Genomic DNA, 55,691 nt, shown 5'->3' with positions numbered 1-55,691 from the left:
GGATGTCCGGGCGTGTGGTGTGGAGGGCAGGCAGGACGAAGGCGGGGTTCGGCGTCGGCATGCCTCCATCCTGTCCTCGTCGGGCGGCCCCGGGGTTCAGCGCTGGTCGAGGTACGTGTCGACCTGCTTCCGCAGGCCGGACTCGTAGAGCTGCCCGCTCGGGACCTCGCGCCCGTCGACGCGCATCGTCGGCGTGCCCGTGATCGCGTCGCGGCCGCTGAACGCCTCGGCGGACGTCTTCCGGAACGTCGTGTCCCACGGCCGGTCCGCGAGCGCCTTCGCCGCGTCGACCCCGTGCGCCGACGCGATCGCGCGCAGCGCGGCGTCGTCCAGCCCCGCGGTCTGCTCTGCGGGCTGTCGGTCGTAGAGGTCGAGCAGGATCGGCAGCACCGCCGCGGGATCCTGTTCGGCGGCCGTGGCGAGCACGGTCGCGGCGCGGGTCGAGTACGCCGACCCCTGCGACGCGCGGTCGAGGAAGGTGAGCGGATGCAGGACGACCTGCGAGCCGTCCCGTGTCGACCAGTCGGCCAGGGCTTCGCGCTGCGCCTCGTCGAACTGCTTGCAGTAGGGGCACATCGGGTCGAACCAGACGTCGATCCGGGTCGGGCCGTCGCCGAGCGTGATGGTGCCGGTGGCCGCGTCCCAGCCCGGTCGCAACGCCGGCGGCGACGTCGGATCGCCGGTCGCGCTCGCGCTGCGGTCGTCGGTCGGTGCTGCGGGAGCACCGCCGGTGCTGCAGGCGGTGAGCGCCACGAGGAGCGCGGCGGCGGGGACGAGCGTGCTGAGCAGTCGGGTTCGCATCACGCTTGCAAGTGTACGGCAGAATACTGGATGTCGAAACCGGCCCTTGCGGATCAGTGTGGGTAGATCGATACTGAACGCAGCGGTTAATTAACCGCCTGGTTCACCAAGGAGGCGACGATGGACACCGACCGCATCGACGTCGTCCTGTCGGCGCTCGCCGACCCGATCCGTCGCCGGATCGTCGAACGGCTCGGCAAGGGCGAGGCGACCGTCACCGACCTCTCCGCGCCGTTCGACGTCAGTGCCCCGGCGATCTCGCGTCACCTCGGCGTGCTCGAACGCGCTGGGCTCATCACCCGGGAACGGCACGGCACCTGGCGCACGTGCCGTCTCCGGCCGGAGGCCGTCGACGAACTCGGCACCTGGTTGGGCGGGTTGCAGCCCGCTTGGGACCGCCGGTTCGACAGCCTGGAGGCAGTGCTCGCCGCCCAGCGCGACCACACCCGCGTGGTCGGTGCGTCCAGTGCCACACCCACCCCCGCCATCACCACCGACTCGCAGGAGCAGTCATGACCGAGCAGTTCACCGCCCACGCCACCCACCGCTTCGCCCACCCCGTCGCGGACGTCTACCGCGCCTTCGTCGACCCCGCGCTGCTCGCGCTGTGGTTCGGGCCGCTCGGCTTCCACGTCCCCGTCGCGACCGTCGAGGTCGACGCCCGCGTCGGTGGGGCCTGGAACCTGACGATGGTGAGCAACGACAACGCGGAGTGGTCGTCGCCCGTGACCTCCGTCCTGCAGGAGATCGAGGAGAACCGCGTCATCGTGGGGACCTCGACGGCCCACGGCATCCCGGGCATCGAGGACGGGACGCCGTTGTCCCTCACGCTCGAGTTCGCCGAGGACGGCGACGGCACGATCGTCACCCTGACCCAGGGCCCGTTCCCGGAGGTCATGCGCGACATGAACATCGCCGGCTGGACGCAGTCCTTCCACAAGCTCGAGGCGCTCCTGGCGACGCCGAAGGAGTTCTTCCAGGCGCCGTGACGCGCGTCGGCCCCCTGGAACTGGGGTCCTCCCCGAGGTGTCAAGGGGGTTGTGCAGCCTCCCTGAACAAGTGACCATCGTTCGGCGGCGTGTCGAGAGCGCGCTGCCGAACGATCGCGCAGGGGCGTGATCGCCACGCTCCGATCGTCGTCCGGCGGTCACAGGTCAGGGGAATCATGCGCAGCACCACGTCCACGGCACGTCCGGTCGCACGACCCGTGCGTCTCCGTCTGCTCGCCACCGCCCTCGCGGTCACAGCCGTCGCGGCCGGACTCGTCGGCACCGCGGAGCCCGCCACCGCCGCGCCCGCGGTCTACAAGGGCGCGGCTCCCGCTGGCACGACGCTCTGGCCGGGCGACTCGATCACCTCGGTCAACGGGCAGTTCCAGCTCGTCATGCAGGGCGACGGCAACCTCGTCGAGTACGGGATCGGCCGCAAGGTCCTGTGGGCGTCGAACACCGCCGGGAAGCCGGGGGCGTCCGCGCAGATCCGGACGAACGGCACGCTGGCGATCTGGTACGGGGCCTCGCGTGCGGCGCTCTGGGGCGGAGCCGGGCAGGTCGGCCGCGACTTCGGCATCCGCGCCGACGGCACCATGCGCATGACGAACACCGCCAAGCAGAACATCATCGAGTTCTCGAGCTACCAGGACAGCGTCGTCGCCGGGAACGTCATCCTGCCCGGCACCGTCCTGCGTTCCGACCCGTCGCAGGGGCGCACCCTCACCATGCGCACCGACGGGATCCTCGTGCAGGCCGTCAACGGCAAGACGGTCTGGGCGACGAAGACCGGCGGGAACCCCGGTGCGTACGCGGCCGTGCAGACCGACGGCAACTTCGTCGTCTACTCCGCCACCAACAAGGCGCTGTGGGCGAGCCACACGAGCAGGGCCGGCGCCGGACGTCTGCTCGTGCAGGTCGACGGCAACGTCGTCGTCTACGGAAAGACCGACACCCGCGCGTGGTCGACCCGCCCCGTCACCGGGCTGCTCTGGCCGGTCGCGAGCACGAAGATCTCCGGCAAGTACGGGGACGACCGCGGCGCCGGGCACGTCCCGCGCTACCACCAGGGCACCGACGCGGCGGTCGGCACCGGCACCCCCGTGTACGCCTCGGCGACGGGGACGGTCACGAGCACCGTCGCGAACAACCCGTCCTACGGCAACTACGTCATCGTCACCTACGGCACCACGACCGTCCTCACCGCGCACCTCAGCAAGATCGAGGTGAAGAAGGGGCAGATCGTGTCGAAGGGGAACGAGATCGCGAAGTCCGGCAACACCGGGCAGTCCACCGGCCCGCACGTGCACGTCGAGGTCCGGCAGGGCGCGACGCTCGTTGACCCGCTGAAGGTCCTGCACTTCCGGTGATCGCGGCGCGGACCGGGCGGGGGGCGGGAAGTGGTCGGCGTGCCCGGCGCGGCCGTTCAGTGAGCAGAAGTGGTCGCGCGTCGTCACCGCACCCGACCATTTCTGCTCCGTGAAGTGCGGCGCGGCCCGAACCCGAAAGGCCCGCACCCGTGGGTGCGAGCCGCCTGTTTCAGTCCTTCCGCCAGAGGTCGAGCACGAGCCTGGCGGACACGAGGAGCGGAAGTGCCGAGGGGTGCATGCGTGACCGGGGTCACGTATGCTGGTCCCGAGCGTTCGCGCTCGGGACACCTCTGGTCCCGTCGGCACTCCACTCGGAGAGCAAATCGAAGCCCATCACCGTTGCCCCGGTGGTGGGCTTCAACCGTGCTCGGATCGAACGGTCGCGCCGTAGGGTTGGCGGGATGGAGAAGCGCCGCGGGCAGGTGATCGTGCTGGTCGCGATCGGGATCGTCGCCGGGGTGCTCTCCGGCCTGTTCGGCGTCGGCGGCGGGGTCATCGTCGTGCCAGCGCTGATGGCGTTCCTGCACCTCGACCAGCGGCGGGCGTCCGCGACCTCGCTCGTGGCGATCGCCCCGGCGGCCGTCGTCGGTGCGATCACCTACGCCGCGCAGGGCGAGGTGCACTGGCTCGCGGCACTCACCCTGGCGATCGGCGGCGTGGTCGGCGCCCCGGTCGGAGCGAGGCTGCTGCGTGCACTCCCGCTGCGGGTCCTGCCGTGGATCTTCGTCGGGTTCATCGCCGTCGTGCTGGTCTCCCTGTTCACGACGGTGCCGACGCGCGGCGGCGATGTCCACTTCGGTGTCGTCGAAGCGGTCGTGCTCCTGCTGCTCGGTCTGCTGTCCGGCGTGCTCTCCGGGTTGGTCGGGGTCGGTGGCGGTGTCGTCATCGTGCCCGGCCTCGAGGTGGTCCTGGGTGCCGGTGACCTGCTCGCGAAGGGCACGTCCCTCCTCACGATGGTGCCGACGTCGGTGTCCGGCACGGTGGCGAACCTCCGTCGCCGCGCCGTCGAGCTGCGGGTCGGCTTGACCGTCGGGGTCACGGCTGCGGTCTGTTCGCCTGGAGGCGCGTGGATCGCCCGCCTCGTCGACCCGCAGGTGGGCACCTGGCTCTTCGCCGCGTTCCTGGTGGTCGTCGCGGTGATCGTCCTGCGCCGCGGTCGTCGGACCGCACCACGGAACGCGGCGACGGACGGGGAGGTCGCGTGACGCGCCTCCAGGCCGGTGGTGGACGGGGGCACGCGGATGCGGAGGCCGTGCTCGCGGCGTTCGCACGGACCGACGGCGACGTCGCTGCGGCCCGCAGGGTCGCGCGGCAGTTCGCGGACCTCGACGAGGGACAGCGGTCCGCGCTCCTGTGGAGTGAGGATCGCGGGGCGCGCTTGGTCGCGGTGCTGCTGCTCGTGCAGGCTGCTCGGGAACGACCCGATCCCGAGCTGACCGACGAGTACCTCGCGGCGGCGAAGGCGGAGCGGTTCGACGACACGGCGCTCGTGGACCTCGCGGCGGAGGAGCTCGTGGGGGTACCACTGGTCGGTGGATCGACCGGGCCGCTGTTCGCACTCGTGAAGTCCGACGTGGCGATGGTGCGACGGATCGCGGTGGTGGCGACCCTGGCGTTCGCGAAGCGAGGCGACGCGGAGGTCCCGCTCGCCATCGCGGGGCGGCTCGTGCGGGAGCGCAGCGAGACGGTGCAGTCCGCGCTCGGCTGGGTGCTGCGCGAGACCGGCAAGCGGGCGTCGGAGCCGGCGCTCGTGGCGTTCCTCGAGCGGAGCGGGCTGTTCCTGACACCGGCGGCGCGGCAGACCGCGGCGGAGCACCTGCCGGCGGCGGAGCGCGACCGACTGGGCGGCTGACCATCGGGTGATCCTGATCACAGACTGTGCAGTCTGCTGGACAGACCAGATGGTCGGTTAGGCTGACGGCATGACGCAGACCACCGCCACGCCGATCCACCGCGCCACCGCTCGGGAGTGGGCGGGCCTCGGCGTGCTCACCCTCGCCGTCGTGCTGCTCGCGATCGACGGCACCGTGCTGGCCCTGGCGGTCCCGTCGCTCACCGCCGACCTCGACCCGACGGCGACGCAGGTGCTCTGGATCGGCGACGTGTACTCCTTCGCGCTCGCCGGGTTGCTCGTGACCATGGGCAACGTCGCCGACCGGATCGGGCGGAAGCGCCTGCTGCTCATCGGCTCGATCGCCTTCGGGCTGGCCTCGGCCGCCGCAGCGTTCGCGACCACCCCCGAGCTCCTCATCGCCGCACGGGCCCTGCTCGGCATCGCCGGCGCGACGCTCATGCCGTCGACGCTGTCCCTCGTCCGTGCGGTCTTCCGCGACGCCCGGCAGCGCACGACCGCCATCGCGGTCTGGTCCGCCGGTGCGACGGGTGGCGCGGCCGCCGGACCGCTCGTCGGCGGCGCGCTGCTCGAGCACTTCTGGTGGGGGTCCGTGTTCCTCATCAACATACCGGTGATCGTGGTGATCGTCGTCGCCGGGGCGATCCTGCTGCCCGAGTCCCGGGGCGGTGCTCGGACGCCGATCGACCTGCTCTCCGCCGTGTTGTCGGTGCTGTCGATCGTGCCGCTCGTGTACGCCGTGAAGCACCTCGTCGGGCACGGGTTCGACTGGACCGTCCCGGTCGCTGCGCTCATCGGCATCGCCGCGGGCTGGTGGTTCGTCCGGCGGCAGAAGGGCCTGGCGACACCGCTCATCGACCTGCAGCTCTTCCGGATCCCGGCGTTCTCCGGTGCCGTGGTGGCGAACTCGCTCTCCGTGTTCGCGCTGAGCGGCCTGCTGTTCTTCTTCTCACAGTACCTGCAGCTGGTCCGGGGCTTCCCGCCGCTGCTCGCCGGCGCCGCCGAGCTCCCGGCCACCCTGGCCTCGATCGCGGTCATCGCCGTGATCGGCCTGCTCGCCCGCCGCGTCGGCCCCGGGCGGTCGATCGGCCTCGGGTTGGCGGTCGCGGCCGTCGGCATGGCGGGGCTCGCGTTCGCCGAGGGGCTGCCGACCTACTGGGGGATCGCGATCGCCCTGGCGGTCGTCGGTCTCGGCGTCGGGGTCTCGATGACGCTCGCCACCGACGCCGTGGTCGCCGCTGCGCCCCGGGAGCGGGCGGGCGCGGCGTCGGCGATCTCCGAGACCGGGTACGAGCTCGGCGTGGCGCTGGGCATCGCCGTGCTCGGGTCACTGCAGACGGCGTTCTACCGGGCGAACCTCGACGTCCCGGCGAGCGCGGGGACCGCGATCCGTGAGTCGCTCGCGAGTGCGTCGCAGGTACTCGACGGGTCCTCGCCACTCCTCGAGCACGCGCGCGAGGCGTTCACCGGCGGCATGCAGCTCGCCTCGGTCTGCGCGGCCGTCCTGCTCGCCGTCGCCGCGGTCGTCGCACTGCGGGTGATCCCGAACCGGCAGGATGGAACCCGTGAGCAGGACGACTGACGGCACCCGCGACCGGGAACGCACACGGTCGGCCGTGATCGAGGCCGCCGAACGGTTGCTCGGGGAACGCGGCACCCGGGTGAGCGTCGCCGAGATCGCGGCCGATGCCGGGGTGTCCAAGAGCGGGCTCCTGCACCACTTCCCGTCGAAGGACGAACTCCTGCTGGCGGTCGCGGAGCACGGGCTGGAGGCCTTCAAGGACGAGGTCATGCGGCACGTCGACCTCGCCGAGAACCGTGCCGGGAAGGTCCTGCGCGCCTACGTCCGGACCCTGTGCGGCGGGAGCGAACGGGCGATGGCGGTGTTCTCGCCGACGGCGATGTGGACCGGGCTCACCGCGGTCCCCGGCGTCGAACCCGTCATCGCGGCGGACGCGACGTACTGGCGGGAGACATTCGCACGCGATGGCCTGCCCGAGGACCGGTCCCTGGTCGTGCGGCACGCGGCCGAAGGGCTCGCGGCGGCGACGTCGATGCAGCCCTACCTCGACGACCGTGAGCTCGCGGTCGCGCGGACCGCACTGCTCGCGCTGGCCGAACCTACCGACTGAACACGTCGTCGAGCGTGTGGGTCGCGAGCCCACGCTGCTCGAGCAGCTGCCCCAGACGCGGCAGTGCGCCGATCGTCCCGGGGAAGTTCGCGTGCCCGATGACGATGTGCCCGGGCAGGAACCACTGCTCGGCGAACCCGACGATCTGGACCGACGTGATGTCCCCCGAGTCGGCGAGCGTGCCGTACCAGAGCAGCGGGGTCGAGTACCCGACCCGGGCCGCGGCAGCGTCGACCCGTGCGTCGTGGTAGCCGAACGGTGGCCGGAAGTACGGGCGGGCGTCGACGCCGAAGGTGCGCTCGATGAACTCGTGGTTCCGGGTGAGCTGGTCCTCGATCCCCTGGTCGGACAGCTTCGTGAGCGCCGGGTGGTCCCACGTGTGGTTGCCGATCTGCACCTGCCCGGACTCGACCAGCGGACGCAGGAGGTCGGCGTGCTCGGTCCACGACGGGCGGACCCCGTTCACGAAGAACGTCAGACGCGTCCCGGTGGTGGCGGCGAACCGGGCGTAGGCCTCGACGACGTCCGAGCTGGCGCCGTCGTCGACGGTCCACGCGATGCCCGGAGTCCCCTGCGGGAGCGCCGTCACGGTGCCGGCCGGCAGCGGGCGTCGAGCGAGCGGCGGCGGTGGGGTCGGTGTCGGTGTCGGTGTCGGTGTCGCGGTCGGGGTCCGTGTCCGTGTGGGCATGGGCGTGGGGGTGCGCGTCGGACGTGCCTGGCCGGTCGTCGCACACGCCGCGAGCGCCGTCGCCGCGAGCATGCCGGCAGCGCCGCCGAGGAGCGTGCGTCGGGTGGTGCGGTGGTCCATCGCCCCCAGTGTCCCGAGCGGGTGCGGCTGCCCGCATCGGCCCGCCGACCGACCCCGGATGGCCGATCGGCCACCACGACACCGCCGGTCGCTACCGTGGGGGCATGCACACCGAGGTGCCTCGCCCCGACATCGACGCCGCGCTCGTGGAGCGACTCGTCGCCGAGCAGTTCCCGGGGTGGGCCGGGCTGCCCGTCCACGAGGTCGATCCTCAGGGCTGGGACAACCGCACGTACCGGCTGGGCAGCGCACTGTCCGTCCGGCTGCCGAGTGCGGCCGGGTACGTCGCAGCGGTCGAGAAGGAACAGCGGGTGCTGCCGTACCTCGCTCCCCGGCTCGACGTGCCCGTGCCGGAGCCGGTCGGCCTCGGCACCCCGACCCACGGGTACCCGTTCCCGTGGTCGGTCCGGCGCTGGATCGACGGCACGGTCGCGCTCCGGGCGCCGATGCTCGATCACGCGCGGTTCGCTGCCGACGTCGGCGCGGTGCTGCGGCAGCTGCGGGCGATCCCACCCGCGGACGGCCCGGTCGCCGGGGTGCACTCGTTCCACCGGGGTGCGCACCCGTCGCACTACGCGTCCGAGGTCGTCGCCGCGCTCGACACCCTCGGTGCTGCCGTCGACCGCCGGGCGTGCGAGCGGGTCTGGGACGAGGCCGTCGGGTCGGCGTGGGACGGACCCGGCGTCTGGTTCCACGGGGACGTCGCGCCGGGGAACCTCCTGGTGGACGGGTCCGGCAGGCTCAGCGCCCTCATCGACTTCGGGACGTGCGGTGTGGGCGACCCGGCGTGCGACCTCGTGCTCGCGTGGACGTTCCTCGACGCGGACGCCCGTGGAGTGTTCCGGGACGGCGTCGGGCTCGACGCGGGCACCTGGGCCCGAGGACGCGGGTGGGCACTGTGGAAGTCGCTCATCATGCTCGCCGGCAGTGCGGGTCCGGGCGACCGATCGGAGCACGAGCGGGTGCTCGACGCGGTCCTGGCGGACCCCGTGGTCTGAGCCTGGAGGCACGCCTCGCGTCCGCCGCGGAACGCGCGCAGCGGACGGGGCTGGGAACGCACCACGGGACGGGCGGGTACCGACGTGGGGGAGACGAGCCGCGCCTCTCCCCGCCGGCACGGCCTGCCCGTCGCTGGCGCGACGGTCAGGAACCGGCGGCGGGGGCCCTGGCCGGCTGAGAACAACGACGAGAGGAACGCGACGTGCGCGCACTGACCTGGCAGGGCACCGAGAAGGTGTCCGTCGAGACCGTCCCCGACCCGACCATCCAGGAGCCGACCGACGCGATCGTACGGATCACGTCGACCGCGATCTGCGGCTCCGACCTGCACCTGTACCGCGTGCTCGGCGCCTACATCGACAAGGGCGACGTCCTCGGCCACGAGCCGATGGGCATCGTCGAGGCGGTCGGCAGCGAGGTGACCAACCTCAAGGTCGGCGACCGCGTCGTCGTCCCGTTCAACATCTCCTGCGGGCACTGCTGGATGTGCCGCAACGGCCTGCAGTCGCAGTGCGAGACCACCCAGACCGCCGAGTACGGCACCGGTGCCTCGCTGTTCGGCTACACGAAGATGTACGGCCAGGTCCCCGGCGGACAGGCCGAGTACCTCCGGGTGCCGCACGCCGACTACGGCCCGATCGTGGTGCCCTCCGACGGCAGCCCGGACGACCGCTGGCTGTTCCTCAGCGACATCCTGCCGACCGCCTGGCAGGCCGTGCAGTACGCCGACGTGCCCGAGGGCGGCACGCTCGCGGTGCTCGGCCTCGGCCCGGTCGGACAGTTCGCCGCCCGCATCGGCGCGCACCTCGGCTACCGGGTGCTGGCCGTCGACCCCGAGCAGGTGCGGCGCGACCTCGCGTCGAAGCACGGCGCCGAGGTCTTCGACCTGACGAAGGACGTCGTGCCGCAGCTGATCGACCTCACCGACGGTCGCGGCCCCGACGGCGTCGTCGACGCGGTCGGCATGGAGGCCCACGGCAACCCGTTCGCCAGCTTCGCGCAGCGTGCCGCCGGACTGCTCCCCGACGCGATCGCGCAGAAGGCGATCGAGACGGCCGGCATCGACCGGCTCGCTGCCGTGCACGCGGCGATCGACCTCGTCCGCCGTGGTGGCACCGTCTCGCTGAGCGGTGTGTACGGCGGGCGGGCGGACCCGATGCCGATGTTCACCCTGTTCGACAAGCAGATCACCGTGCGCGAGGGGCAGTGCAACGTCCGCCGCTGGATCGACGACCTGATGCCGCTCGTGTCGGACGGCTCGGACCCGCTCGGGACGCTCGACCTCACGACCCACCGGGTCTCCCTCGAGGACGCCCCGCACATGTACGAGGTGTTCCAGAAGAAGGAGGACGGCTGCGTGAAGGTCGTGCTCGACCCGTCGCTGGCCGCCGCCTGATGCGGATCGTCGTCGTCGGGGCGACCGGCAACGTCGGGACGGCGGTGGTGCGACGGCTGGCGGCCGAGCGTGCTTCGGTCGAGATCGTCGGGGTCGCGCGCCGACTGCCGGACCTCCGCGCCGAACCGTACGGGTCCGCGGTGTGGCACGCGGTCGACGTCGGCGCGCACGACGCCGTCGACCAACTCACCGCGGTGTTCCAGGGCTCCGACGCGGTGGTCCACCTGGCGTGGGCCCTGCAACCGACGCACGACATCCCGACCCAGTACCGGACGAACGTCACCGGGACCGCGAACGTGCTCGAGGCGGTCGCCCGCGCCGGCGTCCCGCAGGTGGTCGTCGCCTCGTCGGTCGGCACCTACCGCGGGGTCGACGTCGACGGCAAACGCACCCCGGTCGACGAGAGCTGGCCGGCGACGGGGATCCCGACCGCCACCTACTCGGTCCACAAAGCCGCGAACGAGGCGGCGATGGACCGGTTCGCGGCGGAGCACCCGGACGTCGTGGTGACGCGCCTGCGGCCTGGGCTGATCTTCCAGCGGGCCGCCGCCGCCGAGATACGCGGACTCTTCCTCGGCCACCTCGTCCCGATGTCGATCGTCCGCTGGATCCGGTGGGCGGTCCTGCCGCTGCCGCTGCCGTTCGTGTTCCAGGCCGTGCACGCCGACGACGTCGCCGATGCCTACTGGCGGGCGATCGACCGGCGGGCCGGGGGAGCGTTCAACATCGCCGCCTCGCCCGTGCTCAATCCGCCTCGGCTCGCCCGGGCGTTCGGGATGCTCGGGGCGATCCGAGCGCCGATGTGGCTCATCCGCGGCATCGTCACGCTCACCTGGCGGTTGCGCCTGCAGCCGACGGACGCCGGGTGGGTGGACATCGCGGCGCAGGTGCCGGTGATGCGGACGGACAAGGCACGGTCGGTGCTCGGATGGGAGGCGCGGCACACCTCCGAGGAGGCGTTGCGCGAGCTCGTGGCCGGGTTCGCGGACGGGGCGCGGGTGCCGGGGTCGGGGCCGCTGCGCGGGTGAGGGGGCTGGGCGGGCTGGGCTGGGCTGGGCTGTTTCGCGCATGGGGAGTGTTTTCGCGCGTAGGAGGCCCGATCTTCCTGCCTCCTACGCGCGAAACGGCTTCCCATGGCGGGTGGAATGGGAAACATTGCCCGCGCCGATGTCGCTACGATCGCGGTACCGAACGAGCACGAGGGGGCAACCATGGCGTTCGAGGAGACCAACAGCCCGCTGGTCCCGGCCGGCTACGACGTCGTCGGACCGCTCATCATGGTCGGCGGCGTGATCGTGGTCCTCGGGATGATCGCCGTGATCGTCCTCGCGGTGTACCGGTCGACCCGCATGGCGAACCGCGGGCAGAACCCGTTGACCCTGACGGAGGACCTCGCCTTCCAGGCCACGCAGAGCGCCACGTTGGCACCGGTCAAGTCGCTCGAGCAGCGGCTCGCCGAACTCGACGACCTGCACGCGCGCGGCGTCATCTCCGACGACGAGCACCGCAACGCCCGCGCGGACGCCCTCCGCGGCTAGCCTGGGCGGGTGCTGCTGCCGACGGACCTGCTCGGGGAGTGGGTGCTCCGGCGCCGCGTCGACGATCGGCGGGCGGGGGTCGACGGCATCGTGACCGGCACGACCTGCTTGACGCGCACCGGCCCGGACGAGGTCCGTTGGGACGAGTCCGGCACGATGACCTTCGACGGGCGGACCGTGCCCGTGTCGAGGACCCTGCACGTGCGGAGAGCCGACGACGACCGGTGGACGGTCTTCTTCGCCGACGGCCGGCCCTTCCACGACTGGGTCTGGGGCGAGCGCGTCGACCACGCGTGCGCGCCCGACGACTACACGGGGGTCCTCGCCGGCGATGCCGACCGCTGGACCGTCCGGTGGGAGGCACACGGTCCCGCGAAGGACTACGTGCTCGACAGCGAGCTCCGACGTCGGTCCCACCCGGCAGACTGAGCCCATGCCCCGCAGCTCCGGTACCGACGCCCCACGGATCACCCTGACCGAACCCGCCGACCTCGACGACTGGACGCCCGGGCCCGGTGACGTCCTGACCGGCGACCGCATCGAGGGGAAGCGCATCGAGACCCTCGACCTCGCCGGGGAGCGCCTGCCCGACGTCGAGATCGAGGAGTCGGTGATCGGGACGCTCCGGGTCGACGGTGCTGACCTGCGCGGGCTCCGGGTGCGCGACTCGGTCGTCGAGGTCCTCGACGCCCCGGTCCTGCGGGCATCGAGCAGCGCGTGGCGCGAGGTCCGGATCGCCGGCGGCCGTGTCGGTTCGGCCGAGCTGTACGACGCGGGGCTGAACGGCGTCGAGTTCGTCGGGATGAAGCTCGGGTTCGTGAACCTCCGCGGCTCGACGCTCACCGACGTCGTGTTCCGCGACTGCGTCATCGACGAGCTCGACATCGCCGATGCCCGACTGCTCCGGGTGTCGTTCGACGGCACGCGGATCCGGGCGGCCGAGGGGTCGAACACCCGGATCGACCACGTGGACCTCCGGAGCGCCGAACTCGACCGGGTCGAGCGGCTCGAGGGGTTCCGCGGTGCCACGATCGCCGCCGACCAGCTGTACACGCTCGCGCCGCTCCTGGCTGCCCAGGCCGGCTACCGCGTCGACTGACCGCCCCCGAGTCTCGGGTCGACTCCGCCGAGACTCGGGGCAGGCGACACTTCTCGCGGCTCCGAACGCGAGAAGTGTCGCTCAGGCCGAGACTCGCTCCGCGCCCGCGCCCGCGCCCGCGAGCGCCGCGGCCAGGTCGGCCTGCACCAGGTCACCGTGGACCGCAGCGCCGGCCTGCGTCCCGGCAGCCGCCGACGCGATGACCGTGGCCATCGGGGACGCCACGTTCCCCGCCGCGTACACGCCCCGCACCGAGGTCTGCCCGGCCGGGTCCACCGACAGGGCACTGCCGAACCGGAAGTCACCCATGACCTGGTCGACCGCCTCGAGCCCCAGCCCCGACACGAACCCGACCCGGGCCTCGACCGTGCTGGCGGCGGCGAGGGCGTCGAGCGGCACGACCTCGCCGGACCCGAGCCGCACCCCGCTGAGGGCTCCGTCGACGGACAGCACCTCGGCGACCGGGCCGGGCACAACGCTTATTCCACGTGCTTGCAAACCAGCCAGGGCGGTGTCGTCGACGAGCGCCGGATCGGTGACGAACGCCGTCACGTCCTCGCTCAGCGCCCGGAACATGAGCGCGTGGTGCACCCCGTTCGGTGTCGTCACGAGGACGCCGATGCGTTGGTCGCGGACCTCCCACCCGTGGCAGAACGGGCAGTGCACGACCCCGCGCCCCCACTGCTCGGCGAGGCCCGGGACCTCCGGCAGGACGTCCACGGCGCCGGAGGCGACGACCAGCCTGCGTGCCGTCACGACCGCGCCGGAGTCCAGGGTGACCGAGAAGCCGACCGCGTCGACCCCGTCACCGTCGGTGGCGGACGCGGCCACGATCCTCCCGGCCGTCACCTCGACGCCGTAGGCGGCGACCTCGTCGCGCCCGATCCGGTACAGCTCCGACGGCGACGCGCCCTCGCGCCCGAGGTAGTTGTGCGCACCCTCCGCGGGTGCGTTGCGGGGTTCGCCCGCGTCGACGACGAGGACGGAGCGCCGGGAGCGACCGAGGATGAGGGCGGCGGACAGACCGGCGGCAGCTCCGCCGATGACGATGACGTCGTAGTGATCACGCATGCGTGCATCCTGCGAGACCCCGAGCGCATCTGGCAACGATGCTTGCCGGCCTGGCAACATGGTCGGCATGGCACACGGCCGGGAGGAACGGATCACCCCGCGCACGACCGCCGAGGTCGTCGACGGGGTCGGCTCGCGACTGCGCGCCCTCCGGGCGCACCGGAACGTCACGCTCGCGGCGCTCGCGACGGAGACGGGCATCTCGGTGTCCACGCTCTCGCGGCTCGAGTCCGGCCAGCGGAAGCCCACCCTGGAGCTCCTGCTGCCGCTCGCCCGGGCGTACCAGGTGCCCCTCGACGACCTCGTCGGGGCGCCGCAGACCGGGGACCCGCGTGTGCACCTCAAGCCGGAGCTGCACGGTGGCCGTGTCGTCGTGCCGCTCACCCGGCGGACCGGGGGCGTGCGGTCGTTCAAGCAGCTCTTCCCGCCGAACTCGCCCGGCGGTGAACCGTCGCTCAAGACGCACGAGGGCTACGAGTGGCTCTACGTGCTGTCCGGGCGGCTGCGGCTCGTGCTCGGCGAACACGACCTCGACCTCGGGCCCGGCGAGGTCGCGGAGTTCGACACCCACACGCCGCACTGGATCGGCAACGTGACCGACGAGGTGACCGAGGTGCTCTGCCTGTACGGCCCGCAGGGCGAGCGAACCCACGTGCGATCGCGGCCGGTCGACCGCGCCTGACCCCAGTTCGGGCCGGAGGCCCCGATCCCCACGGGTACCCGTGCCCCCAGTTCGAGGAACCCGCCCCCGCGTGCGCCCCGGCTGACCTAGGTTCGGCACCACACCGTTGCCGGGCGTCCCTGCGCCCGGTGTCCCTGCCTCCCGAAAGGTCTTCGTCGTGCCTCCCAAGCACCGCGGACGCTTCCGCACGCCCCGTCTCCCGCTCCTCGCCGGGTTCACCGTCGCCGCCCTGGCCGTCGGGTCCGCAGCGTTCGTCGCCCCACAGACCGCGTCCGCAGCCGCTCCGTTCCTCACCACGGCGATCTACGGCACCGTCTCCGGTTCGTCGAACGTCGTGTCGATCGACCGGACCACCGGCAACGAGACCACGGTCCTCACCGAGCCGACCGGAGCGACCGGGCTGAACCAGCTCGGCTTCTCGAACGACGGCGGCCAGCTGTTCATGACGAACGCGACGAACGTCTACGAGTACACGGCGTCGACCGGCGCCTGGACGGTCACGGCACGCTCGACGGGTGCGGCGGTCGCGAACCAGATGGGTGGCGTCGACCCGACGACGGGCAAGTACTGGTTCGGTGGCTTCGTCACGAACTCGGGCAACCAGTTCTCGTACACCAGCTACGACCCGACCACGAACACCATCGCGGCGACGGCGACCACCATCACGGCAGCCACCCCGCCCGGCGGCAACGGCGACCTGGCCTTCGACCGCCTCGGGAACATGTACTTCATCTCGAGCTCGGCCGCGGCGAACGGCAACCCCGCCAGCGCCCAGGTGTACCGCGTCGACGCGGCCGACCTCGGTCGCGCGAACGCGACGGCGACCCAGGTCGGTCCGGCGATCGCACCGCCGGCAGCGCTCACGTCGCTGGCCTTCGGTGACGACGGCTACCTGTACATCGCCGGCAGCGGCGCGAACGGCTTCCTCAAGGTCGACCCGGTGACCGGGTCGATCATCGACCGCAGGACGCCGTCGGCGACCCTCACCGACATGGGCACCCGCCAGTACCCGTCGACCGGCCAGGCGACCACGTCGCTGCCGGAGGGCCGCAAGGACGCCGACGACCAGTTCACGGTCTCGGTCGGCGGCGGGGACGTCCCGAAGCCCGCGACCGCCTCGACCAGCGGAACGGGCACCTCGGCGACCGCCGGCCCGATCATCCTCCTGCCCGGCAAGCCGTACACGGCGACCCAGACGCCGGCGAACTCGACGACGAACGCCGCCGACTACTCGACGACCTACACCTGCACCGACCTGAGCAACGGGGACGTCGTGTCGAAGGGTTCGGGTTCGACGGCGAACTTCACCGTCCCGACCACCAACGGCAGCAACGTCGCCTGCACCTTCGCGAACCCGATCGCCGGTCCCGCGGCCCAGGACGACGCCTCGCGCGGCAACCGGCCCGGCCAGGCGGTCACCGTGGACGTGCTCGCCAACGACACGGGCGACGTCGACCCGACGACCGTGCAGCTCGTCGCCCCCGCCTCGGTCTCCGGCGCGGTGCTGTCCTCGGACGGCCGCACCCTGACCGTGCCCGGTGAGGGCGTCCACCGGGTCGATGCGACGACGGGTGCGGTGACGTTCACCCCCGACGCCGCACTCACCGGCAACCCGACGCCGATCGGGTACACGGTCGCTGACACCCGCGGCAAGCGGGGCTCGGCGACGCTGACCGTCACCTACGCCGGTGCCGCGAACGCCGACACCGCGTCGACCAGCCAGGGCAAGGCGGTCGACGTCGACGTCCTCGGCAACGACCGCGGCACCGACCCGACCTCGGTGGTCTTCCCGGCCGCCGGACAGCCGAGCGGCGCAACGGTCTCGGCGGACGGCCGCACCCTGACCGTCCCCGGCCAGGGCTCCTACACCGCCGACCCGTCGACCGGTGTCGTCACCTACACTCCCGACCCTGCGTTCCGCGGGACCACGTCGCCGATCACCTACCAGGTGGCCGACACCGACGGCACGCCCACGACCGCCACGGTCACCGTGGCCGTGTCCGCCGTCGGCCCGAAGGCCGCCGACGACATCGCCACCACCGGTGAGAACGCCGCGGTGACCGTCGACGTGACGGCCAACGACGCCCCGGGCGTCGCCGGCGGGACCCCGATCGACCCGACCACCGTCGTCTTCCCGACGAGCGGTCAGCCGACGGGCGCCACGGTCGCGACCGACGGCCGCAGCATCACCGTCCCCGGCCGCGGCACGTTCGTCGCCGACCCCACCACCGGAACGGTGACGTTCACCCCGGTGGCCGGGTACACCGGCGACGTCGACCCGGTCGCGTACCAGGTCGCCGACCGCGGCGGTCGCACGGACACCGCGACGATCGCCGTCACGGTGAACGCCGTGGCACCGAAGGCGGTGTCGGACACCGCGACGACGACGCAGGGCAAGCGCGTCACGGTCGACGTCCTCGGCAACGACGAGCCGGGGAACGCGCAGACCCCGATCGACCCCACGACGGTGACCTTCACCACCCCGGGTCAGCCCGCCGGCGCCACGGTCTCCTCAGACGGTCGGACGCTCACGGTCCCCGGTGACGGCGTCTACACGATCGACCCCGCCACCGGCGCCGTCACGTTCGCGCCGGACCCGGCCCTCCGCGGAGCGGCCACCCCGATCACCTACGCGGTCTCGGACAGCGACCGGAACACCTCGGTCGCGACCGTCACCGTCACGGCCACCCCGGTCGGCCCGAAGGTCGGCGACGACACGACGACGACCGAGCAGAACACCCCGGTCACCGCCGACGTCACGGCGAACGACCGGCCGGGCGTCGAGGACGGCACCCCGATCGACCCGACCACGGTGGTCTTCCCCGCCGCGGGACAGCCGACCGGCGCCGCCGTGTCCGACGGTGGTCGCACCCTCACCGTCCCGAGTGAGGGCACCTACACCGCCGACCCGACCACCGGGAAGGTCACCTACACGCCGGCCGCCGGCTTCACCGGACCCACCACCCCGGTGACGTACCAGGTCGCCGACCAGGGCGGGCAGACCGGCACGGGCACCATCGGTGCGACCGTGACGAAGGTCAGCCCGACGGCCACCGACGACACCGCCGCCACCAGCCAGGGCACCACGGTGCGCGTCGACGTCCTCGATGACGACCGGCCCGGCAACGCGGCCACGCCGCTCGACCCGACCACGGTCGTGTTCCCGGCAGCCGGGCAGCCCGCGGACGCCACCGTGTCGGACGGTGGGCGCACGCTCACGGTCCCGGGCCAGGGGGTCTACCGGGCCGACCCGTCGACCGGTGCCGTCACCTGCACCCCGGAACCGGCGTTCCGCGGCGACGCGAAGCCCGTCACCTACCAGGTGTCGGACGTCGACGGGACGCCGGCGACGGCGACCCTCACCGTCACGGTGTCGCCGGTCTCGCCGCACGCCGTCGACGACACCGCCACCACGCAGCAGAACACCGCGGTGGCGATCCCGGTGACCGCGAACGACGAGCCCGGTGTCGAGGGTGGCACCCCGATCGATCCGTCGACGGTGCGCTTCCCGGTCGGTGGACAGCCGAAGGGGTCGACCGTCTCGGACTCCGGTCGGACCATCACGATCACGGTCCCCGACCAGGGCGCCTTCGTCGTCGACCCGAGCTCGGGCGTCGTGACCTTCACGCCGACCGCGGGCTTCACCGGCACGACCACGCCCGTGACGTACCAGGTCCGTGACACGGGCCGGGCCGCGGCCACCGCGACGATCACCGTCACCGTCAGCCCGGTCTCGCCGACCGCGCAGCCGGACACGGCGACCACGTCGCAGGGCACCGCCGTGACGGTCGACCCGCTCGCCGACGACACCGCCGGGAACACGCGGACGCCGCTCGACCCCGCATCGGTCCGGTTCCCCACCGCCGGCCAGCCGAGTGACGTGACCGTGTCGGACGGCGCCCGCACACTGACGGTCCCCGCCCAGGGCGTGTGGACGATCGATCCGGAGTCCGGCGCGATCACCTTCACCCCGGAGCCCGCCTTCCGCGGGACGACGGCACCGGTGACCTACCAGGTCAGCGACGTGGACGGCACCTCGAGCAGCTCGACCGTCACCGTGACGGTGACCGCCGTCGGTCCCCGTGCCGCCGACGATGCCCGGACGACGACGCAGAACACTCCGGTGCGGTTCGACCCGCTCGCGAACGACGCCCCGGGCGTGCGGGGCGGCACCCCGCTCGACCCGACCACGGTCGTCTTCCCGACCGCCGGGCAGCCGGACGGCGTGCTGGTCACCGACGGCGGGAAGACCCTGACGGTCCCCGGCCAGGGTGTCCTCCGGATCGACCCGACCACCGGCGCGGTGACGTTCACGCCCGCCGCGCGCTGGAGCGGGACCACGCCCGCCGTCGTCTACCAGGTGTCCGACACCGGGGCGCAGACGGCCACGGCGACGATCACCGTCACCGTGGACCCGGTCGTGCCGACCGCCCGACCGGACACGGCGACCACGGCCGCCCGCACGCCGGTGACCGTCGACCCGCTCGGCAACGACGTGGCCGGCAACACGGCGACGCCGCTCGACCCGACCTCCGTCCGGCTGCTGGACGCCGCCGGGGCCCCGGTGACGAGCCTGCCCATCGCCGGCAAGGGCACCTTCACGGTCGACGCCACGACCGGTCGGATCACCTTCACCCCGGTCGACGGTTTCACCGGCCCGGTCTCGGCGCCGTACCAGGTCACCGACGGTGACGGCAGCACGGCCCGTTCGACCGTGACCGTCACGGTCGGCACGCCGCCGAAGGCGGTCAGCGACCACCGTACGACCGCGACGGGGACACCGGTCACGGTCGACGTGACCGGGAACGACAGCTCGGGTTCGACCGCCCTCGTCGCCTCGTCGGTCCGTCTGGTGGACCCGGAGACCGGTGCGCTCGTCACCACGGTGACGATCGCCGGCCAGGGTACGTTCCGGGTCGGGGTGGACGGCCGCATCACCTTCACGCCGGCGACCGGATTCGCGGGCACGTCGACCGTCACCTACTCGGTGGCGGACGCGGACGGCAGCCGTTCGACCGCCGACCTGTCCGTCACGGTCCCGGCCGCCGCGGGCATCGCGCCGAACCCGGGCCCCGGTGGCGGCGTGGTGGTCACGACCCCGAGCGGTCGACGACTGGCCTTCACGGGCACCGACCTCGTGGTGCCGGGCGGCATCGCAGCGCTGCTGCTCCTGGCGGCTGGTGCCGGGTTGCTGGCGGTGCGTCGCCGGCGCTGGCTCGGCGAGGACTGACGACGCGGCCCGTTCGACAGATGGGCTGACGGACGGGAGGCGCGTGGCTGCTGGCCACGCGCCTCCCGTCCGTCACGTCAGTACCCCGTCGACGACGCGGGACGGGGCTCCGGCCGGTCGACCCCGGACGTCTTGGTCGGATCCTCGGCTCCGGCACGGTCCGCGCCGCCGGTCGTCACCGAACCGTGTCCCGGCACTGCGGAACCGGTGACCGCACGCCCGTAGCATCGGGGTCGTACCGAGGAGGGCGCATGGGTGATCCGGGGGACGACCGGCCGTACGGTGACGACGGGTTCGCGAACCCGAGGAAGCACGGGTGGCTCCTGACCGTGCTCATCGCCGTGTGGCGAGGGACCGTCGGTGCGCTCGCTGGTTCGCAGGGCCGCACCTGGCCGAGGCAGTTGCCCCTCGACAACCCCAACGACCCACGCGACCACCGTCCCTGAGCCGACGCCTCAGCGCGCGCGCCACCACCCGACGGCCACCCGCCGCCGCACCGCGACCCGCGCCCGCCGCGCCCACCGCCGCACCGGGTTCGCCCGTCGCCCGTTGACCCGGAACGTGTGGAACGCCCGCCGCGTCCGGAGCACCGCGGACCCGAGACCGGAGAACGGCCGCGCGGACACCTGCACCGTGAGCGCCGGATCGGCCACCACACGCCACGCGGGGTCGAGCTGCATGCTGAGGTCGACGTCGTCGTGCACCTCCGGGTCGAGCCGGTGGGCGCGGGACCGGATCGCGAGCCAGGTGTCCCGACGGATCGCCATCGCGGACCCGAACAGCGGCGGCCGTCCGAGCGCCGCCCACATCAGGGCGAAGTACGGCCGCATGTAGACGGCGTCCCAGACCCGGCCGACGACCGGGCTGCCGTCGTGCGGGCGCCCGGGGCCGGTGACCGCGACCACCTCGGGGTCGTCGAGCAGCCGGAGCGCGTCGGCGATCCACCCGGGCGGCGGGACCGAGTCCGCGTCGAGCCGGACGAGGACGTCCCCGGACGCTCTGTCGTAGCCGCGGGCAGAGGCCCGGGCGATGCCGCGGACCCGTTCGGTGAGCACGATCGTCCCCGCCGCCTGGGCCACCGCCGCGCTGTCGTCCCGGCTGCCGTTGTCGACGACGATGACCTCGTCGGCGACCACCGACTGCATCGCGAGGGCGTCGAGGCACCGGCGCAGGTGTGCGGCGTCGTCGCGCACGGGGATGACGACGGACACGCGGTGCATCCCCCGATCCAACCGGACGGGCGCTGTGCGCTCGGGCCGCTCGCGCTTTGCGACGTTCCTGTGCCGCGCGCCAGCGCACACGGCGCAGCGTCGGTGCAGCCACGGACGCTCTGCCCGCGGCGCCACGGACCGGAAGGCCGACCATGAGCACGATCCCACCCGCCGGCGCGACCGGCACCCCGATCCCACCCGCCGGCGCGACCGGCACCCCGATCCACGACCGGACGGCGGCCACGGAGGGACACGAGGTCCACCCCGGCGTCACGGTGCCCTCGTACGCCGACGGCACGCCGGCGCCCCGACCTGCCGACGCGTCCGGATCCCACACGTCCGAGTCCGGCACGGCCGGAGCGACGAAGGATGCTGCACGGGACGTCGCGGGCGATGCGAAGGACAAGGCCTCCGACGTCGCCGGCACCGCCAAGGAGCAGGTCGCGAACGTCGCGTCCGAGGCGACCGACCACGCGAAGCAGCTGTACGCCCAGGCGTCCGAGACCCTCAAGGACCAGGCAGCGGACCAGCAGCAGCGCGCTGCCGGCGGCCTGCGGAGCCTCGGCGAGCAGCTGGGACGCATGGCCGCCAGTGACGACGAGCAGGGTGTGGCCTCGCGGCTCGTCCAGGACCTCTCCGGGCGTGCCGACTCGTTCGCCGGGTACCTCGAGCAGCGTGACCCGGGCTCGCTCCTCGCCGAGGTGAAGTCCTTCGCGGCGAAGCGCCCGGGGACGTTCATCGCGCTCGCGGCGGGTGCGGGCATCCTCGCGGGTCGCCTGACCAAGGCCCTCGCGACCGAGGCGAAGCACGAGCACGAAGCGGACGGCGCATGACCCACACCGCACCCCCGGGAGCGCCCGGGCCCGAGGAGCGGGCCGCCACCACACCGCTGGGCGAGCTGCTCTCCGACGTCTCACGCGACCTCTCACAGCTGTTCCGGCAGGAGGTCACGCTCGCGAAGGCCGAACTCACCGCCTCGGCGAAACAGGCCGGCAAGGGAGCGGGGATGTTCGGCGGCGCCGGGCTCACCGCGGTCTTCGCCCTGCTGTTCCTGTCGATCGCCGCGTGGTGGGGCCTCGGGTACCTGATCGGCAACGCCTGGTCCGGTCTCGTCATCGGAGTCGTCTACGCCGTCGTCGCGGCGGTCCTCGCACTGCGCGGCCGCCGGGAACTCCAGCAGATCCAGGGCGCCCCGCAGACGGTCGAGACCGTCAAGGAAGTCCCCGAAGCACTCAAGCCCACCACCGGGAGGAAGCCATGAGCACCCCAGACGAGATCCGCGCCGAGATCGAGCGCACCCGCGGCGAACTGGGCTCCGACGTCGACGCCCTCGCCGACAAGGTCAGCCCGTCGTCCATCGCCCACCGGCAGACCGCGAAGGTGAAGGACCGCATCCAGGACGTCCGCGAGTCCGTGATGGGCGGCGGCTCCCCGAAGGACACCGCGCAGCGCGGCGTCGAGAAGGCGAAGGGCAACCCGCTCGCCATCGGTCTCATCGCGTTCGGCGCGGGCTGGCTCGTGTCGTCGCTCATCCCGACCTCCGACAAGGAGGAGCAGCTCGCCGGCGATCTGAAGGACAAGGCCGGACCCCTCGTCGAGGACGTCAAGGAGCAGGCGAAGGACGTCGGTTCGCAGCTCGGTGGCGCCGCGAAGGAGCACGCGCAGGACCTCGGCGGCACCGCGAGGGACGCCGCGCAGACGGTCAAGGACGAGGCGCAGGGCGCCGCGTCCGACGTCGAGGACCACGCCCGGGGCGCTGCGGACGACGTGCGCAGCAGCTGACGCTGCACCGACGGACTGGAGGCGCGGTGCCAGCTGGCACCGCGCCTCCCGTCCCTCTGCTGGTCACCTCACAAGCGCGCGACGGCCTGCCCCAGGCGCGTCGCCGCCAGACGCAGCCGCTCCTCGTCGACGTGGCCGTACGCGAGCCGGAGGTGCCGGTCCGCGTCGGTGCCCGGCCCGGAGGGGAAGAACCCGCCGCGCTGGTACTCGACGCCCTCGGCGCTCGCCGCCGCTGCGAGGGCGTCGGCGTCGATCCGGTCGTCGGCGATCCGCGGCCAGAGGAACAGCCCGCCGCCGGGGACGGTCGCCTCGAAGACGCCGGGGGCCGCGTCGGCGAGTGCCGAGGCGAGCGTCTCGGCGCGGGACCGGTACAGCGCGCGAGCACGGTCGAGGGTGCGGTCGAACAGGGTCTCGTCCGCGGTCACGAGCTCGCCGATGACGGCCTGCACGAACGTCGAGCTGTGCGAGTCCTGCCGGCTCCGGAGCGCGACGACGTCGCCCGCGAAGCGCTCCGGCACGACGATCCACCCCAGCCGGAGCCCGGGGCCGAGCGTCTTCGTGAACGTGTTGACGTGCACGACGTGCTCGGAGTGGTTGAAGGCGTCGACGGGCTCGGGGCCGTCGCCGTACCAGAGCTCGCGGTAGGGGTTGTCGGCGAACACCACGAAGTCGTGGTGTTCGGCGAGGGCGACGAGGCGCTCCCGCTCGGCGGCCGGCAGCGTGCCCTGCGTCGGGTTGTGGAAATCCGGCACGGTGTAGAGCGCACGGGGTCGAGCGCCGGCCTCCAGCTCGCGTTCGAGGGCGTCGAGGTCGAGTCCGTCGGGACCCACCGGGATCGGCAGTGTCCGTGCGTCGGACAGTTCCAGCCCGCGGAGGAACAGCGGGAACACCGGGTTGTCGACCGCCACGAGGTCACCGCGCTCGAGGACGACCTGGATCGCCAGGGCGAGACCGTGGAAGCCGCCGTTCGTGATGACGATCCGGTCGACGGGGACACCCTCGCGCGCGGCGATCCACTCGCGGATCGGGGAGATGCCGGCGGTCCGGGAGTACTGCAGCGCGGGCAGTCCGGGACGGGACAGGACGCGCGCGGTGGCCTCGGCGAGCTCGGCCGCGGGCAGCACGCCCGGGTCGGGGATGCCGCCGAGCAGCTCGATCGCGTCGGGCCGCGGGTCGCGCAGCGTCTGGTCGCCGAACCCCTTCGGCGCGGTGAACGCCCGGATGAGGGACGGCTTGAGGCCGGCGGTGGTGGTCGTCATGGCTTCTCCTTCAGCTGGCTGCCGGGACGGCGTCGAGCAGGGTGCGCGTGTACTCGTGCTCCGGGTCGTGGAACACCTGTTCCACCGGCCCGGACTCGACGACCCGGCCGTGCCGCAGCACCGTGACGGTGTCCGCGACCTGCCGCACGAGGGCGAGGTCGTGCGAGACGAACAGGTAGGTCAGTCCGAGTTCCCGCTGCAGCCGTGTGAGCAGCCCGATGATCCCGGCCTGCACGGTGACGTCGAGCGCGCTCGTCGGTTCGTCGAGCACGACCACCTCGGGCCGGAGCACGAGGGCACGGGCGATCGCGACCCGCTGCCGCTGCCCGCCGGACAGGTCGGTGGGGCGGCGACGCAGGTACCGCTCGTCCAGGCCGACGGACTCGAGTGCCTCACGGACGGCCGCTGCCCGGGACGCGCGGGTACCGATCCGGAAGCGGTCGAGCGGTTCGCCGACGATCCGACGGACCTGCCACGTCGGGTCGAGCGACGTGAACGGGTTCTGGTAGACGAGCTGCAGCTGCCGGCGGACCCGGCGCAGCTCGGCCCTCGAGCGCCCGTGCACCTCGGCGCCGTCGACGGCGATGACCCCGGCGTCGGGGCGTTCGAGGCCGAGCAGCATGCGGACGGTGGTGGTCTTGCCGGAGCCGGACTCGCCGACGAGCGCGTGTGTGGTCCCGGCGCGGACGTCGAACGAGACCCCGTCGACGGCCCGGACCGTGCGGTCGCCCTGGCCGTAGTGGCGGGCGACCCCGGACACCGAGACGTGCGCGGGGCGATCGGTGCCGGCGCCGGTGCGGTCGACGTCGCTGGACCGGTACCGGTCCGGGCTGAGCGCGGGCACGTCGGCGCGCAGCAGTCGGGCGTACTCGGACTTCGGGGCGCGGAACACCTCGGCGGCGGGACCCTGCTCCTCGACGACGCCGTCCCGCAGCACGACGAGGTCGTCGGCCCGTTCGGCCGCGACGGCGAGGTCGTGCGTGATGAACAGCAGACTGATCCCCCGCTCGGCCCGGAGCTGCTGGAGCAGGTCGAGGATCCGCTTCTGGATCGTCACGTCCAGGGCGCTCGTCGGCTCGTCGGCGACGACCAGGTCCGGCTCGGGCAGGACGGTGAGGCCGATGAGCACGCGCTGGAGCATGCCGCCGGACAGCTCGTGCGGGTACGACCGCCACACCCGCTCGGGATCGGTGAGCCCGACGCGCTCGAAGACGGCGAGGACCGCGGCCCGTCGCGCCCCGGCGGTGGGGGCGTCGGTGAGGGCGGCCGCCTCGAGCGCCTGCGACCCGATCGTCCGGACCGGGTTCAGTGCGGTCGCGGGGTCCTGCGGGATGAACCCGATCCGGCGTCCGCGCAGCGCCCGGAAGCGCTGGTCGGGCAGCGTGACGAGGTCGTCGCCCGCGAAGTCCGCCGAGCCGCTGACCGTCGACCCCGCGGGCAGCAGGCCGAGCACCGCCTTCGCGATCGTCGACTTGCCCGACCCGGACTCGCCGATCAGTGCGACGGTCCGCCCGCGGCGGACCGCGAAGTCGACGCCGTGCACGACTTCGGTCCCGCCGTACGCGACCGTCAACCCGCGCACCGTGAGCAGCGTGTCCGTGGTGATCCGTTCCTCCAGGACCGTCATGACCGACCTGCCTTCCGCAGCCAGCGGCTGATCCGGTTCACCGAGAGCACGGTGAGGACGATGACGGCCGCCGGGGCGTACACGAGCCACGGTGCCGTCGGGTACGTCTTGCCGGAGGCCACCAGGAGCCCCCAGTCCGACGCGGGTGGGGCGTCGCCGTAGCCGAGGAAGGCGAGCGACGCGATCACCAGGATCGACGTGCCGATGTTGAGCACGGCCAGCGCGAGCACCGACCGGTACGCGTTCGGCAGCACGTGCCGGAACAGGGCGTGCGCGCCGGAGCCACCGACGAGGGTCGAGGCCTCGACGAACGTCGCCCCCCGCGCCTTGAGCGTCTCCGCGCGGGCGAGCCGGGCGAAGGCCGCGACGGCCGAGATGCCCGTGGCGATCGCGGCGTTGATCGTGTGGAAACCGAGCGAGCTGACGATGACCACCGCCAGCAGGAACCCCGGGATCGCGAGCAGGACGTCCACGACGCGCCCGAGCAGGACGTCGACCCAGCCGCGCAGGAACCCGCTCGCGAGCCCGATGAGACCACCGATCACGAGGCCGATGGCCACCGCGACCAGTGCGCTCGTCACCGAGGACGCCGTGCCGTGCACCACGCGGGCGTACAGGTCGCGGCCGAGGTAGTCGGTGCCGAACCAGTGCGCGGCCGACGGTGCCTGCAGCTTCGCGGCCGTGTCCCCGGTGACGGCGCTCTGGCCGGTGAACAGGCTGGGTGCGACCGACCACAGCAGCACGACCACGAGCACCGCGAACGAGAGCAGCACGGTCGGTGGGACGGCCAGGCGGCGACGGCGCTCCCCCGCCCGCACCGCTGGCGTCGTGGCCACCCGGACGGTGGTGAGGTCCGCGCTCATGCCGGCACCAGCTCCGTCGCGGTGCGTGCCTTCGTCGACGTCGTCCGCAGCGAGATGCGGGGGTCGAGCAACGGCGACACGAGGTCGGCGATGAGGTTCACGACCACGAACACCACCGCGGCCAGCGACACGACGGCCTGCAGCACCGGGACGTCCTGTGTCGTGACGGCCTTCTGCACGACCACGCCGATGCCGTCCCGACCGAAGATCGTCTCGGTGATCACGGACCCGCCGAGCAGTTCCCCGACGACGAGCGCCACCATCGTCACCGCGGGCAGCAGCGACGGCTTGACCAGGTGCCGGGCGAACAGGCCTGCCTGCGAGAGTCCCCGGGAGCGCGCGACGATCGCGTACTCCTGCCGGGACTCGTGGTCGAGGTTCGCGATGAGGACCTCGGCGAGCGGTGCCGACACCGGGATCGCCAGCGTGACGGCCGCGAAGAACGTCGCCACGGGGCTGTCCGGCTCGATCACCGCGAAGGCGTGCAGCTGGAACGCGAACCACGAGATGAGCACCAGGCCGATCACGAAGTTCGGCACGGACAGGAAGAACGACGGCACCGACCGCAGCGCGTTCCGGAGCCAGGCGCCCGGGGCGTACTGCGAGCCGTACGCGATGGCGACCGCGAAGACGATCGACACGAGCAGGGCCGAGCCGGCGAGCACGAGCGTCGACGGCAACGAGCCCGCGATGACCTGCGTGACGGGCAGGTTCGACTGCAACGAGAACCCGAGCTGTCCGACCACGAACCGGGACAGCGACAGCCAGAGCTGGAGGAGCACGGGCTGGTCGAGGCCGTAGTAGGACACGATCTTCGCGATGTCCTGCTCACTGAGGCCGCTCTGGGGGTCGCGCAGCGCGTTCGTGACCGCGTCGCCGGGCAGCACGGTGATCACCAGGAACGTGAGCACGTACGCCAGCAGGACCACGACGAGGGCCTGCGCGACCCGCAGCAGCGCGTAACGGAGGTACGACACGGCTACCGCTCGATCCAGGCGGTCGCGAAGTTCGCGTAGGCGAGGCCGTTGTACTTCGTCCCGTGCACCTTCGGCGAGATGAGGTACAGGCGCTGGACGAGCTGCACCGTCGGGACGAAGTAGCCCTGCTCGAGCACGTACTGCTGCAGTTCGGCGGCGACCTTCTTCCGGGCGGTCTCGTCCGAGGCGGTGGCCACGGCGGTGGACAGCTCGTTGAGCGTCGCGTCGCTGGAGCCGAGGCCGAACCAGTCCTCGCCGCCGTTCTGGCTGGTGAGCACGCCGGCGACCGTCCCGACGTCGACGAAGCTGCGGGAGGTCTGGTAGAGCGGCGGGTTGGAGGCCTGCACCGCGGCGTACCCGGCGACGTCGACGACCTTGAGTCGGACCTTGACGCCGATCTTCGCGAGCTGCTGCGCGATCAGTTCGTCCTCGGCCTGCGTCGACGGCACGTACGGGTTCGGGGAGAGCGTGAACTCGAGGTCCTTGCCGTCCTTCGACCGGACACCGTCGGAGCCGGTCGTCCACCCGGCGTCGTCGAGCAGCTGCTCGGCGCGGTCCGGGTCGTAGGCGAGCAGCTTCGACTCGTCGGCGACCTCCGGGACGTTGCCCTGGATGAACGACGTCGCGGCCTGCCAGTCCGACATGTAGACGGTCTTCAGGATCGCCTTCCGGTCGATGCCGATCTGGATCGCCTTGCGGACCGCGGCGTCGTTCGTCGGGAACGCGGTGGTGTCGACCTTGAAGCCGTCGGTGAACCCGAGGTACCGCGGGGTGTCGACCGTGAAGCCCTGCGACTTCAGCGAGTCGATCTCCTGCGGCTCGACGTTGAACGACACGTCCGCCTGACCTGCGACGACCGCCTGTGTCCGGACCGACTCGTCCTTGATCACCTTGTAGGTCAGGGTGTCGAGGTACGGCGCACCGGTGTGGCCGAGCGCCGCGGGTCCCCAGTCGTAGTCCTTCCGCTTCGCCAGGACGTACTCCTCGCCCTCCTTGTAGGACTCGACCGTGAACGGTCCGGAGCCGATCTCCTTCGACAGGTCGGCCTGCTGGTCGACGGGCAGCGCCAGGGTCTTCGGCGACAGCAGGATCGAGCCGTGGTACCCGAGCGTCGGGATGAACCCGAGGGCGGGTGACGAGAAGTCGACCTGGACGGTGTGGTCGTCGGTCGCCTTCGCCCCGACGAACGTGCTCGACGGGAAGAGGCCCACCTTGCTGATGCCCCGGTCTGCGTCGCCGTGGGCCCAGAGGTCGATGTTGTCGACCACGGCCTGGGCGTCGAGCGCGGTGCCGTCCGAGAACGTCACGCCCTTCTCGAGGTGCAGCGTGAAGTGCTTCGCGTCGTCGGACTGGTCCCAGCTCGTGGCGATCCACGGGCTGGTCTTCCCCTTCGCGTCGACGTACACGAGCTTGTCGGTGATCTCGCCCCAGAGGTTCCCCTCGTAGCTCGAGATCGCGCTCTTGCTCGACACGAACCCGTTGTCGTAGCCCTGGATGAGGAAGGTGAGGTTGCCGCCCTCGACGGGCTTGCCGTCCGACGTCGACGATGCCTGCGAGCCGGACGAGCACGCGGTGAGGACGAGGGCCGCCGCAGCGGCGATCGCGAGACCGGCGAGGGGCCGGCGCCAGCGGGGTGAATCGGTCATGGGGGTTCCTGTCAGGGTCGGGTGGAGCGCGGGTCGGTTCCGGGTGGAGCGGGTCAGATGGCCTTGCCGGGGTTGAGCAGCCCGGCCGGGTCGAGGGCGTCCTTGAGCGCCCGCTGGGCGGCGAGGTGCCGCGGCGACAGCTCGAGCGCCGCCCACTCCCGCTTCACCGTGCCGATGCCGTGCTCTCCGGTGACGGTGCCGCCGGCGGCGAGGGCGATGCGGACGAGTTCGGTCGCGGCCTCGTCGAGGGCAGCCGGGCGGTCGGCGGGGTCGGCGTCGCCGATGGCCCTCGTGATCGCGGGGTGGAGGTTGCCGTCCCCCGCGTGCGACACCGCGGAGACGCGCACATCGAAGCGCTCCTCGAGCTCGGCGAACCGGGAGTACACGTCGCGCAGGCGGGACTTCGGTACGGCGATGTCCTCGCCGACGAACCACTGCGGCTCGGTGTGCCCGCGGCCGTGCCGGCGGAGCTCCCACAGGGCGTGGCCGTCCTCGGCGGTCTCGGCGGTCACGACCGCACCGGACGAGGTCAGTGCCGTGGTGAGGTCGGCGGTCTGCTCGTCGATGCCGTAGCCGTCGAGCTCGACGAGCACGAGCGACGCGCCCCGGTCCCGCAGCGCGGTGCCGCTGAAGGCGTCGATCGCGGTGAGGCTCGGCTCGTCGAAGAACTCCACGACGGTGGGCCGGACGGGTGAGCGGGTGATCGCGTCGAGTCCGTCGAGCCCCGCCGACGTGCTCGGGAAGAACGCGGAGACGGTCCGGCGGGCGACCGGGATCGGCCGGAGCCGGACGATCGCGCGGACGACGATGCCGAGCACGCCCTCGGAGCCGACGAACAACGAGGTCAGGTCGAGGCCGTTGACGCCCTTGACCGACCGGTGGCCGACGGACACCAGGCTGCCGTCCGCGAGCACCACGTCGAGGCCGAGCACCGACTCCCGCGTCACGCCGTACCCCGCGCAGCGCAGGCCGCCGGCGTTCGTCGCGATGTTGCCGCCGATCGTCGAGATCTCGAAGCTGGCCGGGTCGGGTGCGTAGAACAGCCCGTACGGCTCCAGGTGGGCGTTGAGCGCCGCGTTGACGACGCCGGGTTCGACGACGGCGACCTCGTCGAGCGGAGCGACCTCGACGATGCGGTCGAGGCGTTCGGTCGACACGACGAGTTGGTCCCGGGTCGCGGTGGCGCCGCCGGAGAGCCCGGAGCCGGCACCCCGGGGCACGATCGAGACGCCGTGTTCGCCGGCGAGCCGGACGACTGCCTGCACCGCAGCGGCGTCGGACGGGAACGCCACGGCCGGCCCGTCGCCCTCGACGGGCGCACCGTTCCGGGGCGTGGTCCCGGCGTCGTAGCGGTAGGCGCTCGTCGCGCGGCCGGCGGGCCGCACCTCGATGTCGGGGTGCAGTCGTCCGAGCGCGTCGACCAGGTCCGCTGCGCGGTCGGTCCGGGCGGGTGCGGTGGTGGTGGTCATGGGACCCGATGATCGGGTCGCCGGTGCGGGCTCCGCACGCTCGGTGACGGGTCGTGTCCCCGGGTTGCGTCGCGTTGCGTCTGGGGCCGCTGATCCGGCCTGGAGGCGCGTCACACTTCGTCGTGCAGCGGTCCGTCCGGCAGCGGGTTACGTCCGGCGTCGCCGCCGGTGCCGGGGTCCGGCGGTACGGTCGAGGGCATGACGACGACCCCGGACGACCTCGCCGAGGAGCTCCGCGAGTCGATCGGGCGGATCGTGCGGGCCACCAGGGCACTCACCGACGAGCTGCCGCAGGCGCAGAGCGCGAGCCTGGGGCTGCTCGACCGGCAGGGGCCGCAGACCATCGCGGAGCTCGCCCGTGCCCGTGGGGTGAAGCACCAGGGGCAGTCGCGGACGGTGGCGGAGCTCGAGGAGCGCGGGTTCGTCGAGCGAGGGGTCGCGGACGGCGACCGGCGGGTCTCGGTGATCCGGCTGACGGACGCCGGTCGCACGGTCATGCTGCGGGAGCGCAGCGCCCGGGCCGGGACGTTCGCGTCCGTGATCGGTTCCGAGCTGTCCGAGGCGGACCGTGCGGCGCTCGCCCGGGTGCCGGAGCTGTTCCACCGCATCGCGGCACGGCTCGAACGGTGAACGACCTCTCATCCTGATCGACCCGGAGATGTACAACACGGTTGTAGACTCGAGGGCATGGAGCTGACGAAGTACAACCACGCCACCGTCGTCCTCGAGCAGGACGGCGCCACCCTCGTCATCGACCCGGGCACGTTCACGCCGGAGGGTGCCGACCTCGCGACGGCAGCCGTCGCCGTCCTCGTGACCCACGAGCACTTCGACCACTTCGACGTCGACGCCGTCCGTGCCGCCCTCGACGCGAACGACGCGCTCGTCGTCCGTGGCCCCGCCGCGATCGTCGACCAGCTCGGCGCCCACGACGGCCGCGTCGCCGCCGTCTCCGCCGGTGACGCGTTCGAGGTCGGCCCGTTCTCCGTGCAGGTCTTCGGCGAGGAGCACGCCGTCATCCACGGCGACATCCCGACCATCGCGAACGTCGGCTACCTCGTGAACGGCGTCGTCTTCCACCCCGGTGACGCCTACCTCGTGCCCGGCGTCCCGGTGCAGACCCTGCTGCTGCCGACCAGCGGCCCGTGGACGAGCACCGCCGAGGCCGTCGACTACGTCCGCGCGGTCTCGCCGGAGCGCGCCGTGCAGATCCACGAGGCGATGCTCAGCGAGCTCGGACAGCAGTCCGCCGCGCGGTTCCTCGGCCCGGACGGCCTCGGACCGGTGCCGGTGCAGATCCTGCCCGCAGGCGAATCGATCACCGTCTGACGGACGCGGGTCGCCCCTGGGAGGCGATCCGTGCCTCCAGGCCAGGGTGGAGGGATGCCGGACGCACCCTCCACCGCTGTCCTGTTCGACATCGACGGGACCCTCGTCGACTCGAACTACGCCCACATCGACGCCTGGTGGCGCGCGTTCCTGGCGGTCGGCGAGTCCGTCGACGCCTGGCACATCCACCGGGCGATCGGCATGGACTCCGCGAAGCTGCTCGAGGAACTGCTCCCGGACGCCTCGGACGACACCTGGGGCACCGCGAAGCAGTACCACTCGGCGTACTTCGCCGAGCACCAGCCGCGGCTCCGACTGCTCCCGGGGGCGCGCGAGCTCCTGCAGGCGGTCGCCGAGGCCGGGCACGCCGTGGTCCTCGCGACCAGTGCTCCGGAGGACGAGCTCGTGCGGCTGCGGGAGCTGCTGGACGCCGAGCGGTGGATCGCGGCCGTGACGAGCTCCGAGGACGTCGAGCAGGCCAAACCGGACCCCGGGATCATCCAGGTCGCGCTCCGCAAGGCCGGCGTCGACGCCGACGCCGCGGTCATGGTGGGCGACGCGATGTGGGACGTCGAGTCGTCCGGCCGGGTCGGCGTGACCTGCATCGGCGTGATGACCGGTGGGATCGGCGGCGACGAACTCCGCGGTGCCGGTGCGGCCGAGGTGTACGACGACGCGGCAGCGGTGCTCGCCGCGTTCCGTGCCGGCGACGGCCCGATCGCGGCGTTGGCGGAGGCCGCGTGAGCGTCCGGGGCATCGACCACGTCGGCGTGACCGTGCCCGACGTCGAGGCCGCCACCGACTTCCTCGTCCGGGCCTTCGACGCCGAGGTGCTGTACGACACGCTGCGTGCCGACGAGCCGCCGAAGGAGGGGCCGGCGACCACCGGTCGTCTCGGCGTGCCCGGTACCGCTCGTGAGGTCCGGATCCGGATGCTCGCCATGCCCGGCGGTCCGGGCATCGAGCTGTTCGCGTTCGACCACGTCGACCAGGACGACCCCGCGGTGCCGTCGGACCTGGGCTGGCAGCACCTCGCGCTGTACGTCGACGACCTCGACGCCACCCTCGAGCGGGTCGTCACCGCCGGGGCCACCGCGCTCGGGGAGCCGCGACCGCTGCCGGGCCCCGAGGCCGGAGACCGCAACCGGTTCGTCTACGTCCGCACACCGTGGGGCAGCACCGTCGAACTCCTGACCTACCCGGACCCGCAGCCCTACGAGGAGCAGACGTCGCGCCGACGCTGGCATCCGTGACAGGATCGTCCGTCGTGATCACGATCGAACGCGTCGCGTGGGAGGACCCCCGAGGAGTGGCGCTCCGCGCCCGCATGGACGAGGAGATGCACGAGCGCTACGGCGCGTCGAACGGCGACGAGGACCCGGCGGTGACGGCCGAGCGTGGCCGGGCGCTCGCCGTGGACCCGGCGACGATCATCACCTCGCTGCTCGCGATCGACGAGGACGGCGAGGCCCTCGGGCACATCGCCGTCCGACGACTCGGCGACGAGGTCGAGCTGAAGCGCCTCATCGTGCTCGCCGCCGCGCGGGGCAAGGGTGCGGCGACCGCCCTGCTCGCCGAGGGGGAGCAGATCGCACGGGAGCAGGGGGCGCAGCGGCTCATCCTGCAGACGGGCGACAAGCAGCCCGAGGCCGTGGCGCTCTACGAGAAGACCGGCTGGACGCGGATCCCGGTGTACGAGCCCTACGCCGCGACGATGCCGTGGTCGTTCTGCTTCGAGAAGGCGCTGTAACCCGACCTCTCGTTGCACTTTCAGGTACAGAGTGCAATTCTTGCTCGGTGAGCACCACCGAACGCACCCGCGCGCTGCGCCGACGCATGATCGTCGAAGCACGCCGTTCGACGGTTGAGCACGGGCTGCACGGCTTCACGATCGAGCAGCTCTGCGAGACCGTCGGGGTGTCCCGGCGCACGTTCTTCAACCACTTCGCGTCGAAGGACGACGCCGTGCTCGGCATCGAGATCAACGCCGACGTCGAGGCGATCGACGAGTACGCCGCGGGCGGGATCGTCCCCGGCGACCTCGACCCGCTCGGCTCGATCGTCGCGCTGGCGATCGACCAGTTCCACCGCGTCGGCATCGACCGTGCGGACGAGGCCCTCGTCCGTCGGGTGTTCGAGCGGGAGCCGGCGCTCGTCGCCCGTTTCCTCTCCGCGACCGACGTGCAGCTCGCCCGGATCACCGAGGCCGTGCGGCAGCGGTTCGGCTGGGGCGACCCCGCTGACCGACGTGCACGGCTGGTCACCGAGGCGGCGGCCGCACTGCTCAAGGTCACCGCCGAGACGTTCTTCGACGACGCCTTCGACGAAGCGACCGGGCCGCCGTTCGACGAGCTGCTCACCACGAACCTCCGCCTGCTGAGGGCGGCCATCACGACCGGACAGGACACCACTCCATGAGCGCCACCGCGCCGGGCACGACCAAGCGTGCTCGCCCAGGCTCCGACGGGCCGCTGCTCCTCACGCAGCGCCGGATCTGGATCATCTTCTCCGCGCTCATCGCGGGGATGCTGCTCTCCAGCCTCGACCAGACCATCGTCTCCACGGCGATGCCCACCATCGTCGGCGAGCTCGGCGGCGTCGCACACCAGGCATGGCTGACCACGGGCTACCTGCTCGCCTCCACCATCGTCATGCCCGTGTACGGCAAGTTCGGTGACGTCCTCGGTCGCCGCAACCTGTTCCTCATCGCGATCGCCCTGTTCACGATCGCGTCCGCAGGCTGTGCCTTCGCCGGCGACTTCACGCAGCTCGTCGTGTTCCGTGCGATGCAGGGCCTCGGCGGTGGCGGTCTGATGATCCTGTCGCAGGCGATCATCGCCGACATCGTGCCGGCTTCCCAGCGCGGCAAGTACCTCGGCCCGCTCGGCGCGATCTTCGGCCTGTCGGCGATCGGCGGCCCGCTGCTCGGCGGCTTCTTCGTCGACCACCTCACCTGGAACTGGGCGTTCTACATCAACATCCCGGTCGGCATCGCGGCGTTCTTCGTCGCCTGGTTCGCGCTCACGCTGCCGAGCAAGAAGGCGACGAAGCGCATCGACGTGCTCGGCGTGCTGTTCATGTCCGCCGCGACGACGTGCCTCGTGTTCTTCTCGGAGTTCGGCGGCAGCAAGGACCACGGCTGGGACGTCCCCGAGACCTGGGCCTGGTTCGCCGGTCTCGTCGTGTCGGCCGCGCTCCTCGTGCTCGTCGAGTCGCGTGCGGCGGACCCGGTCCTGCCGCTGTCGTTCTTCAAGAACCGGACCTTCCTGCTCGCGACCGGCATCGGCCTCGTGCTCGGCATCGGCATGTTCGCGGCGATCGGCTTCGTCCCGACGTTCCTGCAGATGGCGTCGGGCACCTCGGCCGCGGTCTCGGGTCTGCTGATGCTGCCGATGATGGTCGGCCTGATCGGCACCTCGATCGCGTCCGGCAACCTGATCACGAAGACCGGCCGCTACCGGATGTTCCCGATCATCGGCACGATCCTCGTCGCCCTCGCGATGCTGGCCATGACCCAGCTCGCGGCGGACACCCCGATCTGGCTGATCTGCGCGTACCTGTTCGTCTTCGGTGCGGGCCTCGGCCTCATCATGCAGGTGGTCGTCCTCGTGGCGCAGAACGCCGTGCCCGCCGAGCAGGTGGGCACCGCGACGTCGACGAACAACTACTTCCGTGAGGTCGGCGCCTCCCTCGGCACCGCCGTGTTCGGAGCGCTCTTCACGGCCCGGCTCACGACGTCGCTCACCGACGTGTTCCGCGGGGCCGGTGGTTCGGCGACCGATGCCGCGTCGTCGGCGGGCAGCATCGACCCCGCGACGGTGGCGAAGCTGCCCGAGGCCGTGCAGGACGGCATCGTGAACGCGTACGCCGACTCGCTGGCGCCGGTGTTCTGGTACCTGCTGCCGTTCATCGCGGTGGCGTTCCTGCTCGCCCTGTTCCTGCCGCAGATCAAGCTCTCCGACACGGCCGGCATGGTCGCCCGCGGCGAGGCGGTCGGCGGTGACGAGGCCGACGAGCTCGAGCGTGCGCAGCGCGCGGGCCACGCGGCTCCGGCCGCGGAGCAGGCCGCGCCGGCGGAGCAAGCCGACCGGTAGGCCGGCCCGCCCACCTTCGCGAAAGCGACAGTTCTCCGCGGAACATCCGCGGAGAACTGTCGCTTTCGCGGTCTCGCCGGTCACCGTCCGCGGGATCTGTCGCCTTGGCGGGGTGGTCGCGACCACCGCCGGCCTGGAGGCGCGGGGTGGCCCCGCACCGTGCCTCCAGGCCGCCGCTCCACGCGCCCACGGCCCCGTCGTCGCTTTTCGGGACAGGAACCGCGGCGCGGCGCGCTACGCGCCCGTGCTCGCGCGGCGCACGAGGCGCGCGGGCAGCACGGCGACTTCGGGCGCGGTGCCGTCGAGCGTCGCGAGCAGCCGCAGCGCCGCTGCGCGGCCGAGGTCCGCGCCCGGGAGCGCGACGCTCGTCAGGGCCGGCGCGGTGACCGAGGACGACGGCAGGTCGTCGAAGCCGGCGACCGCCAGTTCCCCGGGGACCGCGATGCCGAGCCGCCCGGCGACCCGGAGCACCCCGTACGCCAGGGTGTCGGCGGCCGCGACGACCGCCGTGACGTCGTCGTCCTGCCAGGCCTCGAGGACGTGCTCCGTCGCCGATGCCGCAGCGTCCACCGTGAGGTCGGCCCGGGCGGTGACCTCGGAGACCGCGATGCCGACCGCGGCGCACTCCTGCTCGAAGAGCTCCCGACGGACGCCGAACGTCGCCGCCCGCGAGGTCCCGTCGAGGTAGCCGACGCGCCGGTGCCCGCGCTCGTGCAGGTGCGCGACGAGTTCGTGCACGCCGGGGGAGAGGTCGTAGTTGACGGCCTCCTCGCCACCGGGGGCGTCGAGCAGCACCACGGGCACGGTGGCGGTCATGGCCTCGCCGGCGGCCGGGGCGTCGACGAGGATCCCCGCCGGCCGGAGTCGTTCGAAGCGCCGGACGTCCGCGGCCACGGGCTGCGCGCCGCGTTCGGTCACGGAGAGCACGAGCTGGAAGCGGTCGCCGACGGTGTCCCGGACACCGCGGATGACCTCGGCGAAGAACGGGTTCGACAGGTCCGGGGCGATGAGGACGACGAGGTCGCCGGAGCCCCGCGCCAGCGAGCTCGCCGCGTGGTCGACCACGTAGCCGAGGGCATCGACGGCGTCGCGCACCCGTGTGGCGATCGGCTCGGAGACCCGCCCGCGCTCCTTGCCGTTCACGACGAGGGAGACGGTGGCGATGCTCGTGCCGGCGCGCTCGGCCACCATCGCTGCGGTCACACGGCGGCCGGGAGCGGCGGAGGATGGCACCCGACGATGCTACCGACCGGCGGTGCGCGAGGCCGGGCGCCGCGTCGGACGTGCCGCTCTGACTTGACGTCAAACGCTTGACGTGTTCTGATGTCAAACGCTTGACGTGCCGCGGGAGCTGATCCTCCGCCGCGGATCCCCACCACGTCGGGCCCAGACCTCATCCCCAAGGAAGTGGAGCACGCCAGTGTCCGACGTTCATGCGCCAGCGAAGATCATCCTCGACTGCGACCCCGGCCACGACGACGCCGTCGCCATCCTGCTGGCCCACGGCAACCCGGACATCGAGCTCCTGGCCGTGACGACCGTCGTCGGGAACCAGACGCTCCCGAAGGTCACCCGCAACGCCCTCGCCGTCGCCCGCATCGCCGGGATCACCGGGGTGCCGTTCGCCGCCGGCGCCGACCGCCCGCTGCTGCGCGAGATCGAGGTCGCGCCGGACATCCACGGCGAGAGCGGTCTCGACGGTCCGATGCTCCCGGAGCCGTCGTTCGAACTGGACGAGCGGCACGCGGTCGACCTCATCATCGAGACCGTCATGGCACACGAGCCCGGCACCGTCACCCTCGTGCCGACCGGTGGCCTGACGAACATCGCCCTCGCGGCCCGCAAGGAGCCCCGCATCGTCGAGCGCGTCAAGCAGGTCGTGCTCATGGGCGGCGGCGTGCACGTCGGCAACTGGAGCCCGGTCGCCGAGTTCAACATCGTCATCGACCCAGAGGCCGCCTCGATCGTCTTCGACGCGGGCTGGGACGTCGTCATGGTCGGCCTCGACCTGACGCACCAGGCGCTCGCCACCCCGGAGGTCGCCGCGCGCATCGCCGCCGTCGGCACCGCGCCGGCCGCGTTCGTCGGCGAACTGCTCGACTTCTTCGGCCAGACGTACAAGGACGCCCAGGGATTCGACGCCCCGCCCGTGCACGACCCCTGCGCCGTCGCGTACGTCATCGACCCGACCGTCGTCCGTGCCGTGAAGGTCCCGATCCACATCGAGACGCAGGGCGCCCTGACCCTCGGCATGACCGTCGCCGACTTCCGCGCGCCCGCGCCGGAGGACTGCCGCACGAGCGCCGCGATGGAGCTCGACCACGGCCGGTTCTGGGATCTCGTGGTCGACGCCCTCGAGCGCATCGGCGAGACCCCGGACACGGGCTGGACCCCTCGGACCGCAACCACCACGACCACCACGGAGCACTGACCCCCATGACCACCACATCGACGAAGAAGTCGATCGGCGCCCTCACCGCCGCGCTCCTCGCTGCCTGCATCGCGTTCCAGCTCAACGCGAGCATGCTCAGCCCCGCCCTGGTCACGATGGCGCGCGAGCTGCACGCCGACGACGCCACGATCGGCCTGTCGCAGACGCTGTTCTTCACCCTGGCCGCGCTGTTCTCGCTGTTCCTGCCGCGCCTGTCCGACATCGTCGGTCGCAAGCGCGTCCTGCTCGGCATGCTCGCGGTGATGCTCGTCGGCAGCGTGGTCGCCGCCCTCGCGGTCAACGTGCCGATGCTGTTCGTCGGTCGCATGATCCAGGGCGTGACCGGTCCGGTCGTGCCGATCGGGCTGCTCATCCTCCGCAACGAGATCGCCGACCCGAAGCGATACGGCGCCGCGCTCGGTCTCCTCACCGCGGTGAACGGCGGCATCGCCGGCGTCGACGCCCTGGCGGGCGGCTGGATCGCGACGCACTTCGGGTTCCGCGGGATCTTCTGGGTCATCGCGATCGTCACGGTCATCGCGGCGGTCATGGTCGCGGCGTGGGGCGTCGAGTCGAAGCCGTCCGCCGGCACCCGGATGGACTGGTGGGGCGTGCTCCCGCTCGTCATCAGCGTCGGTGCACTGCTCACCGCGTTCAACGAGGCGGGCAAGCTCGCCGCGGCGAACTGGGGGCTCGTGGTCGGCGGGATCGTTCTGGCACTCGTGGCCTTCGGCGTCTTCTGGGCGGTCGAGTCGCGGGTGCGCGAGCCGCTCGTCGAGACGCGGTTCCTCAAGCGCCGTGCGACCTGGGCGCTCCTCGTCACGACCCTGCTCACCATGACGGGTGTGTTCGCCGTCGTGAACGGCCTCGTCACGAGCCTCGCGCAGAACCAGGACGCGGGCTTCGGCATGGAAGCCGACCTCGCCTCGCTCGCGTTCCTCACCCCGTACGCGCTGGTCGGCTGGGTCGTCGGCCCGTTCGCCGGCCGGCTCGCGCCGACCCTCGGCTACCGCGCCGTGCTGCGCGTCGGTCTGGTCGGCAGCATCGTCGCGACCGTGGTCATGGCACTGGTCGGCGTGCACTCGCTGCCGGTGCTCATCGCGGCGACGGTCCTGATCGGCATCACCTACGCCGGCATCGCGAACATCATCCTGAACGGCCTCGGCATCGTGCTGTCGCCGGACTCGAACCCGGGCTTCCTGCCCGGTCTCAACGCGGGTGCGTTCAACCTCGGTGCCGGCATCAGCTTCGCCGTCCTGCCGGCGCTGCAGATCGCGCTCGGGACCGGCGGGTCCGCGGGCACCGCCGGGTACTCCGGTGGCATGCTGCTCGGTGCCGTCATCACCTGCGCGGCACTCGCCACGTCCTTCCTCATCCCGCGCCCGGCCTCGGCCGAGACAGGAGTCGCCGCATGACCGGCATCGTCGTCGTGGGGAGCCTCAACGCGGACCTCGTGGTCCGCACGGAGCGCTTCCCGAAGCCCGGTGAGACCCTCCAGGGGTCCGACCTCGCCATCCTGCCGGGGGGCAAGTCCGCCAACCAGGCAGTGGCTGCCGGGAGGCTCGGGGGCGCGGTGCGCATGATCGGTGCGGTCGGCGACGACGGTAACGGTGCACTGCTCCGCGACTCCGTCGCGGCGGCGGGTGTCGACACGACGCACGTCGCCGTCCGGGAGGGCGTGGCCACCGGCACCGCCGTCATCACGGTCGACGGCGCGGGGGAGAACACCATCGTGATCTCCGCCGGCGCGAACGGCACGCTGACGCCTTCGGACGTGCCGTCGGATGCCTTCGAGGGCGCCGGTGTGCTCGGCCTCTGCCTCGAGGTCTCGATCGACGTCGTCCTCGCCGCCGCCCGGGCCGCTCGTGCCGCGGGCGTCACGGTGCTGACGAACCTGTCCCCGTTCGGTGCCGTGCCGGCCGAGCTCCTCGAACTGACCGACGTGCTGCTGGTGAACGAGCACGAGGCAGCCGAGCTCGGGGACCACGGTGTCCAGCGGTCGATCGTGACCCGGGGTGGCGCGGGCTGCACCGTGCACGACGGCGACGACGATCCGGTGTCGATCGACGCCGTGCGGGTCGAGCCGGTCGACACGACGGGCTGCGGCGATGCGTTCATGGGTGCGGTCGCGCTGCGGCTCGCGGCGGGGGACGCCCTCGTCGACGCGGCTCGGTTCGCCGTCGGTGTCGGGGCGTACGCCGCGACGAAGGCGGGCGCACAGGCGTCGTACCCGACCACCGCGGAACTGGAGTCGTTCCTGGCCCGGTGATACGTGCCTCCAGGCCCTCGCACGCCGGTATTCTGCATGCATGCGCGTGGGAGTCCTCGACATCGGGTCCAACACCGGCCACCTCCTGGTGGTCGACGCCCACGGCGGCGCGGCGCCGCTGCCGGCGTCGTCGTTCAAGCAGCCGCTGCGGCTCGCCGAGCACCTCGACGACGCCGGTGCGGTGACGGAAGCGGGCGTCGAGGCACTGACCGCGTTCGTCGCCGATGCCGTCCGCGTCGCCGAGGAACGCGGGTGCGAGGACATGCTCGCGTTCGCGACCTCCGCGGTGCGCGACGCGGTGAACTCCGAGGCCGTCCTGGCCCACGTCGAGTCGACCACCGGCGTCGAGCTCGCCGTGCTCTCCGGCGGGGACGAAGCGCGCCTGACGTTCCTCGCCGTCCGGCGGTGGTTCGGCTGGTCGGCCGGTCGACTTGCGGTGTTCGACATCGGTGGCGGATCGCTCGAGATCGCCGGCGGTGGCGACGAGGCCCCCGACGTGGCGTGGTCGATGCCGATCGGTGCCGCTCGGCTCGCCCGCTCGTACTTCGCCGCCGGGACCCCCACCGAGGACGACGTCCGCCGGATCCGCCACGAGATCCGGGTCGAGATCGCCCGCGATGCCGGGCTCCTCCTGCGCGCCGGGCGGCCGGACCGTGCCGTCGCGACGTCGAAGACCTTCCGGTCGATCGCCCGGATCTGCGGCGCCGCGCCGTCGGGTGCCGGGCCGCTCGTGCCGCGCGCCCTCGACGGCGACGTGCTCCGGGCGAAGCTGCCGTCGCTGCTCACGATGTCCGTGGCCGAGCTGGCTGAGCTCCCTGGGGTCTCGCCCAGCCGGGCGCACCAGGTGGTGCCGGGAGCGCTCGTCGCCGAGGCGTGCCTGGACATCTTCGACCTGCCTGCGCTGGAGATCTGCCCGTGGGCGCTGCGCGAGGGCGTGATCCTGGAGCGGCTCGACCAGCTGAGCGTCCTGGGCTGAGCCCCAGGATTGACCATTATGGTCAGAGTATGACCAAAACGGACACCCGCGGTACGGGCCTCTCGGCGCTCCTCTGGATCCTCGGCGGCGTCGGCTGGTTGACGGGTGAGGCGGTCACCGCCGCCGCGTACCCGCGCTACAGCTACGCGACGAACTACATCTCGGACCTCGGGGTGCCTGAGGTCGGGTCCTTCCAGGGCCGGGCGATCGACTCCCCGCTGCACGCCGTCATGAACACGACGTTCATCGGGCACGGGATCCTGTTCGGCCTGGCCGGGGTGCTCGTCGCGTTCCTCGTCCGGTCGGCGTCCCGCCGGGTCCGGGCGGCGGTCGGGGTCCTCGCCGCGCTGCACTTCGTCGGCATCATGCTCGTCGGGCTGTTCCACGGCAGCGAGGCGAGCGTCGAGAGCGGCGCGATCGTGCTGCACGTGAGCGGGGCGGCGGTGGCGATCCTGAGCGGCAACGTCCTGGCGATCGTGGCAGGCGCCGGGTCCTCCGCGCTGCGGGCTCCCCGGGCCTACCGGGTCGTGAGCCTCGTGCTCGGCATCGTCGGCATCGTGTCGCTCGTGATGCTCCTGGTGGACTCGTCGTCGAGCGTCGTCAACGTGTTCCCCGACGGAGTGTGGGAGCGTGCTTCCGTGTACACGATCGTGGCGTGGGAGCTCATGACGGGCGTGACCCTGGCGGTGTCGTCGCTGCGGGGTCGCGGATGACCCCGCGCCGGGGCAGGCCGTCCAGCGAGGAGATCGACCGCGACGTCCTCGACATCACCGCCGGGCTCATCGCCCGGCGTGGGATCAAGGACACCGCGGTGCAGGCCGTCGCGGACCAGGCCGGGTACTCGAAGGCCGGCATCCTCGCGCGGTTCACGAACAAGGAATCGCTCGTCGACGCGGCACTGGCGCAGTGCACCGCGCAGACCGAGGTGATGCTGGCGGCCGTGACGGAGGTCCCCGCCGGACCCGACCGTGACGCCGCCGCCCTGGCCGGCATCACGGACCTCGCACTCACCCGACCCGGCTGGGCGGAACTCGCCCTCGCCGCGTTCACGCTCCGTCGGGGCGACGACGTCGGCGTCCGGCTCGAACCCGTCGCCCGGGCGCTCCTCGCCGCGTTCGGCATCGACATGGAGCACGCCGACGCCACGTCGCTCGAGCGTCGGGCCCGGGTCTCCGGCGCCTTCGGCGCGATCGCCATGCTCGCGCTGACCTACGAGACCGAGGCGTCGGCCACCGAGGCACGGCCGTACGTGCTCCGGGTCGGCTGGAGCGCGCTCGGGCACGACCGGGTCTAGGCGCGCTGCACCGCCCGCTCGGCGCGCGGGGGTGCGAGCAACCACGGGCGGATCATCCGGGTGACGAAGGGGAGCACCCAGAACGTCATGACGGGGGTGAGCACGAGCGTCGTCACGAGCACCCGGGGCAGCACGGGCAGGTGGCCGAACGCGGGGACCAGCCAGCCGACCAGGTACGTGAAGACCAGGTTGACCGGGAAGAACCCCAGCCAGATGCTCACCGCCTGCTTCCACCGCGGGGGAGCGCTCGACGCCGGCGCACCGGCCGGGGCGTCGAACCAGCCCTCGATCCCGGTGCGCTTTTCGACGCGGGACTCCACCACGAGGTCACGGCCGAGGTCGAGCCACCGCAGCCGGTCGTCGGAGTTCTCCCACGTGGCGAGGGAGTCGTGGTCGGCGAACCGGTACAGCATGTGCCACTCGCGGCTCGTCGCGTGCGATCGCACCCACCCGGAGCCGAGGAAGCCGGGGTAGCGGTTCGCGAGGTTCACGCCGGACTGCACCCAGCGGGTGACGTCGGGGATCCGTTCGGGTTCGACCAGGCGGGTGATGGAGACGGTGACGGGCGGGCCATCGGTCGCGGGTGGCGACGACAAGGCCCCAGGCTCTTCTGGAGTCATGCGTCAAGTCTGGCGGACGCGTGTTTCAACCTCGTGTCGCGGGTCCGGCTAGCTGGCCTGCTTCTTCGCGGCGGGCTTCTTCGCCGGGGTCTTCTTGGCCGGCGTCTTCTTCGCGGGCGCCTTCTTGGCGGGTGCCTTCTTCGGTGACTCGTCCGCAGTGGACTCCTGCTTCGCGGAACCGGACCCGCTCCGGGAACGCGACCCCGTGCCTCCAGACCGCTTCTTGTCCACGGACGCCCGCAGGGCGGCCATCAGGTCGATGACGTCACCGCCCTCGCCCTCGTCGTCCTCGTCCGTCTGTTCACCAAAGGTCTTCTCGGTGTCGATGTCGTCGCCGGCCTCGAGCTTCGCGTCGATGAGCTGCTGCAGCTCGGCCTGGTACGAGTCGGTGTAGCGGTCGGGGTCGAAGTCCGTCGACATGCTGTCGACGAGCGAGGACGACATCTTCAGCTCGGTCGGGCTGACCTTGACGGACGTGTCGAGGGCCTTGAAGTCCGCAGCGCGCACCTCGTCACCCCAGAGCAGGCCCTGCAGGAGGATGACCTCGTCGTTCACCCGGAGGACGCCGAGCCGGGTCTTCTGGCGCAGGGTGAACTGCACGATCGCCAGCCGGTCGGTCTTCGACAGGGTCTCGCGCAGCAGCACGTACGCCTTCGGGGAGCGCGAATCGGGCTCGAGGTAGTACGACTTCTCGAACATCATCGGATCGACCTGCTCGACCGGCACGAACTCGAGGACCTCGATCTCGTGGGACTGCTCCTCGGGGAGCTTCTTGAAGTCGTCCGCCGTCAGCACCACCGTCTTGTCGCCGTCGTCGTAGGCGCGCTGGATGTCGGCGTACTCGACCTCGTGGCCGAATTCGCACACGCGCTTGTACCGGATGCGGCCCTTGTCCTCGTCGTGGACCTGGTGGAGCGAGACGTCGTGGGTCTCGGTGGCCGCGTAGACCTTGATGGGCACGTTGACGAGCCCGAACGCGATGGAGCCCTTCCAGATCGACCTCATGGGCACATGATGCCCGTGTCTGCACAGGAGCGCCCGCAGCCGACGGGTTCTCCACAGTTCCCGCTTGACTGAACCGGGGCGGGCGGCGCGCGAGCACGATGGGCGCATGAGCCAGCTCGACAAGCAGGACCCTCGCTCGCAGTTCCCGCGCCCACCCTTCCCAGCACAGACGCAGCAGGGGTCCGGGCTGGCGAGTGCGATGGACCCCGAGCCCGACCACGGGGAGACGTCGTACCTCGGCACGGGGCGCATGCCCGGCTACCGCGTGCTCGTCACCGGGGCCGACTCGGGGATCGGGCGTGCGGCGGCGATCGCGATGGCGAAGGAAGGGGCCGACGTCGCGCTGAACGCCCTGCCCGAGGAACGCGACGACCTCGAGGCCGTCCGGGACGTCGTGGGCGACCTCGGGCGGAAGGCCGTGCTGCTCCCCGGGGACCTCACCGACGAGGGGTTCTGCGACACGCTCGTCCGCGACGCGGTGAGTGAGCTCGGCGGACTCGACGCGCTGGTCCTCGTCGCCGGCCACCAGCAGGTGCACGAGGACGTCACCGAGCAGTCGACCGCGGACTTCGACCGGACGATGAAGGTCAACCTGTACTCGCTGTTCTGGCTGGTCCGGGCGGCCGTCCCGCACATGGCCCCCGGCAGCGCGATCGTGACGACGAGTTCGGTGTCGGCGTACCAGCCGCAGGACCGCATGATCGACTACGCGGCGACGAAGGCAGCCATCATCACGTACACGAACGGGCTGGCCCGGCAGCTCGCGGCGAAGGGCATCCGGGCGAACACCGTGGTGCCGGGGCCGGTGTGGACGCCGCTCCAACCGATCAGCTACCCGGGCGACGAGATCGCGGCGTACGGCCAGGACACCCCGTTCGGTCGGCCCGCGCAGCCCGTCGAGCTCGGCAGCGCGTACGTCTACCTGGCCGGTCCGGAGTCGTCGTACACGTCCGGCACGACCCTCACCGTGGCCGGTGCGACCGGGGTGGCGCTGTGAGTCCGACGGCACGAAAGACCGTGGTCCTGGTGGGGGACCGCCGCCTGGCGCTGACGAACACCGACAAGGTGCTCTACCCCGAGACCGGCACGACCAAGGGACGCGTGATCGAGTACTACGAGGGGGTGGCGCCGTGGATGATCCCGCACGTGAAGGACCGTCCGGTGACCCGGAAGCGGTGGGCGAACGGCGTGGACGGCAAGGTGTTCTTCGAGAAGAACCTGCCGGACTCCGCCCCCGACTGGGTCCGGCACCACACGATCCACCACTCCGAGCACGACAACGAGTACCCGATCGTCGACGACCTGCCGACGCTCGTGTGGATGGCGCAGCAGGCCGCGCTCGAGCTGCACGTGCCGCAGTGGCGGTTCGGCCCCCGTGGCGGCCAGCAGAACCCGGACCGGCTCGTGCTCGACCTCGACCCCGGGGACGGCGTCGGCCTGCCCGAGTGCGTCGAGGTGGCCGTCGCGGCGCGGGAGCTCCTGCACGGCATGGGGCTCGACCCGTACCCGGTGACCTCCGGGTCGAAGGGCATCCACCTCTACGCCGCGCTGGACGGCCGCGCGACGACCGCGCACGTCTCCGAGGTGGCGCACGAGCTCGCCAAGGCGCTGGAGCAGGACATGCCGGACCTCGTGCTGTCGTCGATGAGCCGCGCCGAACGCACCGGCAAGGTCTTCGTCGACTGGTCGCAGAACAACGGCAACAAGACGACCATCGCGCCGTACTCGCTGCGCGGCCGTGACCGGCCGACGGTCGCCGCGCCGCGCACCTGGAAGGAACTCGAGGAACGCGGGTTGGCCCAGCTCACGCTGGACGAGGTCCTGGAACGCCTGGAGGCACGGGGGGACTTCCTGCACCCGGTCGCCTCCGCCTCGTTGGCGGTCGGGCGGGACGACCACGGTCACTGGGACGGCGACCGGACCCGACAGGCGAACGAGGCCGAGCAGCCGGGTCGCGACCGGCTTGCCGCCTACCGCGCGAAGCGCGACGCGTCGAAGACGCCGGAGCCCGTCCCCGAGGACGCGCCGACGGTGCGGAAGGACGGCACCCCGACATTCGTGATCCAGGAGCACCACGCCACCCGGGACCACTACGACTTCCGCCTGGAGCACGACGGCGTCCTGGTCAGCTGGGCGCTGCCGAAGGGTGAACCGACGGACCCGGGCAAGAACCACCTCGCCGTGCAGACCGAGGACCACCCGCTCGAGTACGGCGCCTTCGAGGGCACGATCCCGAAGGACGAGTACGGCGGCGGAACCGTCACGATCTGGGACGACGGCACGTACGAACTCGAGAAGTGGCGCGAGGGCGAGGAGGTCATCGTCACCCTGCACGGTCGGACCGGCGGCGCTCGCCGTCTGGCGCTGCTGCACACCCGAGGGCGTGGTCGCGGTCGTGACGGCGACGAGAAGAACTGGCTCATCCACCGCACGAAGGACCAACCGGACCGCCTGGCGGACGGTGGCCGACCGGCGGAGCCGAGCCGCGCCTCCCGGTCCGGCACCGCGCACGACGGGCAGGGGCGCATCGACCGGGCCGCCGACTCGGAGACCGCGCCGGCGGACCGCCGGACCATGCAGGCCTCGCTCGCGAAGGGCGAACCGACCCTCGACCCGGCGGACTGGGCGTTCGAGATGAAGTGGGACGGGATCCGCGCCCTCGCGACCGTCCGTGACGGCGCGGTCACGCTCCGCAGCCGCAACGACAACGACCTGACGGTGCAGTACCCCGAGCTGCAGGAACTCGGCGACCGAGCCGGCGTGGACGGTGTGTTCGACGGTGAGATCGTGGCGCTCGACGATCGGGGACGCCCCTCGTTCCAGCTGCTCCAGAACCGCATGGGGCTGACCCGGAAGCGGGAGGTCGACGCCGCCCGCGAGACCACACCCGTCCGTCTGTTGCTCTTCGACGTGCTCGAGGCTGACGGGCACGAGCTGACACGGCTCGGGTACGACGCTCGGCGGCAGGCCCTGGAGACCGTCGTCGAACCCGGCGGTGCGATCGACGTCCCGCCGGCGTACCAGGGGGACCTGGCACGCGCGATGTCCGACTCCGCCGAGCAGGGGCTCGAGGGGGTCGTGGCGAAGAAGCGGTCCTCGAAGTACGCCGAGGGGCGACGCTCGGAAGCGTGGCTCAAGCTGAAGCACCACGCCACGCAGGAGGTGGTCGTCGGCGGGTGGAAGCCCGGCAGCGGCCGGCGGGCCGGTGGCGTCGGTTCCCTGCTGCTGGGGGTGCCGGGGCCCGGCGGGCTCGAGTACATCGGGAAGGTCGGCACGGGGTTCCGCGACCGGGACCTCGATGAGATCGGCACCGTCCTCGACGCCCTGGAACGGAAGACCTCGCCGTTCGTCGACGTCCCACGACCCGATGCACGGGACGCGCACTGGGTCACACCGAGGCGCGTCGGCGAGGTCGAGTTCGCCGAGTGGACGTCGGACGGTCGGCTGCGGCAGCCGTCCTGGCGCGGATGGCGGGTGGACAAGGACCCGTCGGACGTCGTCCGGGAGACCTGAGCATGCGTCCGCATGGGGTCAGCCCGCGGCGAACTTCCGTCCCCCGTTCGACCCTCGACCGGGGGACGATTGCGCCCTGATCGCCTGGGATTCCGTCGCGGGCTGTTACGTTCACCGGGACGAAAGGGCGCGAGCATGAGCGCGAGCAAGTACCTGCCCCCGTTCACCGCGGAGGAACGAGTCACGGTCGCGGGGGACCGGTCGGCGAGGACACCGGTCGATCCGGGCGCGCTGTCGGAGTCCGAGGTCACGTACGCGGACTTCTTGGGCGACGAGGTCGACGAGTAGCGGAACGCCCGACCGTGGGGGAAGGCGACCCGTGCGCCGGATCAGGGAACGCACGGGCCGCCGTCGAAGCGCCGTGACCGACCGTTCAGGGATGGCCGGCCACGACGCGCTCTCGTACCGGGCGCGCGGAGCACACCTGGTAGGCACGTATGTATGACGTGACCAACGCACCGTTCGTCACGTTCCATCCCGAAATGCCCGATCCGAACCAGCACCGAGGAGTCGATCCTGAGCGACGCTGACGCCCTGGCGTCCCTGTCGGACGCCTCCCTGGTCGAACGCAGCGCGGACGGCGACACCGTCGCGTTCGGTGTGCTCATCCGCCGGTACGGTCCGCACATGCGTGCCTACGCCGCACGGATCCTCGGGCACGGCGACGGCGAGGCCGACGACGCCGTGCAGGAGGCAGCGCTGCAGGCGTGGCAGCGCATCGACCGGGTCGACGACCCCGACCGGGTGCGGAACTGGCTGTTCCGGATCGCCGCGAACAAGGCGCTCGACCGCCTCCGGCGTCGTCACCCCCACCTCGAGCTGGAGGCAGTGGCCGAGTCCGTCGACGACCGTCCGGTCGACGACGTGGTGAGCGCACGGCTGCAGGTCCAGGAACTCGCGCGTATCGTGCAGGCTCTCCCGGACGGCCCGCGCGCGGTCTGGGTGATGCGGGAGATCGGTGGGGCGTCCTACGCCGAGATCGCCGAGGCGACGGGGATGCCGCAGGCGACGGTTCGCGGGGTGCTCGCCCGGACACGGCGTCGTGTCCTGGAACAGATGGAGGGGTGGCGATGACCGACGACGAACGCTTCGGCGCCTTCACCCTCGAAGAGCTGTCCGACTACCTCGACTCGCACCGGACTCCCGCCCGCCCGGACATCGAGGACGACCCCGAGGCTGCGGCTGCCCTCGCCCGGCTCGAACTGCTCCGGACCGCGTCGCGGGACCTGCTCGACGCCGAGGCCGTCGGCGCGGACGACGGCTGGATCGCGAGCGTGCTCACGTCCATCCGCACCACGGCGCACGCTGGGCGGGACATCCCGGTGCCGGACGACGACCCCGCTTCGACGCTCGTCGTGACCGAGGGCGCACTGCGGGCACTCGTCCGGGCACTCGGCGACGACGTCCCTGGTGTGACCGTCCGGCGGACCCGCTTCACCGGCGACGTCGAGGTGCCGGGCGGCCAGGTCGACGTCGAGGTGTCGATCGCGGTGACCGCCGACGGGCCGGTGCACCTTCGAGCCGAGGCGCTCCGGGATCTCGTGGCCGCGGCCTTCTCCGCGCACGCGCCCTTCACGGTGCGCTCGCTCACCGTCCGGGTGGCGGACCTGATCGACGGGAGACGACGATGAGCGCCGACGTGCGGAGCGTCTCGCGTGGACTGACCGAGGTCGTGCTCGGCGTGCCCGGGGTGCGGTCGGTCGTGCCACCGGGGCCGAAGCTCGCCACGCTCGTGCGGGACATCCGCTCGGTGCTGGACCTGCCGCGCGACGGCGGGGCGGTGCTCGTGCAGGACCGTGCGGACGGCGCACGGATCCGCGTGGTCGTCACCTCGGACCGCCGGGCACCGACGATCGCGCTCGTCCGTGCCGTCCGTGATGCCGTCGTCGCGGCGGCCGCTGAGTCGTTGGGCCGACGTCCGGCAGACGTCACCGTGCGCGTCGTCGAGATCGACTGACGTCGCGGAGCGCGGTCAGGCGGCCGACACAGAGCGCGGTCAGGCGGCCGGCGCGGGGCCGTCGGTCGGTTCGGCGTCGTCGGCGACCGGCACGCCCTCGTCGATGAGTTCGTCCTCCTCGGGCTCGCTCACCTCTGCTGCTGCGGCCTTCGCCTCGTCGATGGACTCCTGCGAACGGCGGAGCAGGTCGTCGTCGTGTGCTGCGTGGTCGGTCATGCGGCCGAGGCTACGCGGGCGTCCCTGTGTCGGCATCGCGCCGCGGGCTGGTCCGCGGTCGTGCCGTCGGCGGCTCGAAGTCGACCGCGGAGGTCGGAGCAGGCGTGGTCGGCATGGCCGGTGCCGCCGGCGTGCCGTAGGCGTCCGCGGCATCGAGCACCGCGCGGGTGGCCGCAGCGGCGGTGCGGAGGGCGTCCCCGAGCGGCATCGCACGGTGCGCCGCCGTCCGGACCTCGACGCCCCACGGCTCGTCGTACCCGAGGTCCCGCACGGTCCGGATGAACCCGGGGATGTCCCACGCGCCCGCGCCCGGGAGATGGCGTGCCTCGCGCGACTCCTCGGCGAGCGTCATGCCCGCCGGGGTGTGCAGCAACCCGTCGCTCAGCTCGACCGCCGCGAGCGTCGCCGGAGCGACACCCTGCCGGATGGACGCGAGCGTCGAGCCACCCCGGAGCGCGTGCATCGCGTCGACGAGGAGTCCACCGTTCGGGTGCCCGGCCGCAGCGACGAACCGCGAGGCCCGTTCCACCGTCGGCAGGTTCGACCACGGCTCCGGTTCGAGGACGAGTTGTGCACCGACCTTCGCGGCCTGACCGGCGAGGTCGTTCCAGTCGTCGACCATCGCGGTGGGCGAGATGCCCGGGAGCGTGGTGTCGGCACGGACGACGACCTGCCAGGCGCTCAGGGTCGCGGCGGCCTCGAGCACGACCCCGCGATCGGCGTCCTGCTCGGCAGTGCGCCCGGAGCAGGTCCACCACTGTTCGAGCGGTCCGAGCTGGACCCAGACGATGCCGGCTCCGTCGAGCACGCGGCGGAGTTCGGCGAACCCGGTGGTCGCCCGCACCTCGTGCAGGTCCCCGAGCGTGAGCGAGAGTCCCGCGAACCCGGCAGCACCGACGGCGCGGATGCGCTCCGCGATCGGCTCGGTGCCCGCCCATGTCCAGGACGTCGCGAGCAGGTCGTGTTCCTGCACGGCGTCACCTCCGTTGTCCGGACACGCTCGACGCCCCGTCACGAACGACGTGTCCCGTGTGTGGAGACGCCGCGCACCCCGCAGTGGCGTCGACACATTGCTACTCGCCGGTGCTGCGAGCGTTCCCAGGGCCCGGACACATGCGTGAAACGGTCGTGGGGAGCGGTGCGGTCAGACGATACGGGTGCGGACCGACCCGACGCCGGCGATCGCACCCTGCAGGACGTCACCGCGTTCCAGGACCCCGACCCCGTCCGGAGTGCCGGTCATCAGGAGGTCGCCCGGAGCGAGCGCCACGAAGCGGGAGAGCTCGGCGACGGTCTCGGCCACCGACCAGATCTGGTCGGCGAGGTCGCCGGACTGTCGGAGGTCGCCGTTCACCCGGAGGTCGATCGACCCCGCTGTCGGTTCGACGTCCGCCGCCAGCACGAGGATCCCCACCGGAGCCGACGCGTCGAACCCCTTCGCGGTGTCCCACGGCCGGCCGAGCCGCTTCGCCTCGGCCTGGAGGTCGCGGCGGGTCAGGTCGAGGCCGACGGTGTAGCCCCACACATGGCCGATTGCGTCCGCGACGGCGATGTCCGCGCCACCGGTCCCGATCGCCACGACGAGTTCGACCTCGTGTTCGAGCCGTTCCGTCACGCTCGGGTACGGGGTGTCCGCACCGTCGACGACGACCGCGTCGGCCGGCTTCGTGAAGAAGAACGGCGGCTCGCGGTCCGGGTCGTGGCCCATCTCCCGCGCGTGCGCCGCGTAGTTCCGTCCGACGCAGAACACCCGCCGCACCGGGAACCGCCCGCCGGTCGAGGTCGGGACTGTCGGGAGGGGCGGGGCGGGGATGACGAGGTCGCTCACCGGTCCAGCGTGGCACTGCGGTGGTGCCGCCGCTCAGCCCTCGCTGATCGAGGCCTCCCACCGGAGCTTCCGCGCCCGTGCGCGTTCCTCGCGCTCCCGCCACTCGATCCGCATCTCTTCGATCAGCTCCGGGCCGCCCTTGGCCCGGTAGAGCGGACCGTAGTGCGGATCTGCGAGCAAGATCGGTGCTCGACGTTCCATCCGGTCGAGTCGTGCCTTGAAGGTGTCGTCAGGTTCGTCGGAGATCATCGTCCGCCGGTTCCTCTCCATCGCCACGCTTTCGCGCAGTGCGTGTCTCGCGTTCATCGAGGGCGTCGTGCACCCACGCGTCGTCGCTCGTGACCCACGCACGGGTCATGAGCGCGTGCGTCATCAGGGCGGCCGCATCACGCCGTCGTTCGTCGTCCGACAACGCCCGCTCGACCACCCACGACCAACGCTGCCACCAGTGGTCGCGATGTCCCAAGAACTCTGTATTCCGCCGCGCCCGCCGCCCCTCGACCATCGTGACGACGACGCTCGCCACCGCCACCAACGCGCTCAGGAGCGACACCACCGCGCTCGTCCACCCGACGTCCATGCCGACCACCGTGACGCAGGAAGACCGGCCACGCGCAACGCGTGACCGGTCCTGTGGAGGGTGATCCGCGCCTCCAGGCTGTGGAGGACCGGCGACGTCAGTCGCCCACCGGCCACCCCGAGAACTCCCACCCACCGACCGACGGGTGGTCCTCGCCCTTCGTGTACGCGTACGCCCGTGCTGCGGCCCGCGCCTCCGTCAACCGACCGAGCAGGTCCTCGTGCGCCGAAGCGTCCACGCGCGTCAGCGCATCGTGCGCGAGTGCGAACCGGTCCATCTCGTTGCGCATCAGCATGTCGAACGGCGTCGTCGTGGTGCCCTGCTCGAGGAACCCGTGCACGTGCAGGTCGTCGTGCCCGTGCCGCCGGTAGGTGAGCTGGTGGACGAGCGACGGGTACCCGTGGAACGCGAAGACGGTCGGGGTGCCCGGCAGGAAGAGCTCGTCGTAGCGGTCGTCGCTGATCGGGTGCTCGTGCTTCCGGGGGTCACCGATGGACAGCAGGTCGACGACGTTCACGACGCGGACGCCGACGGACGGGGCGTGCTGGCGGATGATGTCCGCTGCGGCGACGGCCTCGACGGTGGGGACGTCCCCGGCGCAGGCGAGCACGACGTCGACGCGGCCGACGGACTCCTCCGTTCCGGCCCAGCCCCAGACGCCCAGCCCCGCGGCGACGTGCTCGACCGCGTCGGGCAGCGACAGGAAGACCGGCTCCGGGTGCTTGCCCGCGACGATGACCTCGATGCGGTCGGTCGTCTCCATCGCGTGCGCGGCGACCGCGAGCAGGGTGTTGGCGTCGGCGGGCAGCTTGATCCGGACGAGGTCCTGCTGCTTCGAGGCGACGACGTCGAGGAAACCGGGGTCCTGGTGCGAGAAGCCGTTGTGGTCCTGTCGCCAGACGTGCGACGACAGCAGGATCGACAGGTTCGAGACGGGTGCGCGCCAGTCGATGTCGGTCGACGACTCCAACCACTTCGCGTACTGCCCGACCATCGAGTCGATGATGTGCGCGAACGCCTCGTAGGTGTTGAGGACGCCGTGGCGTCCGCTCAGCACGTAGCCCTCGAGCATCCCCTCGAGCAGGTGCTCGGACAGCACCTCGGTGACCCGGCCGTGTGCACCGAGGTGCTCGTCACCGACGGCACGCTGGGCCCGCCAGACACGCGACGTGACGTCGAACACGGCGTCCAGCTTGTTCGAGATCGTCTCGTCGGGCCCGAACAGGCGGAACGTCGAGCCGTTCCGCTCGATGAGCGCGGCGAGCCAGGGTCCGAGGGTCCCGGTGGCGCTCGCCGGGGTGCCGACGGGGACGCCGAACTCCTCGAGGCCTGGCCGGTCGAGCGCGGTGCGGAGCCGTCCGCCGTTCGCGTGCGGGGTCGCGCTCATCCGGAGGTCGCCGGTCGGCCGGATCGAGGTGAGGATGCCGATCGGCTGTCCGTCGTCGTCGAAGAGCTCCTCGGGGCGGTAGGAACGCATCCACTCCTCGAGCTGCCGACGGTGCTCGTCGTCCTCGCGGACGGCGGGAAGGGGCACCTGGTGGGCGCGGAAGGTGCCCTCGACCTGCTGACCGTCGACCTCCTTCGGGCCGGTCCAGCCCTTCGGGGTGCGGAGCACGATCATCGGCCACCGGGGGCGGAGCTCGGCGGCCCCGGCCGGCTGCCCGGCGGCGGCGCGCTGGGCCTGGGCACGTGCCGCGGCCTGGATGTCGTCGATCGTGGCGAGCGCTCGGCGGAGGGCTCCGTCGAACAGGGCGTGCACCGCGAACGGGTCGTCGTCGACGCGGGAGGAGTCGACCACGATCGGCTCGTACCCGAGCCCGCGGAAGTACGCGTGCAGGTCGTCGTGGGGGATCCGCGCGAGGACGGTCGGGTTGGCGATCTTCCACCCGTTGAGGTTGAGGATCGGCAGCACGGCACCGTCCGACACCGGGTCGAGGAACGTGTGCGCCTGCCAGGACCCGGCGAGCGGACCGGTCTCGGCTTCACCGTCGCCGACGACGCACGCGACGACGAGGTCCGGGTTGTCGAGCGCTGCGCCGTACGCGTGCGCGAGGGAGTAGCCGAGCTCGCCGCCCTCGTTGATCGACCCTGGTGTCTCCGGAGCCGCGTGCGACGGGATGCCCCCGGGGAACGAGAACTGCTTGAAGAACTGCTGCAGCCCGGCCTGGTCCGGTGTGATCGACGGGTACAGCTCGCCCCACGTGCCGTCGAGCAGTGCGTTCGCGTTCATGGCGGGGCCGCCGTGTCCGGGCCCGCAGATGTACAGCAGCTGTCGGTCGGTCTCGGCGATGAGCGCGTTGCAGTGTGCGTAGACGAGGTTGAGTGCCGGCGAGGTGCCCCAGTGGCCGAGGAGTCGGGGCTTCACGTCCTCCGGAGTGATCGGACGGTCGAGCAGCGGGTTGTCGAGCAGGTAGATCTGTCCGACCGTGAGGTAGTTCGCGGCACGCCACCAGGCGTCGATCGCGCGGATCCGGTCGGTGCTCGAGGTGGGGGTGGGAGCCATGCACCCACGCTACGGAGGGGGCATCCGACGAATCCCAGAAAATCTTCCAAACCGTTTCCGAGGGGGTGCCGAATCACTGTCACAAGGGCAAACGCCCAGGGCGCTCTCCGGTCGTACTCGGCCGGGCTGTAGCTGACTCACAGCAAGTCGCCGCACAGGAGCGGACGGCTCGGCCACCGGCCGGAGCGCCCCACACAGCAAAGGACAGACCAATGCGCAAGAGCCTCAAGACCTCGATCACCCTCGCGACCACCGGTGCGCTCGTGCTCGGTGGT

General features: G+C 72.1%; 58 protein-coding genes (1 of these 58 running past the window's edge). 38 read left to right on the top strand and 20 right to left on the bottom strand.

Annotated features, from left to right (window positions below):
* Positions 1-61 carry the start of a gamma-glutamyltransferase family protein gene (locus FS532_RS16120; protein WP_144756618.1) on the bottom strand. Its footprint begins 1,811 nt before the window's first position, so 61 of the gene's 1,872 nt are visible here — the first part of the coding sequence; its start codon is at positions 59-61; its stop codon lies off the left edge, out of view.
* A gap of 35 nt (positions 62-96) precedes the next feature.
* Complete coding sequence (locus FS532_RS16115) at positions 97-801, bottom strand: DsbA family protein (RefSeq protein ID WP_260852791.1); 705 nt, start codon at positions 799-801, stop codon at positions 97-99.
* A gap of 120 nt (positions 802-921) precedes the next feature.
* Here FS532_RS16115 and FS532_RS16110 point away from each other — a divergent pair, with 120 nt between their 5' ends.
* The 7 genes from FS532_RS16110 (at position 922) to FS532_RS16080 (ending at position 7,144) form a co-directional block, all read left to right on the top strand.
* Positions 922-1,317, top strand: coding sequence for an ArsR/SmtB family transcription factor (locus FS532_RS16110; RefSeq protein WP_144756614.1), 396 nt, complete (start codon positions 922-924; stop codon positions 1,315-1,317).
* Entirely contained in the window at positions 1,314-1,790 is a 477-nt protein-coding gene (locus FS532_RS16105; protein ID WP_144756612.1) for an SRPBCC family protein, read from the top strand. The genes FS532_RS16110 and FS532_RS16105 overlap by 4 nt, the downstream gene beginning before the upstream one ends.
* A gap of 176 nt (positions 1,791-1,966) precedes the next feature.
* Positions 1,967-3,160: a peptidoglycan DD-metalloendopeptidase family protein gene (locus FS532_RS16100; RefSeq protein WP_144756610.1), complete on the top strand. Its 1,194-nt coding sequence runs from the start codon at positions 1,967-1,969 to the stop codon at positions 3,158-3,160.
* A 401-nt stretch (positions 3,161-3,561) separates the two neighbouring features.
* The gene (locus FS532_RS16095) at positions 3,562-4,365 is read left to right on the top strand and encodes a sulfite exporter TauE/SafE family protein (protein WP_144756608.1); all 804 of its coding nucleotides are present in this window, start codon (positions 3,562-3,564) and stop codon (positions 4,363-4,365) included.
* Positions 4,362-5,012, top strand: coding sequence for a DNA alkylation repair protein (locus FS532_RS16090; RefSeq protein WP_186322095.1), 651 nt, complete (start codon positions 4,362-4,364; stop codon positions 5,010-5,012). The genes FS532_RS16095 and FS532_RS16090 overlap by 4 nt, the downstream gene beginning before the upstream one ends.
* A 70-nt stretch (positions 5,013-5,082) precedes the next feature.
* On the top strand, positions 5,083-6,594 hold the full coding sequence (locus tag FS532_RS16085) for an MFS transporter (RefSeq protein WP_144756605.1): 1,512 nt from the start codon (positions 5,083-5,085) through the stop codon (positions 6,592-6,594).
* Positions 6,578-7,144, top strand: coding sequence for a TetR/AcrR family transcriptional regulator (locus FS532_RS16080; RefSeq protein ID WP_260852778.1), 567 nt, complete (start codon positions 6,578-6,580; stop codon positions 7,142-7,144). Before FS532_RS16085 ends, FS532_RS16080 begins: the two co-directional genes overlap by 17 nt.
* On the opposite strand, the gene FS532_RS16075 is transcribed toward FS532_RS16080, so the two are convergent.
* Positions 7,134-7,952 (bottom strand): polysaccharide deacetylase family protein, encoded by an 819-nt coding sequence (locus FS532_RS16075; protein ID WP_144756600.1) that lies wholly within the window; start codon positions 7,950-7,952, stop codon positions 7,134-7,136. The two genes, FS532_RS16080 and FS532_RS16075, sit on opposite strands and share 11 nt — an antisense overlap.
* A gap of 104 nt (positions 7,953-8,056) precedes the next feature.
* On the opposite strand from FS532_RS16075, the gene FS532_RS16070 reads away from it, so the two are divergent.
* From FS532_RS16070 to FS532_RS16045, 6 genes are all read left to right on the top strand, one after another.
* Positions 8,057-8,950, top strand: coding sequence for an aminoglycoside phosphotransferase family protein (locus FS532_RS16070; RefSeq protein ID WP_144756598.1), 894 nt, complete (start codon positions 8,057-8,059; stop codon positions 8,948-8,950).
* Positions 8,951-9,153: 203 nt separating this feature from the next.
* Positions 9,154-10,347, top strand: a complete 1,194-nt coding sequence (locus tag FS532_RS16065; protein ID WP_144756596.1) for a zinc-dependent alcohol dehydrogenase — start codon at positions 9,154-9,156, stop codon at positions 10,345-10,347.
* On the top strand, positions 10,347-11,375 hold the full coding sequence (locus tag FS532_RS16060) for an NAD-dependent epimerase/dehydratase family protein (RefSeq protein WP_144756594.1): 1,029 nt from the start codon (positions 10,347-10,349) through the stop codon (positions 11,373-11,375). The genes FS532_RS16065 and FS532_RS16060 overlap by 1 nt, the downstream gene beginning before the upstream one ends.
* A gap of 183 nt (positions 11,376-11,558) precedes the next feature.
* Entirely contained in the window at positions 11,559-11,885 is a 327-nt protein-coding gene (locus FS532_RS16055) for an SHOCT domain-containing protein (RefSeq protein WP_144756592.1), read from the top strand.
* Positions 11,886-11,894: 9 nt separating this feature from the next.
* Positions 11,895-12,314 (top strand): DUF6314 family protein, encoded by a 420-nt coding sequence (locus tag FS532_RS16050; RefSeq protein ID WP_144756590.1) that lies wholly within the window; start codon positions 11,895-11,897, stop codon positions 12,312-12,314.
* A gap of 4 nt (positions 12,315-12,318) precedes the next feature.
* A complete protein-coding gene (locus FS532_RS16045; protein ID WP_144756588.1) occupies positions 12,319-12,984 on the top strand; it encodes a pentapeptide repeat-containing protein in 666 nt (221 codons plus the stop codon).
* 81 nt (positions 12,985-13,065) lie between these two features.
* Here FS532_RS16045 and FS532_RS16040 read toward each other — a convergent pair whose 3' ends face one another.
* Entirely contained in the window at positions 13,066-14,055 is a 990-nt protein-coding gene (locus tag FS532_RS16040) for an NAD(P)/FAD-dependent oxidoreductase (RefSeq protein WP_144756586.1), read from the bottom strand.
* 58 nt (positions 14,056-14,113) lie between these two features.
* Here FS532_RS16040 and FS532_RS16035 point away from each other — a divergent pair, with 58 nt between their 5' ends.
* The 3 genes from FS532_RS16035 to FS532_RS16025 all read left to right on the top strand — a co-directional run bounded on the left by FS532_RS16035 (position 14,114) and on the right by FS532_RS16025 (position 20,413).
* Positions 14,114-14,737, top strand: a complete 624-nt coding sequence (locus tag FS532_RS16035) for a helix-turn-helix domain-containing protein (RefSeq protein WP_440130724.1) — start codon at positions 14,114-14,116, stop codon at positions 14,735-14,737.
* 157 nt (positions 14,738-14,894) lie between these two features.
* Entirely contained in the window at positions 14,895-19,967 is a 5,073-nt protein-coding gene (locus tag FS532_RS16030) for a beta strand repeat-containing protein (RefSeq protein ID WP_144756582.1), read from the top strand.
* A gap of 251 nt (positions 19,968-20,218) precedes the next feature.
* A complete protein-coding gene (locus FS532_RS16025; protein ID WP_144756579.1) occupies positions 20,219-20,413 on the top strand; it encodes a hypothetical protein in 195 nt (64 codons plus the stop codon).
* Between the two features lie 9 nt (positions 20,414-20,422).
* On the opposite strand, the gene FS532_RS16020 is transcribed toward FS532_RS16025, so the two are convergent.
* The gene (locus FS532_RS16020; protein WP_144756577.1) at positions 20,423-21,187 is read right to left on the bottom strand and encodes a glycosyltransferase family 2 protein; all 765 of its coding nucleotides are present in this window, start codon (positions 21,185-21,187) and stop codon (positions 20,423-20,425) included.
* A 143-nt stretch (positions 21,188-21,330) separates the two neighbouring features.
* Between FS532_RS16020 and FS532_RS16015 the strand changes: the two genes are divergently transcribed.
* Genes FS532_RS16015 through FS532_RS16005 form a run of 3 tightly spaced genes read left to right on the top strand, consistent with a single transcriptional unit; the run spans position 21,331 to position 22,960 of the window.
* Positions 21,331-22,011 carry a hypothetical protein gene (locus tag FS532_RS16015; RefSeq protein ID WP_144756575.1) on the top strand — a complete coding sequence of 227 codons (681 nt, stop codon included), beginning with the start codon at positions 21,331-21,333 and terminating at the stop codon, positions 22,009-22,011.
* The gene (locus tag FS532_RS16010; protein ID WP_144756573.1) at positions 22,008-22,439 is read left to right on the top strand and encodes a phage holin family protein; all 432 of its coding nucleotides are present in this window, start codon (positions 22,008-22,010) and stop codon (positions 22,437-22,439) included. The genes FS532_RS16015 and FS532_RS16010 overlap by 4 nt, the downstream gene beginning before the upstream one ends.
* Complete coding sequence (locus tag FS532_RS16005) at positions 22,436-22,960, top strand: DUF3618 domain-containing protein (protein ID WP_144756571.1); 525 nt, start codon at positions 22,436-22,438, stop codon at positions 22,958-22,960. The genes FS532_RS16010 and FS532_RS16005 overlap by 4 nt, the downstream gene beginning before the upstream one ends.
* Before the next feature lie 68 nt (positions 22,961-23,028).
* Here FS532_RS16005 and FS532_RS16000 read toward each other — a convergent pair whose 3' ends face one another.
* The 6 genes from FS532_RS16000 to FS532_RS15975 are packed head-to-tail and all read right to left on the bottom strand — an operon-like array spanning position 23,029 to position 30,801.
* Positions 23,029-24,219 carry an aminotransferase-like domain-containing protein gene (locus FS532_RS16000; RefSeq protein WP_144756569.1) on the bottom strand — a complete coding sequence of 397 codons (1,191 nt, stop codon included), beginning with the start codon at positions 24,217-24,219 and terminating at the stop codon, positions 23,029-23,031.
* A 10-nt stretch (positions 24,220-24,229) separates the two neighbouring features.
* Complete coding sequence (locus tag FS532_RS15995; RefSeq protein WP_144756567.1) at positions 24,230-25,846, bottom strand: dipeptide ABC transporter ATP-binding protein; 1,617 nt, start codon at positions 25,844-25,846, stop codon at positions 24,230-24,232.
* Positions 25,843-26,709: an ABC transporter permease gene (locus FS532_RS15990; protein WP_144756565.1), complete on the bottom strand. Its 867-nt coding sequence runs from the start codon at positions 26,707-26,709 to the stop codon at positions 25,843-25,845. Before FS532_RS15990 ends, FS532_RS15995 begins: the two co-directional genes overlap by 4 nt.
* Positions 26,706-27,686 carry an ABC transporter permease gene (locus tag FS532_RS15985; RefSeq protein WP_260852777.1) on the bottom strand — a complete coding sequence of 327 codons (981 nt, stop codon included), beginning with the start codon at positions 27,684-27,686 and terminating at the stop codon, positions 26,706-26,708. Before FS532_RS15985 ends, FS532_RS15990 begins: the two co-directional genes overlap by 4 nt.
* Positions 27,687-27,688: 2 nt before the next feature.
* On the bottom strand, positions 27,689-29,332 hold the full coding sequence (locus FS532_RS15980; RefSeq protein WP_144756563.1) for an ABC transporter substrate-binding protein: 1,644 nt from the start codon (positions 29,330-29,332) through the stop codon (positions 27,689-27,691).
* Between the two features lie 53 nt (positions 29,333-29,385).
* Positions 29,386-30,801, bottom strand: coding sequence for an FAD-binding oxidoreductase (locus FS532_RS15975; protein ID WP_144756561.1), 1,416 nt, complete (start codon positions 30,799-30,801; stop codon positions 29,386-29,388).
* A gap of 198 nt (positions 30,802-30,999) precedes the next feature.
* On the opposite strand from FS532_RS15975, the gene FS532_RS15970 reads away from it, so the two are divergent.
* From FS532_RS15970 to FS532_RS15940, 7 genes are read left to right on the top strand one after another with little or no spacing between them, the layout of a single operon-like run.
* A complete protein-coding gene (locus tag FS532_RS15970) occupies positions 31,000-31,431 on the top strand; it encodes a MarR family winged helix-turn-helix transcriptional regulator (protein ID WP_144756559.1) in 432 nt (143 codons plus the stop codon).
* A 57-nt stretch (positions 31,432-31,488) separates the two neighbouring features.
* Positions 31,489-32,130, top strand: a complete 642-nt coding sequence (locus FS532_RS15965) for an MBL fold metallo-hydrolase (RefSeq protein WP_144756557.1) — start codon at positions 31,489-31,491, stop codon at positions 32,128-32,130.
* 54 nt (positions 32,131-32,184) lie between these two features.
* Positions 32,185-32,874, top strand: a complete 690-nt coding sequence (locus FS532_RS15960) for an HAD family hydrolase (RefSeq protein ID WP_144756555.1) — start codon at positions 32,185-32,187, stop codon at positions 32,872-32,874.
* On the top strand, positions 32,871-33,383 hold the full coding sequence (locus tag FS532_RS15955) for a VOC family protein (RefSeq protein WP_144756553.1): 513 nt from the start codon (positions 32,871-32,873) through the stop codon (positions 33,381-33,383). The genes FS532_RS15960 and FS532_RS15955 overlap by 4 nt, the downstream gene beginning before the upstream one ends.
* Positions 33,384-33,397: 14 nt before the next feature.
* Complete coding sequence (locus tag FS532_RS15950; protein WP_260852776.1) at positions 33,398-33,880, top strand: GNAT family N-acetyltransferase; 483 nt, start codon at positions 33,398-33,400, stop codon at positions 33,878-33,880.
* Between the two features lie 47 nt (positions 33,881-33,927).
* On the top strand, positions 33,928-34,548 hold the full coding sequence (locus tag FS532_RS15945) for a TetR/AcrR family transcriptional regulator (protein WP_260852775.1): 621 nt from the start codon (positions 33,928-33,930) through the stop codon (positions 34,546-34,548).
* Positions 34,545-36,224 (top strand): MDR family MFS transporter, encoded by a 1,680-nt coding sequence (locus FS532_RS15940; protein ID WP_144756552.1) that lies wholly within the window; start codon positions 34,545-34,547, stop codon positions 36,222-36,224. Before FS532_RS15945 ends, FS532_RS15940 begins: the two co-directional genes overlap by 4 nt.
* Before the next feature lie 234 nt (positions 36,225-36,458).
* Here the strand turns inward: FS532_RS15940 and FS532_RS15935 are convergent, their stop codons facing one another.
* Entirely contained in the window at positions 36,459-37,457 is a 999-nt protein-coding gene (locus FS532_RS15935) for a LacI family DNA-binding transcriptional regulator (protein ID WP_260852774.1), read from the bottom strand.
* Positions 37,458-37,644: 187 nt separating this feature from the next.
* Between FS532_RS15935 and uriH the strand changes: the two genes are divergently transcribed.
* Genes uriH through FS532_RS15905 form a run of 6 tightly spaced genes read left to right on the top strand, consistent with a single transcriptional unit; the run spans position 37,645 to position 43,194 of the window.
* Positions 37,645-38,655, top strand: a complete 1,011-nt coding sequence (gene uriH, locus FS532_RS15930; protein WP_144756550.1) for a uridine-preferring nucleoside hydrolase UriH — start codon at positions 37,645-37,647, stop codon at positions 38,653-38,655.
* A 5-nt stretch (positions 38,656-38,660) separates the two neighbouring features.
* Positions 38,661-40,070: a uridine transporter UriT gene (uriT, locus tag FS532_RS15925; protein WP_144756548.1), complete on the top strand. Its 1,410-nt coding sequence runs from the start codon at positions 38,661-38,663 to the stop codon at positions 40,068-40,070.
* Positions 40,067-40,924, top strand: coding sequence for a ribokinase (locus FS532_RS15920; RefSeq protein WP_144756546.1), 858 nt, complete (start codon positions 40,067-40,069; stop codon positions 40,922-40,924). Before uriT ends, FS532_RS15920 begins: the two co-directional genes overlap by 4 nt.
* A 40-nt stretch (positions 40,925-40,964) precedes the next feature.
* Positions 40,965-41,900 (top strand): Ppx/GppA phosphatase family protein, encoded by a 936-nt coding sequence (locus tag FS532_RS15915; RefSeq protein WP_144756545.1) that lies wholly within the window; start codon positions 40,965-40,967, stop codon positions 41,898-41,900.
* Positions 41,901-41,929: 29 nt separating this feature from the next.
* On the top strand, positions 41,930-42,613 hold the full coding sequence (locus tag FS532_RS15910; protein ID WP_144756543.1) for a DUF998 domain-containing protein: 684 nt from the start codon (positions 41,930-41,932) through the stop codon (positions 42,611-42,613).
* Positions 42,610-43,194, top strand: a complete 585-nt coding sequence (locus FS532_RS15905; protein WP_144756541.1) for a TetR/AcrR family transcriptional regulator — start codon at positions 42,610-42,612, stop codon at positions 43,192-43,194. Before FS532_RS15910 ends, FS532_RS15905 begins: the two co-directional genes overlap by 4 nt.
* On the opposite strand, the gene FS532_RS15900 is transcribed toward FS532_RS15905, so the two are convergent.
* The gene (locus FS532_RS15900; protein ID WP_144756539.1) at positions 43,191-43,814 is read right to left on the bottom strand and encodes an antibiotic biosynthesis monooxygenase; all 624 of its coding nucleotides are present in this window, start codon (positions 43,812-43,814) and stop codon (positions 43,191-43,193) included. The two genes, FS532_RS15905 and FS532_RS15900, sit on opposite strands and share 4 nt — an antisense overlap.
* 48 nt (positions 43,815-43,862) lie before the next feature.
* Positions 43,863-44,819 carry a non-homologous end joining protein Ku gene (gene ku, locus FS532_RS15895; protein WP_144756537.1) on the bottom strand — a complete coding sequence of 319 codons (957 nt, stop codon included), beginning with the start codon at positions 44,817-44,819 and terminating at the stop codon, positions 43,863-43,865.
* A gap of 106 nt (positions 44,820-44,925) precedes the next feature.
* Here ku and FS532_RS15890 point away from each other — a divergent pair, with 106 nt between their 5' ends.
* From FS532_RS15890 to FS532_RS15870, 6 genes are all read left to right on the top strand, one after another.
* On the top strand, positions 44,926-45,816 hold the full coding sequence (locus FS532_RS15890) for an SDR family oxidoreductase (protein WP_144756535.1): 891 nt from the start codon (positions 44,926-44,928) through the stop codon (positions 45,814-45,816).
* The gene (locus FS532_RS15885; protein WP_144756533.1) at positions 45,813-48,332 is read left to right on the top strand and encodes an ATP-dependent DNA ligase; all 2,520 of its coding nucleotides are present in this window, start codon (positions 45,813-45,815) and stop codon (positions 48,330-48,332) included. Before FS532_RS15890 ends, FS532_RS15885 begins: the two co-directional genes overlap by 4 nt.
* Positions 48,333-48,467: 135 nt before the next feature.
* Positions 48,468-48,620 (top strand): hypothetical protein, encoded by a 153-nt coding sequence (locus tag FS532_RS18770; protein ID WP_158521878.1) that lies wholly within the window; start codon positions 48,468-48,470, stop codon positions 48,618-48,620.
* Between the two features lie 186 nt (positions 48,621-48,806).
* Complete coding sequence (locus tag FS532_RS15880) at positions 48,807-49,406, top strand: RNA polymerase sigma factor (protein WP_440130725.1); 600 nt, start codon at positions 48,807-48,809, stop codon at positions 49,404-49,406.
* Entirely contained in the window at positions 49,403-49,963 is a 561-nt protein-coding gene (locus FS532_RS15875; RefSeq protein WP_144756529.1) for a hypothetical protein, read from the top strand. The genes FS532_RS15880 and FS532_RS15875 overlap by 4 nt, the downstream gene beginning before the upstream one ends.
* Positions 49,960-50,289, top strand: coding sequence for a hypothetical protein (locus FS532_RS15870; protein ID WP_144756527.1), 330 nt, complete (start codon positions 49,960-49,962; stop codon positions 50,287-50,289). The genes FS532_RS15875 and FS532_RS15870 overlap by 4 nt, the downstream gene beginning before the upstream one ends.
* A gap of 39 nt (positions 50,290-50,328) precedes the next feature.
* On the opposite strand, the gene FS532_RS18765 is transcribed toward FS532_RS15870, so the two are convergent.
* The 6 genes from FS532_RS18765 to FS532_RS15845 form a co-directional block, all read right to left on the bottom strand.
* Entirely contained in the window at positions 50,329-50,505 is a 177-nt protein-coding gene (locus tag FS532_RS18765) for a hypothetical protein (RefSeq protein WP_186322094.1), read from the bottom strand.
* A 10-nt stretch (positions 50,506-50,515) separates the two neighbouring features.
* A complete protein-coding gene (locus tag FS532_RS15865) occupies positions 50,516-51,478 on the bottom strand; it encodes a sugar phosphate isomerase/epimerase family protein (protein WP_186322093.1) in 963 nt (320 codons plus the stop codon).
* 171 nt (positions 51,479-51,649) lie between these two features.
* Entirely contained in the window at positions 51,650-52,333 is a 684-nt protein-coding gene (locus FS532_RS15860; RefSeq protein ID WP_144756523.1) for a fumarylacetoacetate hydrolase family protein, read from the bottom strand.
* A gap of 33 nt (positions 52,334-52,366) precedes the next feature.
* Positions 52,367-52,582 (bottom strand): hypothetical protein, encoded by a 216-nt coding sequence (locus tag FS532_RS15855; protein WP_144756521.1) that lies wholly within the window; start codon positions 52,580-52,582, stop codon positions 52,367-52,369.
* Entirely contained in the window at positions 52,563-52,913 is a 351-nt protein-coding gene (locus tag FS532_RS15850; RefSeq protein WP_144756520.1) for a hypothetical protein, read from the bottom strand. Before FS532_RS15850 ends, FS532_RS15855 begins: the two co-directional genes overlap by 20 nt.
* Before the next feature lie 97 nt (positions 52,914-53,010).
* Positions 53,011-55,416 (bottom strand): phosphoketolase family protein, encoded by a 2,406-nt coding sequence (locus FS532_RS15845; RefSeq protein ID WP_144756518.1) that lies wholly within the window; start codon positions 55,414-55,416, stop codon positions 53,011-53,013.
* Positions 55,417-55,691: the final 275 nt, after the last annotated feature.

This window comes from Curtobacterium pusillum (genome assembly GCF_007673235.1).
Lineage (GTDB): Bacteria > Actinomycetota > Actinomycetes > Actinomycetales > Microbacteriaceae > Curtobacterium > Curtobacterium pusillum_C.
This window is presented reverse-complemented; position numbering and strand designations above follow the sequence as displayed.

Excerpts from the sequence above, each read along its gene's own strand:
- FS532_RS16115 (WP_260852791.1), bottom strand. The coding sequence starts at position 801 with ATGCGAACCCGACTGCTCAGCACGCTCGTCCCCGCCGCCGCGCTCCTC.
- FS532_RS16110 (WP_144756614.1), top strand. The coding sequence starts at position 922 with ATGGACACCGACCGCATCGACGTCGTCCTGTCGGCGCTCGCCGACCCG.
- FS532_RS16105 (WP_144756612.1), top strand. The coding sequence starts at position 1,314 with ATGACCGAGCAGTTCACCGCCCACGCCACCCACCGCTTCGCCCACCCC.
- FS532_RS16100 (WP_144756610.1), top strand. The coding sequence starts at position 1,967 with ATGCGCAGCACCACGTCCACGGCACGTCCGGTCGCACGACCCGTGCGT.
- FS532_RS16095 (WP_144756608.1), top strand. The coding sequence starts at position 3,562 with ATGGAGAAGCGCCGCGGGCAGGTGATCGTGCTGGTCGCGATCGGGATC.
- FS532_RS16085 (WP_144756605.1), top strand. The coding sequence starts at position 5,083 with ATGACGCAGACCACCGCCACGCCGATCCACCGCGCCACCGCTCGGGAG.
- FS532_RS16075 (WP_144756600.1), bottom strand. The coding sequence starts at position 7,952 with ATGGACCACCGCACCACCCGACGCACGCTCCTCGGCGGCGCTGCCGGC.
- FS532_RS16070 (WP_144756598.1), top strand. The coding sequence starts at position 8,057 with ATGCACACCGAGGTGCCTCGCCCCGACATCGACGCCGCGCTCGTGGAG.
- FS532_RS16060 (WP_144756594.1), top strand. The coding sequence starts at position 10,347 with ATGCGGATCGTCGTCGTCGGGGCGACCGGCAACGTCGGGACGGCGGTG.
- FS532_RS16055 (WP_144756592.1), top strand. The coding sequence starts at position 11,559 with ATGGCGTTCGAGGAGACCAACAGCCCGCTGGTCCCGGCCGGCTACGAC.
- FS532_RS16045 (WP_144756588.1), top strand. The coding sequence starts at position 12,319 with ATGCCCCGCAGCTCCGGTACCGACGCCCCACGGATCACCCTGACCGAA.
- FS532_RS16040 (WP_144756586.1), bottom strand. The coding sequence starts at position 14,055 with ATGCGTGATCACTACGACGTCATCGTCATCGGCGGAGCTGCCGCCGGT.
- FS532_RS16035 (WP_440130724.1), top strand. The coding sequence starts at position 14,114 with ATGGTCGGCATGGCACACGGCCGGGAGGAACGGATCACCCCGCGCACG.
- FS532_RS16025 (WP_144756579.1), top strand. The coding sequence starts at position 20,219 with ATGGGTGATCCGGGGGACGACCGGCCGTACGGTGACGACGGGTTCGCG.
- FS532_RS16020 (WP_144756577.1), bottom strand. The coding sequence starts at position 21,187 with ATGCACCGCGTGTCCGTCGTCATCCCCGTGCGCGACGACGCCGCACAC.
- FS532_RS16015 (WP_144756575.1), top strand. The coding sequence starts at position 21,331 with ATGAGCACGATCCCACCCGCCGGCGCGACCGGCACCCCGATCCCACCC.
- FS532_RS16010 (WP_144756573.1), top strand. The coding sequence starts at position 22,008 with ATGACCCACACCGCACCCCCGGGAGCGCCCGGGCCCGAGGAGCGGGCC.
- FS532_RS16005 (WP_144756571.1), top strand. The coding sequence starts at position 22,436 with ATGAGCACCCCAGACGAGATCCGCGCCGAGATCGAGCGCACCCGCGGC.
- FS532_RS16000 (WP_144756569.1), bottom strand. The coding sequence starts at position 24,219 with ATGACGACCACCACCGCCGGCCTCAAGCCGTCCCTCATCCGGGCGTTC.
- FS532_RS15995 (WP_144756567.1), bottom strand. The coding sequence starts at position 25,846 with ATGACGGTCCTGGAGGAACGGATCACCACGGACACGCTGCTCACGGTG.
- FS532_RS15990 (WP_144756565.1), bottom strand. The coding sequence starts at position 26,709 with ATGAGCGCGGACCTCACCACCGTCCGGGTGGCCACGACGCCAGCGGTG.
- FS532_RS15980 (WP_144756563.1), bottom strand. The coding sequence starts at position 29,332 with ATGACCGATTCACCCCGCTGGCGCCGGCCCCTCGCCGGTCTCGCGATC.
- FS532_RS15975 (WP_144756561.1), bottom strand. The coding sequence starts at position 30,801 with ATGACCACCACCACCGCACCCGCCCGGACCGACCGCGCAGCGGACCTG.
- FS532_RS15970 (WP_144756559.1), top strand. The coding sequence starts at position 31,000 with ATGACGACGACCCCGGACGACCTCGCCGAGGAGCTCCGCGAGTCGATC.
- FS532_RS15965 (WP_144756557.1), top strand. The coding sequence starts at position 31,489 with ATGGAGCTGACGAAGTACAACCACGCCACCGTCGTCCTCGAGCAGGAC.
- FS532_RS15960 (WP_144756555.1), top strand. The coding sequence starts at position 32,185 with ATGCCGGACGCACCCTCCACCGCTGTCCTGTTCGACATCGACGGGACC.
- FS532_RS15940 (WP_144756552.1), top strand. The coding sequence starts at position 34,545 with ATGAGCGCCACCGCGCCGGGCACGACCAAGCGTGCTCGCCCAGGCTCC.
- uriT (WP_144756548.1), top strand. The coding sequence starts at position 38,661 with ATGACCACCACATCGACGAAGAAGTCGATCGGCGCCCTCACCGCCGCG.
- FS532_RS15920 (WP_144756546.1), top strand. The coding sequence starts at position 40,067 with ATGACCGGCATCGTCGTCGTGGGGAGCCTCAACGCGGACCTCGTGGTC.
- FS532_RS15915 (WP_144756545.1), top strand. The coding sequence starts at position 40,965 with ATGCGCGTGGGAGTCCTCGACATCGGGTCCAACACCGGCCACCTCCTG.
- FS532_RS15910 (WP_144756543.1), top strand. The coding sequence starts at position 41,930 with ATGACCAAAACGGACACCCGCGGTACGGGCCTCTCGGCGCTCCTCTGG.
- FS532_RS15905 (WP_144756541.1), top strand. The coding sequence starts at position 42,610 with ATGACCCCGCGCCGGGGCAGGCCGTCCAGCGAGGAGATCGACCGCGAC.
- FS532_RS15900 (WP_144756539.1), bottom strand. The coding sequence starts at position 43,814 with ATGACTCCAGAAGAGCCTGGGGCCTTGTCGTCGCCACCCGCGACCGAT.
- ku (WP_144756537.1), bottom strand. The coding sequence starts at position 44,819 with ATGAGGTCGATCTGGAAGGGCTCCATCGCGTTCGGGCTCGTCAACGTG.
- FS532_RS15890 (WP_144756535.1), top strand. The coding sequence starts at position 44,926 with ATGAGCCAGCTCGACAAGCAGGACCCTCGCTCGCAGTTCCCGCGCCCA.
- FS532_RS18770 (WP_158521878.1), top strand. The coding sequence starts at position 48,468 with ATGAGCGCGAGCAAGTACCTGCCCCCGTTCACCGCGGAGGAACGAGTC.
- FS532_RS15875 (WP_144756529.1), top strand. The coding sequence starts at position 49,403 with ATGACCGACGACGAACGCTTCGGCGCCTTCACCCTCGAAGAGCTGTCC.
- FS532_RS15870 (WP_144756527.1), top strand. The coding sequence starts at position 49,960 with ATGAGCGCCGACGTGCGGAGCGTCTCGCGTGGACTGACCGAGGTCGTG.
- FS532_RS18765 (WP_186322094.1), bottom strand. The coding sequence starts at position 50,505 with ATGACCGACCACGCAGCACACGACGACGACCTGCTCCGCCGTTCGCAG.
- FS532_RS15855 (WP_144756521.1), bottom strand. The coding sequence starts at position 52,582 with ATGATCTCCGACGAACCTGACGACACCTTCAAGGCACGACTCGACCGG.
- FS532_RS15850 (WP_144756520.1), bottom strand. The coding sequence starts at position 52,913 with ATGGACGTCGGGTGGACGAGCGCGGTGGTGTCGCTCCTGAGCGCGTTG.
- FS532_RS15845 (WP_144756518.1), bottom strand. The coding sequence starts at position 55,416 with ATGGCTCCCACCCCCACCTCGAGCACCGACCGGATCCGCGCGATCGAC.